General features: G+C 30.1%; 52 protein-coding genes and 1 other annotated feature. Of the genes, 35 read left to right on the top strand and 17 right to left on the bottom strand.

Annotated elements, in window-relative coordinates:
* Nucleotides 1–54 precede the first annotated feature (54 nt).
* Nucleotides 55–537 carry an Hsp20/alpha crystallin family protein gene (locus tag L1S49_RS10980; protein ID WP_238904377.1) on the top strand — a complete coding sequence of 161 codons (483 nt, stop codon included), beginning with the start codon at nt 55–57 and terminating at the stop codon, nt 535–537.
* An 81-nt stretch (nt 538–618) separates the two neighbouring features.
* Here L1S49_RS10980 and L1S49_RS10975 read toward each other — a convergent pair whose 3' ends face one another.
* Nucleotides 619–1,002: a helix-turn-helix transcriptional regulator gene (locus tag L1S49_RS10975; protein ID WP_021804072.1), complete on the bottom strand. Its 384-nt coding sequence runs from the start codon at nt 1,000–1,002 to the stop codon at nt 619–621.
* A gap of 155 nt (nt 1,003–1,157) precedes the next feature.
* Between L1S49_RS10975 and L1S49_RS10970 the strand changes: the two genes are divergently transcribed.
* Nucleotides 1,158–1,319, top strand: a complete 162-nt coding sequence (locus L1S49_RS10970) for an aspartyl-phosphate phosphatase Spo0E family protein (RefSeq protein ID WP_083553554.1) — start codon at nt 1,158–1,160, stop codon at nt 1,317–1,319.
* A gap of 64 nt (nt 1,320–1,383) precedes the next feature.
* Here the strand turns inward: L1S49_RS10970 and L1S49_RS10965 are convergent, their stop codons facing one another.
* The 6 genes from L1S49_RS10965 to L1S49_RS10940 form a co-directional block, all read right to left on the bottom strand.
* A complete protein-coding gene (locus L1S49_RS10965; RefSeq protein ID WP_238904375.1) occupies nt 1,384–2,127 on the bottom strand; it encodes an ABC transporter permease in 744 nt (247 codons plus the stop codon).
* Nucleotides 2,124–2,879 carry an ABC transporter ATP-binding protein gene (locus tag L1S49_RS10960; protein ID WP_238904374.1) on the bottom strand — a complete coding sequence of 252 codons (756 nt, stop codon included), beginning with the start codon at nt 2,877–2,879 and terminating at the stop codon, nt 2,124–2,126. The genes L1S49_RS10965 and L1S49_RS10960 overlap by 4 nt, the downstream gene beginning before the upstream one ends.
* Nucleotides 2,880–2,897: 18 nt before the next feature.
* Nucleotides 2,898–3,848 carry a MetQ/NlpA family ABC transporter substrate-binding protein gene (locus L1S49_RS10955; RefSeq protein WP_238904371.1) on the bottom strand — a complete coding sequence of 317 codons (951 nt, stop codon included), beginning with the start codon at nt 3,846–3,848 and terminating at the stop codon, nt 2,898–2,900.
* Nucleotides 3,849–3,867: 19 nt separating this feature from the next.
* Nucleotides 3,868–4,737, bottom strand: a complete 870-nt coding sequence (locus tag L1S49_RS10950) for a UbiA-like polyprenyltransferase (protein WP_238904369.1) — start codon at nt 4,735–4,737, stop codon at nt 3,868–3,870.
* A gap of 81 nt (nt 4,738–4,818) precedes the next feature.
* Nucleotides 4,819–6,087: an aspartate aminotransferase family protein gene (locus L1S49_RS10945; protein WP_238904366.1), complete on the bottom strand. Its 1,269-nt coding sequence runs from the start codon at nt 6,085–6,087 to the stop codon at nt 4,819–4,821.
* A gap of 15 nt (nt 6,088–6,102) precedes the next feature.
* Nucleotides 6,103–8,028 carry a U32 family peptidase gene (locus L1S49_RS10940; RefSeq protein ID WP_238904364.1) on the bottom strand — a complete coding sequence of 642 codons (1,926 nt, stop codon included), beginning with the start codon at nt 8,026–8,028 and terminating at the stop codon, nt 6,103–6,105.
* A 187-nt stretch (nt 8,029–8,215) separates the two neighbouring features.
* Between L1S49_RS10940 and L1S49_RS10935 the strand changes: the two genes are divergently transcribed.
* The 3 genes from L1S49_RS10935 to L1S49_RS10925 all read left to right on the top strand — a co-directional run bounded on the left by L1S49_RS10935 (nt 8,216) and on the right by L1S49_RS10925 (nt 11,458).
* On the top strand, nt 8,216–8,770 hold the full coding sequence (locus L1S49_RS10935) for a sigma-70 family RNA polymerase sigma factor (protein WP_238904361.1): 555 nt from the start codon (nt 8,216–8,218) through the stop codon (nt 8,768–8,770).
* Nucleotides 8,763–10,124, top strand: coding sequence for a DUF5643 domain-containing protein (locus L1S49_RS10930; RefSeq protein WP_238904359.1), 1,362 nt, complete (start codon nt 8,763–8,765; stop codon nt 10,122–10,124). Before L1S49_RS10935 ends, L1S49_RS10930 begins: the two co-directional genes overlap by 8 nt.
* A gap of 269 nt (nt 10,125–10,393) precedes the next feature.
* Nucleotides 10,394–11,458 carry a galactose ABC transporter substrate-binding protein gene (locus tag L1S49_RS10925; RefSeq protein WP_238904357.1) on the top strand — a complete coding sequence of 355 codons (1,065 nt, stop codon included), beginning with the start codon at nt 10,394–10,396 and terminating at the stop codon, nt 11,456–11,458.
* Nucleotides 11,459–11,628: 170 nt separating this feature from the next.
* Here the strand turns inward: L1S49_RS10925 and L1S49_RS10920 are convergent, their stop codons facing one another.
* Both L1S49_RS10920 and L1S49_RS10915 read right to left on the bottom strand, forming a co-directional pair.
* Complete coding sequence (locus L1S49_RS10920; RefSeq protein WP_238904444.1) at nt 11,629–12,081, bottom strand: DMT family transporter; 453 nt, start codon at nt 12,079–12,081, stop codon at nt 11,629–11,631.
* Between the two features lie 15 nt (nt 12,082–12,096).
* Nucleotides 12,097–12,519 carry a DMT family transporter gene (locus L1S49_RS10915; RefSeq protein ID WP_021804088.1) on the bottom strand — a complete coding sequence of 141 codons (423 nt, stop codon included), beginning with the start codon at nt 12,517–12,519 and terminating at the stop codon, nt 12,097–12,099.
* 134 nt (nt 12,520–12,653) lie between these two features.
* Between L1S49_RS10915 and L1S49_RS10910 the strand changes: the two genes are divergently transcribed.
* The gene (locus L1S49_RS10910) at nt 12,654–13,328 is read left to right on the top strand and encodes a cyclic nucleotide-binding domain-containing protein (protein ID WP_238904355.1); all 675 of its coding nucleotides are present in this window, start codon (nt 12,654–12,656) and stop codon (nt 13,326–13,328) included.
* An 11-nt stretch (nt 13,329–13,339) separates the two neighbouring features.
* On the opposite strand, the gene L1S49_RS10905 is transcribed toward L1S49_RS10910, so the two are convergent.
* Nucleotides 13,340–14,116 (bottom strand): MurR/RpiR family transcriptional regulator, encoded by a 777-nt coding sequence (locus L1S49_RS10905; RefSeq protein WP_238904353.1) that lies wholly within the window; start codon nt 14,114–14,116, stop codon nt 13,340–13,342.
* Nucleotides 14,117–14,355: 239 nt separating this feature from the next.
* Between L1S49_RS10905 and L1S49_RS10900 the strand changes: the two genes are divergently transcribed.
* The 13 genes from L1S49_RS10900 (at nt 14,356) to L1S49_RS10840 (ending at nt 27,305) form a co-directional block, all read left to right on the top strand.
* Nucleotides 14,356–15,915 (top strand): PTS transporter subunit EIIC, encoded by a 1,560-nt coding sequence (locus L1S49_RS10900; protein ID WP_238904351.1) that lies wholly within the window; start codon nt 14,356–14,358, stop codon nt 15,913–15,915.
* Nucleotides 15,916–15,980: 65 nt separating this feature from the next.
* A complete protein-coding gene (locus L1S49_RS10895; protein WP_238904349.1) occupies nt 15,981–17,303 on the top strand; it encodes a 6-phospho-alpha-glucosidase in 1,323 nt (440 codons plus the stop codon).
* A gap of 80 nt (nt 17,304–17,383) precedes the next feature.
* On the top strand, nt 17,384–17,896 hold the full coding sequence (locus tag L1S49_RS10890) for a PTS glucose transporter subunit IIA (protein WP_238904347.1): 513 nt from the start codon (nt 17,384–17,386) through the stop codon (nt 17,894–17,896).
* Between the two features lie 22 nt (nt 17,897–17,918).
* On the top strand, nt 17,919–19,061 hold the full coding sequence (locus tag L1S49_RS10885) for a glycerate kinase (protein WP_238904345.1): 1,143 nt from the start codon (nt 17,919–17,921) through the stop codon (nt 19,059–19,061).
* 163 nt (nt 19,062–19,224) lie between these two features.
* The gene (locus L1S49_RS10880) at nt 19,225–19,584 is read left to right on the top strand and encodes a BlaI/MecI/CopY family transcriptional regulator (RefSeq protein WP_238904343.1); all 360 of its coding nucleotides are present in this window, start codon (nt 19,225–19,227) and stop codon (nt 19,582–19,584) included.
* On the top strand, nt 19,581–20,924 hold the full coding sequence (locus tag L1S49_RS10875; protein ID WP_238904341.1) for a M56 family metallopeptidase: 1,344 nt from the start codon (nt 19,581–19,583) through the stop codon (nt 20,922–20,924). Before L1S49_RS10880 ends, L1S49_RS10875 begins: the two co-directional genes overlap by 4 nt.
* A gap of 97 nt (nt 20,925–21,021) precedes the next feature.
* The gene (locus L1S49_RS10870) at nt 21,022–21,348 is read left to right on the top strand and encodes a DUF1904 family protein (RefSeq protein WP_238904339.1); all 327 of its coding nucleotides are present in this window, start codon (nt 21,022–21,024) and stop codon (nt 21,346–21,348) included.
* A gap of 14 nt (nt 21,349–21,362) precedes the next feature.
* The gene (locus L1S49_RS10865; protein WP_238904337.1) at nt 21,363–21,884 is read left to right on the top strand and encodes a cysteine hydrolase family protein; all 522 of its coding nucleotides are present in this window, start codon (nt 21,363–21,365) and stop codon (nt 21,882–21,884) included.
* Nucleotides 21,885–22,155: 271 nt separating this feature from the next.
* Nucleotides 22,156–23,052: a D-alanine--D-alanine ligase gene (locus L1S49_RS10860; RefSeq protein ID WP_238904335.1), complete on the top strand. Its 897-nt coding sequence runs from the start codon at nt 22,156–22,158 to the stop codon at nt 23,050–23,052.
* Nucleotides 23,053–23,066: 14 nt separating this feature from the next.
* Nucleotides 23,067–24,515 carry a PLP-dependent aminotransferase family protein gene (locus L1S49_RS10855; RefSeq protein ID WP_238904333.1) on the top strand — a complete coding sequence of 483 codons (1,449 nt, stop codon included), beginning with the start codon at nt 23,067–23,069 and terminating at the stop codon, nt 24,513–24,515.
* A gap of 124 nt (nt 24,516–24,639) precedes the next feature.
* Entirely contained in the window at nt 24,640–25,233 is a 594-nt protein-coding gene (locus L1S49_RS10850) for a sigma-70 family RNA polymerase sigma factor (protein WP_238904331.1), read from the top strand.
* Complete coding sequence (locus L1S49_RS10845) at nt 25,205–26,233, top strand: DUF4179 domain-containing protein (protein ID WP_238904329.1); 1,029 nt, start codon at nt 25,205–25,207, stop codon at nt 26,231–26,233. Before L1S49_RS10850 ends, L1S49_RS10845 begins: the two co-directional genes overlap by 29 nt.
* Nucleotides 26,234–26,330: 97 nt before the next feature.
* Nucleotides 26,331–27,305, top strand: coding sequence for a D-glycerate dehydrogenase (locus L1S49_RS10840; RefSeq protein ID WP_238904327.1), 975 nt, complete (start codon nt 26,331–26,333; stop codon nt 27,303–27,305).
* A 49-nt stretch (nt 27,306–27,354) separates the two neighbouring features.
* Here the strand turns inward: L1S49_RS10840 and L1S49_RS10835 are convergent, their stop codons facing one another.
* Together L1S49_RS10835 and L1S49_RS10830 are read right to left on the bottom strand one after the other, a co-directional pair.
* Nucleotides 27,355–27,918 carry a LemA family protein gene (locus L1S49_RS10835; RefSeq protein ID WP_073021077.1) on the bottom strand — a complete coding sequence of 188 codons (564 nt, stop codon included), beginning with the start codon at nt 27,916–27,918 and terminating at the stop codon, nt 27,355–27,357.
* A gap of 26 nt (nt 27,919–27,944) precedes the next feature.
* Nucleotides 27,945–28,772, bottom strand: coding sequence for a TPM domain-containing protein (locus tag L1S49_RS10830; protein ID WP_073021074.1), 828 nt, complete (start codon nt 28,770–28,772; stop codon nt 27,945–27,947).
* A 121-nt stretch (nt 28,773–28,893) separates the two neighbouring features.
* Between L1S49_RS10830 and L1S49_RS10825 the strand changes: the two genes are divergently transcribed.
* Both L1S49_RS10825 and L1S49_RS10820 read left to right on the top strand, forming a co-directional pair.
* Nucleotides 28,894–29,745, top strand: coding sequence for a GNAT family N-acetyltransferase (locus L1S49_RS10825; protein WP_238904326.1), 852 nt, complete (start codon nt 28,894–28,896; stop codon nt 29,743–29,745).
* Between the two features lie 154 nt (nt 29,746–29,899).
* Nucleotides 29,900–30,958, top strand: a complete 1,059-nt coding sequence (locus L1S49_RS10820) for an acyl-CoA desaturase (protein ID WP_238904325.1) — start codon at nt 29,900–29,902, stop codon at nt 30,956–30,958.
* On the opposite strand, the gene L1S49_RS10815 is transcribed toward L1S49_RS10820, so the two are convergent.
* Together L1S49_RS10815 and L1S49_RS10810 are read right to left on the bottom strand one after the other, a co-directional pair.
* Nucleotides 30,955–31,656: a hypothetical protein gene (locus L1S49_RS10815; RefSeq protein WP_238904324.1), complete on the bottom strand. Its 702-nt coding sequence runs from the start codon at nt 31,654–31,656 to the stop codon at nt 30,955–30,957. The two genes, L1S49_RS10820 and L1S49_RS10815, sit on opposite strands and share 4 nt — an antisense overlap.
* 95 nt (nt 31,657–31,751) lie before the next feature.
* Entirely contained in the window at nt 31,752–32,507 is a 756-nt protein-coding gene (locus tag L1S49_RS10810; RefSeq protein WP_238904322.1) for a TSUP family transporter, read from the bottom strand.
* Between the two features lie 129 nt (nt 32,508–32,636).
* Here L1S49_RS10810 and L1S49_RS23240 point away from each other — a divergent pair, with 129 nt between their 5' ends.
* The 3 genes from L1S49_RS23240 (at nt 32,637) to tyrS (ending at nt 36,504) form a co-directional block, all read left to right on the top strand.
* Entirely contained in the window at nt 32,637–32,768 is a 132-nt protein-coding gene (locus L1S49_RS23240) for a hypothetical protein (RefSeq protein WP_275299576.1), read from the top strand.
* A 183-nt stretch (nt 32,769–32,951) separates the two neighbouring features.
* Entirely contained in the window at nt 32,952–34,838 is a 1,887-nt protein-coding gene (abc-f, locus tag L1S49_RS10805) for a ribosomal protection-like ABC-F family protein (RefSeq protein WP_238904320.1), read from the top strand.
* A 29-nt stretch (nt 34,839–34,867) separates the two neighbouring features.
* Nucleotides 34,868–35,127: a binding site (T-box leader), on the top strand.
* Between the two features lie 183 nt (nt 35,128–35,310).
* The gene (gene tyrS, locus L1S49_RS10800) at nt 35,311–36,504 is read left to right on the top strand and encodes a tyrosine--tRNA ligase (protein WP_238904318.1); all 1,194 of its coding nucleotides are present in this window, start codon (nt 35,311–35,313) and stop codon (nt 36,502–36,504) included.
* Between the two features lie 260 nt (nt 36,505–36,764).
* Here tyrS and L1S49_RS10795 read toward each other — a convergent pair whose 3' ends face one another.
* Nucleotides 36,765–37,241, bottom strand: a complete 477-nt coding sequence (locus L1S49_RS10795; protein WP_073021055.1) for a DNA starvation/stationary phase protection protein — start codon at nt 37,239–37,241, stop codon at nt 36,765–36,767.
* Nucleotides 37,242–37,463: 222 nt separating this feature from the next.
* Nucleotides 37,464–37,889, bottom strand: coding sequence for a Fur family transcriptional regulator (locus L1S49_RS10790; protein WP_238904316.1), 426 nt, complete (start codon nt 37,887–37,889; stop codon nt 37,464–37,466).
* A gap of 178 nt (nt 37,890–38,067) precedes the next feature.
* Between L1S49_RS10790 and L1S49_RS10785 the strand changes: the two genes are divergently transcribed.
* Both L1S49_RS10785 and L1S49_RS10780 read left to right on the top strand, forming a co-directional pair.
* Nucleotides 38,068–38,622: a rubrerythrin family protein gene (locus L1S49_RS10785; RefSeq protein ID WP_238904314.1), complete on the top strand. Its 555-nt coding sequence runs from the start codon at nt 38,068–38,070 to the stop codon at nt 38,620–38,622.
* A 144-nt stretch (nt 38,623–38,766) separates the two neighbouring features.
* Nucleotides 38,767–39,723 (top strand): metallophosphoesterase, encoded by a 957-nt coding sequence (locus L1S49_RS10780; protein ID WP_073021051.1) that lies wholly within the window; start codon nt 38,767–38,769, stop codon nt 39,721–39,723.
* A gap of 63 nt (nt 39,724–39,786) precedes the next feature.
* Here L1S49_RS10780 and rsgA read toward each other — a convergent pair whose 3' ends face one another.
* Nucleotides 39,787–40,854 (bottom strand): ribosome small subunit-dependent GTPase A, encoded by a 1,068-nt coding sequence (gene rsgA, locus L1S49_RS10775; RefSeq protein WP_238904312.1) that lies wholly within the window; start codon nt 40,852–40,854, stop codon nt 39,787–39,789.
* Nucleotides 40,855–41,217: 363 nt separating this feature from the next.
* Between rsgA and L1S49_RS10770 the strand changes: the two genes are divergently transcribed.
* The 9 genes from L1S49_RS10770 to L1S49_RS10730 form a co-directional block, all read left to right on the top strand.
* Nucleotides 41,218–47,376 (top strand): SpaA isopeptide-forming pilin-related protein, encoded by a 6,159-nt coding sequence (locus L1S49_RS10770; protein WP_238904310.1) that lies wholly within the window; start codon nt 41,218–41,220, stop codon nt 47,374–47,376.
* A gap of 203 nt (nt 47,377–47,579) precedes the next feature.
* Nucleotides 47,580–48,281: an RNA polymerase sigma-I factor gene (sigI, locus tag L1S49_RS10765; protein ID WP_238904307.1), complete on the top strand. Its 702-nt coding sequence runs from the start codon at nt 47,580–47,582 to the stop codon at nt 48,279–48,281.
* 2 nt (nt 48,282–48,283) lie between these two features.
* Entirely contained in the window at nt 48,284–49,348 is a 1,065-nt protein-coding gene (locus tag L1S49_RS10760) for a hypothetical protein (RefSeq protein ID WP_238904305.1), read from the top strand.
* 220 nt (nt 49,349–49,568) lie between these two features.
* Nucleotides 49,569–50,531 (top strand): AEC family transporter, encoded by a 963-nt coding sequence (locus L1S49_RS10755; protein ID WP_238904303.1) that lies wholly within the window; start codon nt 49,569–49,571, stop codon nt 50,529–50,531.
* Nucleotides 50,532–50,567: 36 nt separating this feature from the next.
* Nucleotides 50,568–51,605 (top strand): low-specificity L-threonine aldolase, encoded by a 1,038-nt coding sequence (gene ltaE, locus L1S49_RS10750; RefSeq protein WP_238904301.1) that lies wholly within the window; start codon nt 50,568–50,570, stop codon nt 51,603–51,605.
* 365 nt (nt 51,606–51,970) lie between these two features.
* Nucleotides 51,971–53,914: an endonuclease MutS2 gene (locus L1S49_RS10745; protein ID WP_238904299.1), complete on the top strand. Its 1,944-nt coding sequence runs from the start codon at nt 51,971–51,973 to the stop codon at nt 53,912–53,914.
* Between the two features lie 34 nt (nt 53,915–53,948).
* Nucleotides 53,949–55,880 (top strand): sigma-54-dependent Fis family transcriptional regulator, encoded by a 1,932-nt coding sequence (locus L1S49_RS10740; protein ID WP_238904296.1) that lies wholly within the window; start codon nt 53,949–53,951, stop codon nt 55,878–55,880.
* A 158-nt stretch (nt 55,881–56,038) separates the two neighbouring features.
* Complete coding sequence (locus tag L1S49_RS10735; RefSeq protein ID WP_238904294.1) at nt 56,039–57,112, top strand: 2,3-butanediol dehydrogenase; 1,074 nt, start codon at nt 56,039–56,041, stop codon at nt 57,110–57,112.
* 33 nt (nt 57,113–57,145) lie between these two features.
* Nucleotides 57,146–57,671: sulfide/dihydroorotate dehydrogenase-like FAD/NAD-binding protein (locus L1S49_RS10730; protein ID WP_238904292.1), on the top strand; the 526-nt coding region annotated here is incomplete at its 3' end.

Below are 57,671 nucleotides of genomic sequence, written 5' to 3'. Positions count from 1 at the left end.
AGGAAAATATTAATACTTATATAGTAAAAGTATATTTTAGAAAGGATGGCATATATGTTTAGAATGTTTCCTTTTATGCTTAACGGAATTAATATTTTCAGTGGTATGTTTACTGATACATTTTTTAATAATATGATTAATCAAGTCTTAGCGAGTAGTTTAGTTAATGAAAGACCAAGAGAGCAGGATTATAGTGTTGAGATGAAAGATCATGGAGATTATTATCTATTAAAAGGGTATTTACCAGGAGTTTCACCTAAAGATATAAGTATAGATTTTGAAAGGAATAGAGCTATTTTAACTATCAGAAGAAGACAAGTATATAGTAATGGGTTGAATGTAATGATGAGTATAGTTGAGACTGGCGGTAATTTAATTAAAACTTTCAATATAGAAGAGATAGATAAAAGCAAGATAGGTGCAGCATTTGATAGAAGTATACTTCTATTAACTTTACCTAAGAAAAAGATTATAAAAAAATATGAGGAAGAGGAAACTCCAATAATAGTAGATGTAGATAGTTATGAAGTTGAGTGAAATAAAAAAACCTCCTTTGCAAAAAAAATAGGGTGCATAGGAGGTTTTTTGTTAAAGATAATAAAAGGCTAGATTAAGCTATTATTTTATGTAAGGTAGTATTAATTTTATAATGTCCTCAATTAAATGTAGTTCTTTAGTGGAACATTTATTAATTAAGTCATATATTAAGTTTTTACTCTGTACAGAGTAATTCGCTAAATCTTCTCTTAAAATCACATTAGCAGTATCAGTGTATTTATTTCCATATATCAAATAGTCAGTAGATATATGGAGACAATTAGATATTTTAACTAAAGCGATAAGGCTCATCTGTCTTTCCCCACGTTCAAGTTGTCCAATATATAAGGGTGAAAAGTCAACAATCTCAGCAAATTTCTCTCTAGTCAGGCTTAATGATTCTCTCTCAGTTCTTATTCTATGCCCGATGGCTTTATTATCTATATTTAGTAATTCATTCTTCAATTTAGTTCACTCCTCAAGATAACTCTATACATAAAAATTAATTAGATAAATAAGCAGAGAGCTATTATATTTTGTTTGCAAATAGCATAGTAGTTCAGTAAAATTATATATGTTAAATATTTACTGATAGTTAAAGCTAAGGTGGAGGAGAGTTGATGATTAAAAGAGAAATAAGCGAATTAAGAGATGAATTACATTCGCTGATAAATGAAAATGCTGATTATAATGAAATATTAAAGACAAGCGTTGAACTAGACAAGTTAATAGCGGAGTTTATTAATAATAAAGAGAAGAATAATGATAAAGATGAGTTGTAGTACATATTTCCTGATCTATAATAAGAATAAGCATATTAAGCTTATTAATATGCTCATCTAATTATTAAGATTTCCATTTAAATAAACTTTCTTCAAGTATATCTATTAACATAAACAAAACAAATCCCAATAGACCAAGGATTATTATTCCTGTGTACATTTCCAAATAACTAATTCTGCTCCATGCATCTAATATATAATAACCTATTCCATATTTGGTTCCATAACCTTCTGCAAAAAACAATATTGAGAGTGCTGTTCCTATAGATAATCTTAAGGTTGTAAGTAGCTCTGGCAATATAGCTGGTAATGTTATGTGAGAAAATATTTGAAGTTTTGAGGCCCCAAGGCTTCGTATAGGATTATAGGTTTCATAGGGTATATTAAGAGCTGCATCTCTTACTGCCACAATAATTTGGAATACCAAAATAAGAACTATAATAATAATTTTTGATTTATCTCCTAATCCATATAACAGCATCACTATAGGAAGTAGAGCAGTTTTTGGAATAGGATAGGTGAAATAAACCAATGGGTTTAAAATTTTATTCCACATTTTAGAGTAAGCCATAAGTAATCCAATCAATGATCCTATAATTAAGGAAATCATAATTCCGCTTGAAACCCTATAGAGACTAACGAAAACATGTTTATAAAGCTCTTGATTAGATAACTCGAACATATTTAAGTATACTTCAGTAGGGCTGGGAAGAATTTTCATATTAACTTTTAGTGAAAAAATATACCATAACAAATTAAAGGTAATGAATCCTTGTATGAATACTAATAGTTTTTTTCTAATTTTCATATTTTCCAACCTCTTTTTATAATGCTTCTTAAGTATGAAGATAGTTTTAAATATCTTTCATCCTCTCGTAGGTTTTCAGTATTAAATAATGGATTATCAATAATTTCAACTATAGTTCCAGGACAATGAGACATTATAACTATCTTTTTTCCCATATATATGGCTTCTTCTATGTTATGAGTTATAAATAAGGTTGTAAGCTTATATTGATTCCATATGTTTATGAAAAGTTCTTGAGCTTCTTCACGAGTTAAAGCATCAAGTGCAGAAAATGGCTCGTCCATAAGCAGTATATCTGGATTCATTATAAAAGCTCTTGCTATAGCAACTCTTTGTTTTTGACCACCACTTAATTCATTAGGATACCTATCTTTTAGCTCATTTATGCCTAGTTTAGTTTGAATATGCTCTATTCTTTCAGTTAAAGAGGAGTCAATTTTTACTCCTTTTATTTTAAGAGATAATAGGCAATTTTTTTGTACACTTTTCCAAGGCAGAAGTCCAAAATTTTGAGGAATAAGTCCTATATTATGAGTCTTTGGGCTTAATGATTTATCATTCAAAAGAACATCCCCGGTAGAACTTTTAATGATACCACTAAGGACATTAAGTAAAGTGGATTTACCACAGCCAGAAGGGCCTATGATAGCATAGATATCCCCTTCTGCTATAGTCATATTTATAGGTCCTAATGCATTAATTATTTGATTATTTGATTTATAATTAACTGTAAGATTATTTATATTTAGCATAAGAGACCTCCATGAAGTTTATTTAACGCCTATATTATTTGTAACATCTTTAGGAGTTAAGTTTTTAGTAATTAAGTTATTATTTTTACACCAATCTATAGCTTCTTGAACTTCTTCATCTTTAGGAAGTGTATTTTTTCTAAAAGTAGGTAATTTAATCTTACCTTTCATATTTTCTGGATAACCAACTGTTTTTATAATTAAGTCTTCATATTCAGTAACAGATGTGCTATTTATATATTCAACAGCCTCATTATATGCCTTGTAGAAAGCTTGTATTTCACTAGATTTATCATCTATAGCTTTTTGAGTGAAAGCAGATACTGAAGGGTATGAAGCTAAGTTGCTAGCGCTTCCTAGTAGAATTCCACCACTATTTATTGCCATTGAAGAGAATGGTTCTGGAAGTAAAGCAGCATCTACATTACCATTATTAAGCATCTCAAGTCTAGTTGGTATAGCGGGAACCACTGATTTTTTTACATCTTTAGGATTCATAGAATTTTTCTCTAATATTTTATCTAGAGTGTATTCTATTGAAGTTTTTTCTGATATAGCTACACTTTTTTCTTTAAGATCGCTTAAAGACTTTATCCCAGATTTAGCTCCAGCTATAAGCATAAAATCACCATCTGTAATTCCAGTTATTTTAACATCAAAGTCAGCATTTTGATAAAGAGATATAGCTACTTCATCACATATTACTCCATCTAAGCTTCCAGCTTGAAAAGCTGCATCTCTGTCTTTTGAGTTTTTGAAGGTTTCAATTGTTACATCAACACCTGCTTTTTCAAAAAGCCCTTTTTCTTTAGCAATTACAAAAGGTACTGAGTCAATAGAACCCATCATTCCAAAAGTTAAACTTTGTTTTTCAGGTGTTTTAGTTTCTTCAGTTTTTGAGCAAGCTGTAAGTGATAATAATACAGCTGCTGAGGTTAATATAGTTAATAATTTTTTTAATTTAGTCATTTTATAATTCTCCTATTTTTTAAATTAATGCGTCAATAACGCCAAAGATTAAAAATACAATACTTATTAATTGATTTATGCTATAAGAAGCTAATTTAACATTTGATAAATTAGTTGGAGAAATCATTCTGTGTTCCAAAATAAATAAAACTGAAATGATTCCTATACCAATAAAGTATATTAAACCAAGTTGTGGACTTAATAAGCCTACTATGATTAATATTACTAATGTTATAGCATGAAAAAAAGCTGCAATATGTAGGGCATTTTTAACTCCGAATCTTGCAGGAATTGAATTAATTCCGTTAGCTGTATCGAAGTCATAATCTTGAGATCCATATATTATGTCAAAACCAGCAACCCATAATGTGTTAGCTGCTCCAATAAAAAGAGGAAGCCAAGATATTTTTCCTGTAACTGCAAGCCAAGCTCCAACAGGGGCAGCTGCTGAGGTTATGCCTAAAACCAAGTGGCAAGCCCAAGTAAAGCGTTTAGTATATGAATATATAATTAATAAAAATAGTGCTATAGGTGAAAGTATTAAGCATAGAGGATTTAGCATATAAGCCCCTATAATCATTACTAAAAAACATAGAGAAGAAAATAATATTACCTCTTTCTTTTTCATAAGTCCTTGAGGTAATTGTCTAGTAGCTGTACGTGGATTTTTCTTGTCTATTTCAGCATCTATAACTCTATTAATAGCATTTGCACCAGTTCTAGCTCCCATGAAGGCTACTAATATCCAAAATATAACGTAGGGAGAAGGAAGTCCCTTACTTGCAAGCAACATGGATATTAATGCGAATGATAAAGAGAATATTGTATGTGAAAACATAACTAATACTCCATAATCATGGGCTTTTTTTATAGCTTTATTAAGTACCATTTTAATGCTCCTTTCGGCAATTATGCTACGTAAATTTTCACAAATGAAAGTATAGCACAACTAAAGTATGAATGTAACTAGTTAATCAAATTTTTTGAGAATGTTTTTCAAAGCAAATAACATATTGTGTATATCTTCCTTTGTTATAACTAAAGGAGGCTGGAAGGCTATAACATCTCTATTTAAACCATTTTTCCCAATAAAGAATCCAGAGTCCTTCATTTCTTCTAATATAATGTCTGTGACCTCTGCAGAAGTAAGGTTATTGCTTGATTGAGTTTGTATTCCTAGCATAAGACCAATACCTCTAATTTCTTTAATAACTGGAGAGGATAGTTCTTCTAATTTTGACTTCAAATAAGCACCCAGTTCCTCGGATTTTTTAACTAAGGAATTTTTCTCAATATAATTAAGCACACTTAATGCTGTATAAGCAGCCACTGGATTTCCTCCTAAGGTTGAAGCTGAAGGTCTATCAAAAGACTTAGCTATCTCATCTGTAGTAGAAAATGTTGATATAGGAATGCCGTTACCTAGAGCTTTCGCAGTTACAATTATGTCTGGAACTACGTTATAGTGTTCTATACAGAACATCTTTCCTGTTCTTCCATATCCAGTTTGAACTTCGTCAACAATTAGTAAAATATTATATTTTTCTAAAAGGCTTTTGACTTTACTTACATAATCAAAGGGATATAGAATTATGCCGCCATTTCCTTGAAGTGGTTCAAGCATCATGGCAGCTATTTTATCTCCGTTTTCCTTTAGCACTTCTTCCAATTGAGTTAAAGACTTTTCCATGGCTTCCTCATAACTTGTATCAGGAGAATAAGGTCTTTCTATAAAGAAGATATTCTCTTTAACTAGGTTATCATCTAATCTCCACATTGGTATTCCTGTGACACTCAATGTTAAGTGAGTTCTGCCATGTAATCCTCCATTTAAAGCTATAAATCCATTTTTTTTAGTATGTAGTCTTGCTAATGCCATAGCACCTTCATTAGCTTCTGAACCAGTAGCACAAAAGAAAGTTCTTTTAATATTTCCCGGGAATATCTCAGAAAGTTTTTCAGCTAGGTCTACCATAGGTTGAGTTAAATACAGCGTTGTTGTATGCTGAAGAGTATTTAACTGCTCTATTGTTGACTTAAGTATTTCTGGATTCGAATGACCACAATTCATAACCGATACACCAGAGAAAAAGTCAGTATATTTTTTATTGTTTTCATCAAATAAATATTGCATATTTCCAGCTGTTATTTGTGGTGGATTTTTATAAAAGTGTGCAGTAGCTGGAAAAAAGTACTCTCTTCTTTTTTCTAATATCTTTTGAGGTCCTATAAAAGTCATAATATAATCTCCCTTCTAAATAGCTTTAAAGTTTAAGGCACCAAGAGTGAAACCTGCTCTAAGTGTTTCTAATTCATTAAATAAATCTTTAGATTTACTAGTGTCTTCTATAGCTTTTTTATAAACATCAATTACACTCTCAAGTTCTTGGGTTGAGTATGTTTCTCCTTCAATACGTAAGCTTACAGAGTTATTTATTCCTTCTAAAATAGGTAATAAACATAGTTCCTTGGCAGTAAATAAATGATTTTTCCCATTTTGATCTATATATACTGGATTTTCTCCTTTATCTGTCATAAGTACTAATACATTATTATTTACATAAGAATTATCTGCTTTTTCTATAGGTTTTAGACTATCTATATTGTCGTATAAATTATGATCTAAATACATTACCTTTATTGGACCATGAACAATCATTTCCAATGGTTCTTTTGTAGAAGCTATAAACTTACCTAATTCATTATTTCTTGTCTCAATGGATAAGGTAAATTCATTAACTCCAAGATTTTTATAGAATTCTAGAGCCTTATGGTTATAAATGTTTAAGTTATAATTTGAAATAGTTTTATACTTATGTGCATACTTCTTTATAGCACCTAAGTTAGAAACTAGTAATCCATCAAATAGGTGACCATGTTTGCTTAAATATTGATCTATAATATCAAATTGAAGTTCATTCATCATTTGAGGTAGTTCCAAATAAATCTTAGTAGAGTTTTTTATAGTCATCAAAGTGTTAAGTTCATCTAAATTAATGAATTCATCAGGAAGAAGAACTTCACTAGGCAAATAAATCCTATCTACATTTTTTTCTATAGCAAGCTTAGCTTGTTCAAAGCTATTTACCTTTACAGATAAATTATGTTTCAGGTTAGACTTAGAATCAGGAATATTTAATTCAGATAAAACTTTCTCAATAGAAGTGTCAGTAATTTCAGGCTCTTCTGTTGGGGAAGAAAATACTTTTCCGGTAGAGTAGAATTTTCCAGTACCTTCATAGCGAGTATTTATGAAATCTAAACCAGGTTTTGAAAAGGCGTAGGCAGTAGTAAAATCACGTTTTCTGCCTTCAAATAATTCTTGAGCATGTTTTTTACGATTAAAACTTAGTGGGTCTTCTATGTAACGATCAATGGCTTCACCATAAGTATTTATTAAATTAACAATAAAATCTGTATCTCTCATACGCCCTTCAACTTTAAATGAAGTTATGTTTGCCTCAATAAGTTCAGGAATATGTTCATACATATACATATCCTTTGCAGCTAAAGGGTATTCTGAGGGATAAGAGTATCCATCTTTTTTTATAGTATAAGCCCATCTGCAAGGTTTAAAACATCTTCCTCTATTAGAGCTATTACCTAAAACTACAGAGCTATAATAACAATTAGCACCATTTACAGTGCACATATCTCCATGCATGAAATATTCAGTTTCTACTCCAGTTGCAATTTGAAGAGCTTTAGCAGTTTTTAGATCCATTTCCCTTGATAGTACGACTCTTGTAACTCCAAGCTCTTTAAGAGCATTTACAAATTCTATATTATGAACGTTCATCATAACAGAAGAATGTATCTCAAAATTGTTGAAATTATGTTCTTTACAAATTTGAAGAATACCTAGATCCTGAACTATTAATCCATCTACTTTAATATCATTTAAGTACCTTAAGTATTCGATAGCTTCATCAACTTCAGAATCATTCATCATATTATTCACTGTTATATAGATTTTTTTATCTTGTTCATGAGCTAAATCTAAGGCTTCTTTAATTTCTTCGTTAGAGAAATTATATCCTTTTCTCATCATTCTCATGTTAAGGGATTTTCCACCTAGATAGATGGCATCACAATTTGCATTTACCACACTTTTAAAAATCTCCATATTTCCTGCTGGAGCTAGTAATTCTACTTTTTTACCATTAAAATATCTTGCCATTTTTCCTCCTATATAAATGCTTCATTAGTTATTTGTTATAAAATAATCACTATAGATAATATTATCATAAATTAAAAAATCTTTTCACGTTATTATTTAATAAAATTATTTATCTTATAATGAACTTATGAGAAAATGGAACCTTTATACATATGAGTTTATCTTAGTAGTGTAGGAGGTGAATAATTTGAAAGTAGGGGAGAACGTAATAAGTATTTATAATATGGGACTTAAAAGAGAAAAAACGAAAGAAATAGACAAGGAAGAGTTTGCAGCACTTATTGAAACTTATAAAGTGTCTCTATACAGGGTTGCTAAGGGGATATTAAGAAATGAATATGATGTTGAAGATTCAGTAAGTGAATCAGTTCTCAAGGCATTTAAAAACTTAAACAAACTGAAGGATAAAAGCAATTTTAAGGCATGGATTATGAGAATACTTGTAAATGAGTGTTATAGCCTGTTAAACAAGAAAAAAAGGGTTGATCTTCAAGAGGATATGGGTGTTTATGATATAACTTATGAAGATAACCATAAAGGTGATATGATTGATTATATAAACAAGTTGGACAAAGACTCAAGAGTAATATTGACCTTATTTTATTATGAAGATATGAGTATAAAAAGTATAAGCGAAGTTTTAGAAATATCTAATGGGACAGTTAAATCAAGGCTCAGTAGATCAAAGGAGAAACTTAAAAAACTTTTAGAAAATAGTGAATGGGGTGGATATAATGAGTAGTTTTGATGAACTTATTAAAAATAAAATCAATAAAGAAATATGGTCAACGCCTAAAAATTTAGATGACAAATTAAATAAAATCATTGAAGAATTACCTAGTGAACCTAAGAGGATAAACAATAGAAGTTATAGAAAAATAGCTGCAGCTTCAGTGGTGACTTTAACAATTTTACTAGCGTTTAACTCTTCTTCGGTTAAGGCAGCAGTTAGCAATGTTATAGAATACTTTAATATAAATAAAAACTCCGAGTATGTAGGAGAAGCAAGTACCTTTCAAGAGTTTAATAATTCTATAGGAATAAGTACCGAAGATAAGGGGATTAAATTTACTATAGACAACATAGTAGCAGATGATAACTTTTTAAATATTTTTTATACTGCTGAAAGTAAAGAAGATATACCTAGGTCAGAGTACCAAGATTATTGGTCGGCTTTTGAGGCAAAACCTTTCTTAGATTTAAAGGTAAATGGTAAAAAGATAAGTGGTGAGAATAATTATAAAGATGAAGCATATCTTGAAACTAATAAGATTTTAAAAGGGGTATATAGAGCTAATGTAGCTGAAACAAAATTAACCGATAAATTTAATATAAAAATATCTACAGATAGAGTTCTAAAAACAGAAGGTAACTGGAAGATAGAGGCATCAGTAGATAAGAGTAAGGTAGTAGCAGTAAGTAAAATAGTTACTCCTAAGAAAAAAGTTAAAATTGATAATGGAGTAAGAATTAATAATATAAAAATAGATAAAGTGGCCATGTCACCTTTAGGAAATCAAATAGTTATAACCCAGTATACAGATAAAGTTGCCAATAGCTTTCAGAAGTTTGCAATAGAGGATTCAAAGGGGAATATTACTACACCTCTCAATTACGCATCTAGGGGTACGGATGGGAATAAGATGACGAATACTTTTGAGTTTATAGGACTTGATAAAGATACAGATTATATAAATATAATACCTATAAAATATTATGATGGTAGGTTAGAAGATACAGAAAAAATAGATGTTAAAAAGCTACCTTCTACTATTAACTTAAATGATAATGGAAATATTACTATAGATGATGTTATATTCTCTAAGAATCAAATAAAAGTTAAGTTCAGAAAGACTGGAGTAGTATTAAGCACAAATGAGTTTGAGTTTTATGATAAAGATGGAAATGGACTTGAGTTTAGTAATAAAGGTGCACTTGAAAGAACAGTTGATAGATCAACAGGGGTTTACACAACTACCTATACATCATATAATGAGTCAGAAGACTTCTCAAAATATGCTAAAATAGCAACTAGCAAACCAAAAAATGGAATAAAACTAGCAGAAGATCAGAAAATAAGAATAGATTTAAAATAATAATAGTAAAAATAATGGAGTTGTTGCAAATCTAGATTTCTAGAGGAGCAATAACTCTTTTTTTTGTAAGTATTGGTAGAAAAGGGATTAAGTTAATTCCACCGATTTCTAAATGTTTTGATTGGATTTATTTTTGTAATAAAATTTCATTTTGCTTACTAAGCACTTCTTTAAGTTTTCTAAGAGTGATGGATATCTGGGCAACCAGTATAAGATTTTTATTCAAAATGCATAATAGAACTATAAAACAAATGGTTAGGAGGAGTTAAATGAAGATATTTAATAGAATTTTAAAAATAGCTTTGATTATAATCATTTTAACTATAACACTAGGAAATAACTTATATAAAACTGTAGGGGCCAGTGCAAATTATCAGCAAAAACTTCCTATTAGGATAGGCTTCTTTACAAGAGATATTAATGATGATTACATTATGTTTCTTCGCAAAGGTTTTGAAGATATTCAAAAGAATAATCCAGGAAAAGTTGTATTTAGTTTTTATAATGCTAATTTTGATGAATCAACACAAAATACGGATATGGAAAATGCACTTAAAAAAGGCATTGATCTTATATTATTAGATGCGGTTAATCTGCTTGAACTACGAGGATTAATTAGCAAAATTGAGGAATATAACGTCCCAGTTGTAGTCTTCAACAGGATACCTTTTACACTAGATGCTATTAAATTTTATAAAAAAGCTTTTTATGTAGGATCAGATTCAGTGCAAGCTGGAATGTTGCAAGGGAAAATGATTGTAAATGCTTGGAAAAATCATAAAGAGTTAATTGATAAAAACAACGACGGCGTATTGCAATATATAATGTTAGTTGGTGAAGAGCTTAATGAAACAGCTATTAATAGATCAGCATACTCTATTTTAACTATTCAAGAAACTCGTATAAAAACAGAAAATCTTGCATCACCTATTTTGGGATGGAATAAGGAGTCAGCTTTTAATACCATGAGTGCATTGCTTATAAGATATGATAAAAAAATAGAAGCAATAATTTCAAATGATGATACTATGGCAATTGGTGCAGTTCAAGCTCTTCAGAATTCTGGATATAACAAAGGAAATAAATTGAGATCTATTCCAGTTGTTGGGGTAGATGGAGTATCTGAAGCTAAAGAATTAATTTCAAAAGGTTTTATGTTAGGTACTGCTTCACAAAATCCTGTTGATATTGTTAATTCGATGTATACAGTAGGGATGAATTTAGTTTATGGTAGAAATCCTATTGAAGGGATATCTAAACCGTATATCTTAGATGAATCAGGAGTGGCGGTTTACTTTCCGTATGAAGAATATACCGGACCAATGTTTAAATAAAATTAATTCTGTATTTTTAGTGCTAAGTCGTAATAAGAGATTATAATCTCTTTTACAACTCACTTAGGGTTAAGCGAGTTATTGAGAATAATTAAAGATAAATAAACTGTGCTACTAAGAATTTGACAGTAAAGTTATTAAAATATAGATAAAAAATAAGAATTAGTCAGTTAAACTAATTCTTCTTCTGATGCTTTTTTATCAACAAACAAGTTATAGGTAAGACCTATTAATATAAGAATACCACCAATCAACTTACCTTTAGATAACAATCCGTCTTTGAAGTAATCAACAGCCATTCCTGAAAAAAGTTGTCCTATAAACATTAATAGGGTTAGATAAAAAGCTGGAACCTTGGGAGTAACAATATTAGATGAAGATACAACCAGTACACCGACTAGTCCACCTAAATATGCCCAAAATGGTACAGATTTTAAGGTATCAGTGGAAAAATTCATAAATTCTCTGCTTATAAGGAAAACAAGAATTCCTCCAGCAAGTCCAGTGACATAGTTATAAAAGGTTCCTTGAACTAGTCCTATTTTTTCTGCTAAAGAAGAGTTTATATTTCTAGCAATTACCGTAGAGGCACCAGCTAGTATAGATAATATTATAATTAAAATCATAGATAATCCCCCTTAATATACGCTCATTATAAAAATACCTAAAGAAATAGCGATTAATCCAATAAGCTTTTGTTTATTAAATTTAACAACTTCAGCTCCAAGAAAACCATAATGATCTATAAGTATTGAAGCTACTGACTGACCCAAGAGGCCTAAAGAAAGAGTTAAAGAAGCACCTAAATAATTAAAACTTATATTTGTAAATAAAACAGTAAAAATTCCTATTAAACCGGCACTATAGATATAAAGTGGAATGTTTTTATCAAAAGATATTTTTTGTTTTTTTACTATAACCCATATAATCATTGCAATAAGTCCAGTGAGATGAATTATTATAATAGCAGTATAATTACCCAAAGAGGAAGAGAGTTTTCCGTTAAAAACAATCATTATAGTAATTAAAATACCTATTAGAGCAGAATATATTTTATACATAACATTTCTCCTTTTTCTACGATTAATATAAATTTATCATAGATTAGATAAATGATATTATGACATATGTCATATGAATTTATGCTATAATTTTAATGTTATTATTGGAGTAAAATTGAGGATGGAGTTAATATATGGGAGAAAAGATTATTGATAAGAAGATTTTAGAAAACTATATAAATAAATATCAAATAGACGAGGTTTTCAGTAATGATATGAAACCCTATATGCATTTATTTAAGTTTAATAAAGGTGAGCATATATGTAGAGTACAAGAGGATTTAGAGTATTTATATTTTTTTGTTAGTGGAAAAGCTAAAGTTTACACTGTAATGAGCAATGGAAAGTCTCTGTTATTGTGTTTTTATATACCATTTAAGGTAATAGGTGATGTTGAATTTATGTACTTTAATAAAGCTGACTGTAGTGTTCAAGCTATTGAAGAAACCTACTGTGTTGGAATAGCTTTTGAACATATAAGAAAATACTCCATTGAAGATAGTAAGTTTTTAAGATTTATATGTGATGGTTTGGCTGAAAAACTTACAAGGTTAAGTAAGTATAGTTCAATTAATTTATTGTATCCTTTAGAAAATAGAGTGGCTAGTTATATATTATCTAATAAAGAAAAAAACACCTTTAAAGAAAATCTTACAGAAACTGCAGAGCTTTTAGGAGCTAGCTACAGACATTTATTAAGGACTCTAAATTCTTTATGTAGTAAATCAATAATAAGAAAGAAGAAAAATTATTATGAAATCATAGATGAAGAGGTATTAAGAGGACTTGCGGAAGATTTATATGAGTAAATCTCCGCTTTTTACTGAGGATTAGAATTGGAATATTTATGAAGGTATTTATTAAATATATATTCTAATACAGTAGTTGCAGGAATTCTTGAAACAAAATTCATCTCTCCAACTGAATATCTAGTAGAGCATACAAATAAAGGTTTGTGAGCAATGTTAGATAAAGTATTATTGCTCATAGTGGTTACTGATATTACAGTAGCTTTTTTTGTTTTAGCAATATTTGCAGCTTTGACGATTTGAGATGTTTCTCCAGACATAGATATGCAAAATGCTAAATCTTTTGAGTTTAAATTAGATGCGGATAAATACATAAGACTTGTATCATCATAATAATATGCTTGTTTTTCCACCAATCTAAATCGTCTAGTCATATCTTCACAAACTATTCTTGAGGAACCTTCCCCATAAAACTCTAATCTATTACTTTCATAGATTAAATCTACTATTTCATCAATAACCGAATCATTAATAAGGTTTTTAGTTTTCAATATATCATCAAATATATCAAAGTGTGATCCAATATTTTTAGGACTTTGAAGTTTATTATTATCTTCTTGGTTTTCCACAGTATGATATAAAGTGTTTTTAAATTCTGAATATCCGCTAAAGCCTAACTTTTTACAAAATCTTATTATTGCAGCTGTAGAAACAAAGGTATTTTTTGATACGTCTTGAATTTTCATGCTTTTAACAGAGCTTGCGTTTTCTATAAAATACTGCAACAGTTCATTTTCATTTTTATTTAAATTTACTCTTGTTTTTTCAATATAATTAAAAAAATTCAAAATAACACCTCGTTTCAATAATTAACGATAAAAGAAAAAGTGGTGAAAAAAATTTCAGAAAGTGAAAAAAATTCAACCTTTGAACATAATTACTGAATGGTCTGAAACGGTTTCTTAAATACGTTATCATATATATAATATAATTAATCAATAAATTTGTCGACAAATTAAAGGGATTTATAACAAATTATATTTAATAACTAGATTCAAAACAATATGAATTAAGAGGAGGATCTCAAATGTTAAAAAAGATGAATAATTATTTTCAGCGCCTAGGTAAAGCCTTTATGCTTCCTATAGCATTGATATCTTTTGCAGGTATATTCTTAGGAATCAGTTCAGCATTTTCAAATCCTAATGTTATAGCAAAAATGCCTTTCTTAGGCAATGAAATATTACAATTAATATTTGTATTTACAAAAGCAATAACAGGAGTACTTTTTAGTAATTTACCAGTACTTTTTGCTATTTCTTTAGCTATAGGCCTTGCAAAGGATGAAACAGCTGTAGCTGGATTTTCAGGATTTATTGGATATATAGTAATGCACATAACAATAAACGCATTTCTTATAAGTAGCAAAACCTTAGCAACAGCAGAAAATTTAAGATCAGCTGGTCAAGGAATGACTTTAGGTATTCAATCAATAGAGCTAGGTGTTTTTGGAGGAATAATCGTAGGGATAATTGTAGCAGAGCTCCATAATAAGTTCTATACAATAAAACTTCCTGACTATATAGGATTCTTTGGAGGAACACGTTTTGTACCAATTATAACAACTTTAGCATTTACAGTAGTTGGATTGCTTATTCCCGTAATATGGCCTCCAATAGGAGCAGGGATTCAAGGGTTAGGATATACAATAGCTAGGTTAGGATACTTTGGAACCTTCTTATTTGGATTACTTGAAAGACTTCTTATACCATTTGGGTTACATCATATATTAAATGCGATGTTTAGATTTACACCTGTTGGTGGAGAAATGGTTATAGGAGGAAACTCTATAGCAGGAGCACTAAATATTTTTTATGCTCAGCTTGCTGATCCTAATACTACATCATTTTCAACTGAAGCAACACGTTTTTTAGCACAAGGAAAAATACCAATAATGATGTTTGGTTTACCAGCTGCAGCCCTTGCAATGTATAGAACTGCAAATCCTGTAAATAGAAATAGAATAAAAGGAATACTTACAGCTGGGGCTTTAGCATCGCTGGTTACAGGAATAACTGAACCATTAGAATTCTCTTTCTTATTTGTTGCACCAGTATTATATGGAATTCATTCAGTACTATCAGGAATATCCTTTATGTTAAATCATATTTTAGGAGTTGCAATAGGTAATACTCAAGGAGGCGCTATTGATTTAGTAGTTTTCGGTATGCTTCAACCTAACACCAAATGGTTTATAACATTATTAATAGGGATAGCTTATGCATTTATATATTACTTTACTTTCAAGTTCGTAATATTAAAGATGAACTTAAAAACTCCAGGTAGAGAAGATGATATAGAACTTGACGAAGAAAATTTAGTTTTAGACAATAGTGATTTTGATGGAAAAGCTATAGAAATAATTAAGTATTTAGGTGGAAAAGACAATATAGAGACAGTTAACAATTGTTTTACTAGACTTCGTGTAGTAGTTAAAGATATGAGTTTAGTTGAAGAGAGTGGATTTAAGAGAACTGGAGCTGCTGGGGTTATAAAACCAAGTGAAACAGATATTCAAGTAATATATGGACCTTCAGTTTCAAGTATAAAAGCTTCAGTAGCAAAAGAGCTTAAGAGAAAGTCATAATTAAATTTTAACATAAATACAGCAACACAAATAATATAGTTTTAGAAGCATAGGAGGATTTCATAATGAAGAAATTTAATATAACAATAGTAGGTGGAGGTAGTACTTGGACACCAGGACTTCTACAAAGTTTATGCAAAATGAAGGATAGTTTTCCTCTAAAGAAACTAGTTATGTTTGATGTAAATGAAGAACGTCAAGCAACTATAGGTGAATTTGCAAGGATATTATTCAAAGAAAATTACCCAGAACTAGATTTTAGCTATACTACAAAGGTTGAAGAAGCTTATGTAGATGTAGATTTTGTGTTTATGCAAATGAGAACTGGCGGATATAAGATGCGTGAGCTAGATGAAAAAATTCCACTAAGCCTTGGGGTATTAGGACAAGAAACATGTGGTCCAGGAGGATTTGCATATGGCCTTAGGTCTATAAGAGATATGATAAAGACTATAAAGGATATACGTAAATATTCTCCAAATGCATGGATATTAAACTACACAAATCCAGCGGCTATAGTTGCAGAAGCTACTAATAGAGTGTTCCATGATGATAAGAGAATTCTAAACATATGCGATCAGCCTGTAAACTTATTAAGATCTTATGGAAGAATATTAGGAATGAATGATAGTCAGTTTGAACCAGTATACTTTGGGCTTAATCATTTTGGCTGGTTTACTAATCTTTATGATGGACAAGGAAATGATTTATTGCCTAAATTAAGAGACACTATAAGAGAAAATGGCTTTAAACCAGTAGATGCAGAGCAAAGAGATAAGTCTTGGTTAGATACTTATGGAATGGTTAAAGATATGTTAGATGATTTCCCAGAATATCTACCAAACACTTATTTACAATACTATTATTATCCAGACTATAAAGTATCACACTTAGATCCTAATTATACTCGTGCAAACGAGGTTATGAACGGAAGAGAAAAGAGAATATTTGAAGAGTGCAAAAGAGTAGCAGAAGTTGGGACTTCTGAAGGTTCAGTACTTGTGCACAATGATGCTCATAGTGAGTTTATAATAGAACTAGCAGAATCTATAGCATACAACAAACAACGCATATATATTGTAATTATTGAGAATAACGGAATAATATCTAATATTCAAGATGATGCAATGGTAGAAGTAGCAGCAGTTATGACTTCAAATGGACCACGTCCTCTATCTGTAGGAAAAATAGGAACTTTCTACAAAGGTTTAATGGAATCTCAATTAGCTTATGAAAAACTTGCAGTAGATGCTTATTTTGAAGAATCTTATGACAAGGCTTTACAAGCATTAACTTTAAATAGAACTATAGTATCTGCTAAAAAAGCGAGACAAGTATTAGATGCTTTAATAGAAGCTAATAATGGATATTGGCCAGAACTTAAGTAATAGATAGTTTAGAATGTACAATGAAGGAGAAAATTCAGCTATGCTGGATTTTTTCCTTATTTAAAAAGGAGGATTTTAAAATGTTTAATACTATTAAAAACATATTTTCTAATAAAGAACCACAAGCTAAGTCTAAATTAATTTTAGCAGCACCACTAGAGGGTGAGCTGGTTTCTATAACAGAAGTTCCAGACCCAGTGTTTTCAGAGAAAATGATGGGGGATGGCTTTGCAATTAAACCTACTCTTGGCATAATAGTCTCTCCTATAGAAGGAACAGTAGGAAGTATATTTCCAACAAAACATGCTATTGGGCTTACATCAAAAGAAGGATATGAAATAATAATACATTTTGGATTAGAAACAGTTAGCTTAAATGGAGAAGGTTTTGAGGTTTTAGCTGAAGTGGGGCAGAAAGTTTCTATAGGTGATGAGTTACTAAAAATAGATATAGAAAAAATTAAAGATAAGGTTCCATCAATTATCACTCCAGTAGTCATAGCTAATCTAAAAGAGGATGAAAAAATTGTAGTAGAAAAATACAAACAAGTTTCTCTTGCAGAGCGGGCTGTAGCTGTTATAATTAAAAAATAGTTTGTGATAAGGTGGGATTAAAATGAAAATAGCTATTGCACCAGATTCTTTTAAGGGAAGTTTATCAGCTACGGAAGTTGCAAATGCCATTGAAAAAGGAATAAAAAAAGTTGATATAAACATAGAAACAGTTAAGATTCCAATGGCAGATGGGGGAGAAGGAACTGTAGAGTCCTTGGTAGAAGCTACAGGTGGAAAATATATTAAGGTTAAGGTTAATGACCCTTTAATGAGAGAAATAGAGGCTGTTTATGGGATATTAGGTGATAATAAAACAGCAGTAATAGAAATGGCTCAGGCCTCAGGGTTACCACTACTAAAAAAAGAAGAAAGAAATCCTATGAAAACTACTACTTATGGAACAGGACAGTTAATAAAACATGCAGTAAATAGTGGTTGTAAAAATATAATAATTGGAATAGGTGGAAGTGCTACAAATGATGGTGGAGCTGGTATGGCTATGGCATTAGGAGCAAAACTTCTAGATAAAGAGGGGAAGGATATACCTTTGGGGGCAGAAGGATTAATAAAACTTAAAACCATAGATATATCTACTTTTGATGAGAAAATAAGAGAATGTAAATTTATAGCTGCCTGTGATGTTGATAATCCTCTTGTTGGGGAAAAGGGAGCTTCCCATATTTTTGGACCTCAAAAGGGGGCAGATGAAGATATGGTAAAAGTTCTAGATGAGTATTTAGAGCATTATGGAAATTTACTTGAGGAAAATCTTAATGTATCAGTACTTAACTACCCAGGGGCAGGAGCAGCAGGTGGACTTGGAGCTGCACTTTTAGCTTTTTTAAATGCAGAACTTAAAAGAGGAATAGATATAGTTATAGAGGCCTCAAAGTTAGAAGAAAAGATTAAAGATAGTGATCTAGTTATAACTGGAGAAGGAATGATAGATTATCAAACCCAATTTGGTAAAACGCCTTTTGGGGTAGCGGAGGCGAGTAAAAAATACAATAGACCAGTAATAGCTATAGCTGGAGGAATAGGTAAAGATGCATCAGACCTTTATAACAAAGGAATAGATAGTATTTTTTCAATAGTAGATAAACCTATGACCTTAGATGAAGCTATGGAAAATGCAGAAAATTTATTAGAAGATACAGCTGAGAGAATAATGAGAATAGTTAAGCTACACACATTATTGCTGTAGAAGCTTTTTCAGCTTCATAAAATTCATTTAATGGATATGAACTATACCTAAAGAATAAAAAAAGAGACATGTGATGCATGTCTTTTTTTGTTTGACAAAATAGGTTTGTCGCGATAAACTAGATATAAGAGGTTTATTAAGACAAACCAAAAGGGGGACTAAAATGAAAGATTACAAACTTTTTGATGCAGAATTTAAATTTATAAGTATAATATGGGAAATAGAGCCAGTTAATTCTACTGAGTTATCAAAAGTGTGTTTAGAAAAGCTTGGGTGGAAAAAATCCACAACCTTCAATATGATTCGTAAGCTTTCTGAACGTGAAATACTTAAAAATGATAATGCAATTGTTACAAGTTTAATTAATAGGGAGCAGGTTCAAAAATATGAAAGTGATGCACTTTTAGATAAAGCTTTTAATGGTTCCATCCCAGAATTTATAACAACGTTTTTAAAAGGAAAGAAGCTATCAAACAAAGAAGCTGAGGAAATTAAAAAAATGATAGAGGAGGCTATTGAGTGAAAAATATATTTGAGTATTTATTAAATATGAGTATTACCGGCACTTATGTAGCTTTAGTTGTAATATTAGTTAGGGTTTTATTAAAGAAGTCACCTAAGATATTTAGCTATATCCTTTGGATTCCTGTATTCTTTAGACTTATAGTTCCTTTTTCAATTAATAGCATATTGAGCTTTATGCCAAAAATTAATACTCCAATATCATATCAAGTTGGCAATTCAAATAACTTATCATCAAATAGTAATATAGCTGAGTTAGTAGAGTCTAATATATTACCTAATCAGTCAAATAATGATTTAACCAACATGGATAATATAATGAAAACTTTAGCTGTGATTTGGATAGTTGGGTTTGTTATTTTTCTTTCAAAAAGTCTATTAGATTATATAAGACTTAAAAACAAGTTGAAATTTGCTACACTTATCGAAGAAAATATTTATGAAACAGATTCAATTGAGTCGCCTTTTGTGTTCGGGGTGCTAAAACCAAGGATTTATATGCCTGTAAATATAAAACAAAGTGAATTTGAGTATATGCTTAACCATGAAAAAGTTCATGTTAAAAGAAAAGATTATATTATAAAACTGTTTGCATTTTTTATTGTTATGCTCCATTGGTTTAATCCAGTTGTATGGATGTGTTATTATCTTATGGAAAAAGACATGGAAATGTCCTGCGATGAGAGTGTTATAAAAAACTATAGTGTTGAGGATAAAAAAACTTATTCTAATATATTACTTTCTTATTCAGTAAGAAAAAGTAGTTTAACTACACCGTTTGCTTTTGGAGAAAGTAGTGTAAAGGCTCGCATAAAGAATATATTAGTAAATAGAAAAAGAACTTTCCTAGGAATCCTGATAACTTCCATTATAGTCATAGCGGTAATAATAGGATTAGTTACAAACTCCTATACTAGGAGTTTTATTAAAGAAGATGTAACTGAAACCTTGTATAAAAATAAAACACCATATGTAGGAGATAATTCGAAAGTAGTTAATATAGTATCTGGACTAGATTTTCCAGAAGGAGCTAAGGTGGGGACTGTACAACTTCAAACAGATGATCATCCTTATGGTATAAATGTAAGTTTAGTTGAATTCGGAGAAAATAAAACATATTTTCTAAATGAGGAACGTAGAGATAAACTTGAGAAAAATGCAATTCTTATGTTTGCCCTTATTGATAATTTAGATATTATAAAATATTATCTAGGAGATAGAATTCCTGAATATACAAGAGAGTGGGCTTCTGAAAAGGTTGGTGAAGATATCACTAATTACGGAACTTCCATAGAGAAATTTAAGGATTTAAATGATAAATTAAAAAATATCTATGAATAAAAATATAAAGGTAGTAGCTAAGGTGATTTTGTAGCTACTACCTTTATATTTATGGTATTCTTTAATTATATTTAAATTAAAGTAGGGGTGAAAATTTATGCCATTATTAAAGTTTAAAGCTATAGAAGGTAGAAAACTAATTACAGTTAGTAAAAATCTTATAGATGAATTAGAGGCTTTAATAGAAAGTCCAAGAAGTTATTTTTCCTTAGAGGTTGTAGAATCAAAATTTATAAAAGATGGAGCCTATGTTGAAGGAAGTCCAGTAGTTGAAGTAGCTTGGTTTGACAGAGGTCAAGATGTTCAAGATGAAGCTGCAAAAATAATTACTAAAAACATAAATTCCATTGGATATAAAGACGTTGACGTTATATTTACTGCTCTTGAAGAGAAAAAGTACTATGAAAATGGCGAACATTTTTAAGGGAGGAGAAGAAGATGAATAAGGAAGCTTTATTAATTATAGATGTACAACTAGCTATGTTTATGTGTGACGGGGGAGTATATAAGGGAGAAGAAACTTTAGCTAACATAAAAACGCTCTTACAAAGAGCAAGAAAAAAAGAGGTTCCAGTGATTTTTGTTCAGCATACTGTATACTATGATAGTCCATACAAAAGAGGGACAGAAACTTGGAATATACATCCTGAGATAACTCCTAGAGAAAATGAAGTTGTTGTTGCTAAAACTAAATGTGACTCATTTTTTAAAACTAATTTAGAAGAGGTTCTCAAAGAAAAAGCCATAGAGAAATTGACTATAGTTGGTATGCAGACTGAGTTCTGTGTAGATACAACAATAAGAGCAGCTTTTAGTAAAGAATATAAAAATACATTTGTGAGAGGTTGCCATATAACTTTTGATACAGAAGTATTAAAGGCAGAGGATATAATAAAACATCATGAAAGAACATGGGGATCTTTTGGGGAGTTAAAGAATTTAGAGGATATAACATTTTAAATATAAAAATAGCTGAGACTTAAGGTTTTAGCTATTTTTATTTTGGAAAAAATATTTTGTACAGATGTACAGATGTACAGTTGTACAAGTGTACAGGAGAAAAATTGTACAGCTGTACAATTGTACAAAAGTTTTAAAAAAGCTGTGGAAAAAAGTTTAAGAATAGAAATTCTCCACCTCATAAGAAAATTCCTATAAAAGTGGATTTTAAGTAAAGCTCTCAATACGAATATAATTGTAATGAAAATATAATTAATAGGAGTGAAGAGAAATGAAGGTTGGAGTTTTAATGGGAGGCATATCATCAGAAAGAGAAGTGTCTTTAAAATCAGGAGAAGGAATAATAAAAAATTTAGATAAAAATAAATATGAGGTTTTTCCTATAATAATAAATTCAAAAAAAGAAGTAATAGAAAAAGTTCAAGGTTTGGATTTTGTGTTTTTAGCTTTGCATGGTGAGTTTGGAGAGGATGGAAGTATTCAAGCTTTATTAGAAAGCATAGGAATGAATTATTCTGGATGTGGAGTTTTAACTAGTGCACTTTGTATGGATAAAAAGCAAACTAAGAGAATATTAAAAAGCGAAGGAATAAGGGTAGCTAAAGATATAAAAATAAATTTAAAAAATAAAAACTCTAGTATAGAGGATTTAGAAGTTTTAGGTTATCCCATGGTGGTTAAACCTAATGCTGGAGGATCTAGTATAGGGGTATCAATAGTTAGAAATAAAGAAGAACTACAAAAAAGTATACTGGAAGCATTAAAATATTCTACAGAAATATTAGTAGAGGAATATTTAGAAGGCGAAGAGTATACTATACCAGTATTAAATGGAGAGGTTTTCCCTATACTTTTAATAAAATCTGATACAGAGTTTTTTGATTATGTATCAAAGTATGCAGATGATGGAGCAACAGAGGAATTAGTAACCTTGCCTAAAGAATTACAAGCAGAGTTTGAAGAGATAGGAAAAAGATGCTGGGATATATTTAATTGTAAAGCATATGTAAGAATTGATATTATAGTAAGTAAGGGGCTTCCTTATGTACTTGAAATAAACACTTTACCAGGAATGACTAAAAACTCACTTTTTCCTAAAAGTGCAAAGGGAGCAAATATGGAGTATAGTGAATTATTAGATAAGATTATAGAATATTCACTAGTTTGAGAGGGGTAGTGTAGATGATATTTTCATCTCTAAAACTTAATAAAGATGAGCCTATATATATTCAAGTTGAAAATCATATAAAAGAAAGTATAGAAAAAGGAATGCTCCAGAAAGGCAGCAAACTTCCATCTACTAGAGAGGTAAGTAGTTTTTTGAATATAAGTAGAAATTCTGTAGTAGTTGCTTATGAAAATCTAGAGATAGATGGAATAATAAAAAGTTCAAGGGGCAAAGGAACTTTTGTAACTATAGAGGCTTCTAAACCTAAAAATGAATTTAATATTGATTGGGGAACTAGAATTAATAGTTACGGCACTATATGTGAAAGTATGGATATATTAAAAACTGAACTTCCTTGGGAAAAAAATATGATTTCCTTTAAAAGCATTGCACCGGAGGAAAATTTATTTGATATAGAAGAATTTAAAAGAGCCTTTTTAGATGTAATATCTTTAGAGGGGAATAAGATATTAAACTATGGATATGCAAAAGGGTATAAACCTTTATTAGAATATTTGATGGAGTATATGAAAAGTAAGGGAATCAATACTGAAGGAAAAGATATACTTGTAACTAATGGCTTTACAGAGGGTTTTGATATAATAATAAATACATTAACAGAGCCTGGAGATGTGATTATATGTGAAAATCCTACTCATAATACAGCAATAAAAATAATGAAAGCCCATGGGTTAGATATTATAGGAGTTCCTATGAATGAGGATGGAATTGATACTAAATCCTTAGAGAGGGCGCTAGAAAATACTTCACCTAAATTTGCGTATATTATTCCTTCTTATCACAATCCTACAGGTATAGTTATGAATGGTGAAAAGAGGCAGGAAGTACTCAATATATTTCAAAAACACTCAATTCCAGTTATAGAAGATGGGTTTAATGAAGAGCTTTTATATACCAGTTCTCCTGTACCTTCTTTGGCCTCTTTTTGTACGGATGGAAACGGGGTTGTGTATGTTGGGAGCTTATCTAAAATACTTTTTCCAGGCTTAAGACTTGGATGGATATTTGGAGATAAAGACTTAATTGACACATTAGAAAGCGTTAAAAGAGCTAGAACCATTCATAGTTCTTTTATTGACCAGGGAATATTCTATCACTATATGAAAAGTGGAGCTTTTGACAAATATGTAAAAAAGGTAAGAAAACATTATAAGGACAAATATGAATTTACTTTAAAACAGGTAAATAAATATATTCCTTATGAAAGCATAACTGGAGAAGGTGGACTTCATATCTTCATAAAACTTAAAGGGATAAATGCAAGAGAAGTTCTTCAAAAATGTTATGAAAAAGGCGTAGTTTTTACTCCAGGAGATATCTTCTATACTGATGGAGGAGGAGAAGATACCTTTAGAATAGGATTTTCTAGAGTTAGTGAAGAGGATATAGAAAAAGGGATTCGAATAATTGGGGAAGTTATTAATTCAATTAAAAACATATAGGTATTAGAATTAAGTCTCAAAATTAAGATTTTGGGACTTTTTTCATAATTTTTGCAAGAAATTAATAGATCTTTTCGTTTATATATATGAGCAGCTCAAAATAAACCAAGGAGGTTTTTCTGTTATGAAAATAAGCAAGGATAATTTGCTTCCTCAATTAAAATCTAAAAATCCCAAAGCTTTGGATTTATTAGTAGATGTATATGGAAGTCTTTTATATAAGGTAATTTATAATGTTATTGGAAGTTATGGAGACACAGAAATTGTTGAAGAATGTTTAAATGATGTGCTTCTAAATATTTGGAATAATATAAACAAGTTTTCAGGAGAGGAGTCTAAGTTCCCTAAGTGGATTTGTGTTATTGCTAAATACAAGGCTATAGACTATCAACGTAAACTCTCAAAGGCTAAGAAAACTACAGATATAGATGATTGTGTGCTTATCTCAGATTTATCAGTTGAAGAAGAACTAATTAGTGAAGAAAATAGTACAGAACTTCTTAAATATATTGATTTAATGGAACCTTTAGATAAAAAGATATTTATAACGAGATATTTTCTTGATGAATCTATAAATAATATAGCCAAATCCTTAAATCTAGCTAGAGGGAGTGTGGATTCAAGACTATCAAGAGGAAGGCGTTTCTTGAAACTAAAATTACAAGCTAATAGTAAGGAGGAATATAATAATGGAAAACAACCTGTACGAGTACTTTAATGATATAGATATGGACATGGAAAGTGTAAATTTATTAGATATAGAGCTGGACGAGTTGACAAAAAAGAGAATAAAAAATAACCTCCATAAAAGTTTAAGAAATAGAAAAAGTAATTCTAAAAAGATTATAGTAGGAGCTGCTATGGTAGTGTTTTTAGCTGGAGTAGTTACTGTATATTCCCCTCAGATTTCCGCTTTTGCCGATAACATTCCTGTTCTAAACACTTTATTTCATGAGTTCGGATATGGTTACGGTGGGGATTTTGACAATTATACAGAGGTAATAAACAAGAGTATAGTAGATAAGGGGTATGAGGTTACAATTAATGAAGCTGTTATGGATGACTTTAGCTTTAAGCTTATATATACGATAAAGACACCTGAAAAGATTGAAGATTTAATTAATAATAAAGCTACAGATAATCCCTTCCCATATACACCAGGTTCTAGTATTACATTAAATAATAAAGAATTTTTAGGGGGAGCTGGTGGTAGCAATAGAATTATAGATGAGCATACAGTCCAAGTCATAAATGATTTTGGCATTAAAGACACCAAGATTCCAGAGAACTTTACCATAGATATAAAATTTAATGAAATCAATAATATAGCAGGAAACTGGGATTTTTCTTTTAATATGAGTAAAGAAAAAATAAATAAAGATATCAAGAGCTATGATATAGATAAAAAACTTAAAATTAAAGATGTAGACAATAAAAATATGACTTTAACTTTTAACAAAGTAAGTTTTTCGCCTATCTCTACTGCTATATTTATTAAAGGTGATGGAGATTTCGATCACACTAGGGTTAAATTTAAAGATGAAGATGGAACTGAATTAAAGCCTAGAGCGTACAGTTTAAATACTAATGCAAACTTTATATATAGCGCTAAGGCACTATATAAATTTGAGCCTATTACTACTATTCCTAATAAAATTATTCTAGAGTACACAGATAATGATGAAAATATAAGCTCTATGGAAGTAGAGCTAAATTAAAAGAGGGTCTGTACATTTAATGTACAGACTTTTTGTGCTAAAAATTAACATTATGATATAATTAAATTATTAATTAGTTGTAACAGGAGGGATAGTTATGAAGCCAAAGGTTTTTATTGCAAGGAAGGTTCCATATGAAATATTAGAGTATATAGGTAAGTACTGTGACTATGAAAAATGGGACTCAGATGAAAAAAGAACAAGAGAAGAACTATATAAAAAGCTTTCAGATAAAGATGGGTTAATAACTACTGGAACTCGTATAGATGAAGAGTTATTAAGTCATGCACCAAATCTAAAGATAGTTAGCAATATATCTGTTGGATATAATAATTTTGATTTAGAGGCCATGAAGACTAGAAAAGTAATAGGGACTCACACTCCTAATGTGTTAGATGATACTGTGGCAGATTTAATATTTGGACTTATGTTATCTGCTGCAAGAAGAATACCTGAATTAGATAGGTATGTTAAAGATGGAAAGTGGAAAAGAGGAGATGATTTAAATCTGTTTGGTTTAAATGTACATCATAAAACCCTAGGAATAATAGGTATGGGAAGAATAGGAGAAGCCGTGGCTAAAAGAGCTAAATTAGGCTTTGATATGGATGTTATTTATCATAATAGAAGTAGAAAACCAGAGGTTGAAGAAAAGCTAGGTGCTAAATATAGTGATATGGAAGATCTTTTAAAGACTTCAGATTTCATAGTTTTGATGACTCCATTAACAAAGGAAACCGAAGGATTAATAGGATATAAAGAATTTGATTTAATGAAAAAAACAGCTATATTTATTAATGCATCTAGAGGTCAAACTGTAAATGAAAAGGCATTGATTGATGCTTTAGAGAATAAAAAGATATATGCAGCAGGTCTTGATGTTTTTGAAAAGGAACCTGTAGAAAAGGATAATCCTCTACTTAAACTAGACAATGTAGTAACACTTCCTCATATAGGTTCATCTAATGATCAAACACGTTTTGAAATGGCTAAGGTGGGAGCAGAGAATCTTATAAAAGGTGTGTGTGGAGAAGTTCCTCCAAACATTGTTCCAGAACTTAAAAATATATAAATTAAAAAAAGCTGTGCATAGAGTTTTCTAGTGCACAGCTTTTAATATTCTAGAAATTTACATTAGGAACTTCAGTAGCTCCCTCTGCAGCTTTAAAGTATTCTTTATCTGGATATCTTCCACCAAAGAACATATTCACAAAAAATCTCTTTTTATAACTATTGAAAACTTGAACTGAATCATTATAATCTTTTCTAGCAACCGCAATTCTGTTTTCAGTTCCAGCTAATTCATCTTGAAGTTTCAAGTAATTTTCATTAGCTTTAAGTACTGGATAGTTTTCAACTATAACATTAAGGCTTCTAAGAGCTGAAGTTAATTCAGCATCTCCTTCTGCTTTTTCTTGAACGCTAGATGCTCCTGAGATTTTAGCTCTTGCAGCAGCTAAATCTCCAAATACCTTTTCTTCGTGTTTAGTATATCCCTTTACTGTTTCAACAAGGTTAGGTATCAAATCATTTCTTCTTTGAAGTTGATTGTCTATTTGACTTAATTTAGAAGAAACATTTTGATCTTTAGAAACTAGGCTATTGTAAGTTCCAATATAACCTCCAACTGCTATTATAATAACTATAACAAATCCTATTATAGTAAAAAGTAATCCTTTTTTCATTGATGCAAACCTCCTTAAATATTTAATTACCAGCCTCCAGAAGAGCCACCGCCGCCTGAAGAACCACCACCAAAGCCGCCGCCACCAGATGAACCGCCGCCAAAGCCACCATCAGAGCCACCTCCGAAGCCGCCGCCATAAAAACCACCACCAAAGAATCCACCATGGTTGTAAGGTCTTCTACGTCTTCTTCCTCCTCTGCCTCCAGGACCTCCTCTTCCAATGAAGGAAATACCTATCAATAAAAGAAATATTATTAATCCTACATTAAAGAAGGATGAATCATCTCCTGAATTTGAAGAAGAAAGTTTAGGTGTATCTTGGGTATAACTGCTAACATCGACATTATATTCTTGTCCAATATCTCCAATAATTCTATTATATAGAGTTGTTATACCTTCATCATATTTTTCAGATTTAAAATTAGTAGTAAGTTCCCTCAGATATGTACCTGCTTTTCCATCAGGAATAGCTCCTTCTAATCCATATCCAACCTCTATTCTAAATTGTCTATCATCTTTAGATATAAGAACTAAAACTCCATTATTTTTTTCTTTATCTCCTATACCCCATGATCTGAAAAGGTTATTAGCATAATTTTCAATAGAATCACCATCTAGTGAATTTATTGTAACTACTGCAACTTCAGCAGTGGTTTTGCTTTTAACATCTTCCGATGCATTTAAAATGTAGTTTTTAGTGCCACTAGAAAACATTCCTGCATAATCTTGAAAATATATTTCAGAAGTAGGTTTCTTAGGAAGTTCAGCGGCTTTACTAGGGTATCCTATTGATAATAAACTCAATATTATTAAAAACGATGATAATAGAAATCTCTTAATATATATTCGCATAATACCCTCCCTTTTACTTAATTATACCATATTTGGACAATTAGATATTGAAAATAATCTTAATATGATAATATTAGTGTATGTAGAAAGATTAAAATTATAATATTTAAGGAAGGATAAAATGATTAATTATATTAAATGTACAGATATAGATAAACAAACAATTTATAAGACATTTATAAAGGGATTTAGTGATTATATAATCAAGTTTGAAATAAAAGAAGATGATTTTTTTCATAAATTTTTTGAAGTTGAGGGAAACTCTTTAGATAATTCTTATATTGCCATTAAAGATGGAATAGGGGTTGGAATAATTTTAGGTGGAATAAAATCTTATGAAGGAATTAAGACATTAAGATGTGGAGCATTAGCAATAGATAATAACTATAGAGGTCAAGGTATAAGCAAAGAGTTATTCAAGCTACATTTAGAAGAGGGTAGAAAAAATGGATGTAGACAACTGTTTTTAGAAGTTATAAAAGGAAATGATAGGGCTGTTAACTTTTATAAAAAGCAAGGATATGAAAAAATATATAACATTTCATATTTTTCTTTAGAAAATTCCCAGGAAACAAAAAACTATCCATTAAAGGGTATAGAAATTAAAATAATAGCTATAGAAGAATATGAAAAATATTTTTCTAGCAAAGAGAACCTTCACATTCCTTGGCAAAATGATATTGACTATATAAAAGCTTCTAAAGATTATTTTTATTATGGAGCTTATGATGAAAAGCAGATAATAGGATGTATTTCAATAAATGACAAAGGTAGAATAGGGAATCTGCATGTAGATAAAGCATATAGATTAAAAGGTATCGCAAGCAATCTTCTTATTGAAGCAATAAAAAACTTGAATTTAGATAAAATCAATATAGGTTTTACTAATAACGCCTCTATTGAAGGATTTTTAAGAAAGCTAAACTTTAATAAACAAAAGATAGAACAGCATGAAATGTATAAATTATTGTAAAGACAGTCATAAAATTATGGCTGTTTTTTCTCCGTGAAATATAATTATTAAATGATAACTATTGACAAGTGATAAATATTATTGATAAGATGTAGTAAATTTATTTATTATATTACTTTGATAATCAAAGTAATTATTGAAAGGTGTGAAAAATATGAAGGATCTTCATAATATGAGTTGGTATGCTAAGCAAATACATCCTAAATTGGATAAAGATATTTTTAAACCTGCCCCAACAAGACTTATCGGGGGACTTATATATCTTATAGTTGTGGCCATAGGAATGTCAGTGGTAGTTCTATTTGATATAAATACAATTGGGAAGTTAGCTATAGCTTTAATATTAGGCTTTAGTTTTGGTTCTATGGGCTTTTTAGGTCATGAAATATTACATGGAACTGTTGTTAGAAATAAGTGGCTTAGAAATTTTTTAGGAGGAATAGCATTTTTACCTTTAAGTGTTGGACCAAGACTTTGGGTTAAGTGGCATAATCTTAATCATCACGCGCATACTCAAGATGATGAAAAAGATCCTGATGCATGGATGAGTTTAGAGAGTTTTAATAAAAGAGGTTTTATAAAATTAGTATATAAACTTCCACTATGGTTTAGATCTTTATTTAGCTTTACTGCATTAAGCATCTCTTTTACTCTGCATTCCGTTAGAATGTTTTTTGTGTATTTTAAAGAGCTAGTTGAAGAAAAGTCAATAAGCACTTGGTTTCAGTTTATTTTCCCTTGGACTTTTTGGTTTGGATTATTAGCTATTGTAGGTTTTGAAAAATGGGTATATATATATCTAATACCTGTACTTATTGGTAATCTTATAGTTATGGGATATATATCAACAAACCATAGATTAAATCCATTAGTACCTGTAAATGATCCATTAGCAAATAGCCTTACAGTTACAGTACCTAAATGGTTAGATATATTGCATTTTAATTTCTCTTATCACACAGAACATCATTTGTTCCCAGGAATAAATCCCAAACATTATCCTATTATTAAAGCGCACATATTAGAGCTTTGGCCGGATAAGTATCATGAGATGCCTTTATTTGCAGCGTTAAAGGCTTTGTGGAAAACTCCAAGGATTTATTATAAGGATGAAGAACTAGTTGATCCACATAAAAAAACATTATACAAATCCCTAGCCAATGGGTTAAAGAGTAATAATATTAAACCCTATAAGCTAGCAAAGGATAATTAAAATAAGCTTTTTAAATATTTAAATGAAAAACCACTTAATGAGAGAAGAAGCTGAGAAGGAAAATAGAATAACCATATTAAAAAAGCTATATAAAAATTATATCCACTCAGAATATTCATTAGGCCTACATTCAAATCACACATAAAAAATAGAAACATACCTAGAGCTATAATTATTGAGTTCTCTTTAGGATAGGTTTTCTTCTTTAGTGTGCTTAAGGTAATCAATAAGCTAGTTATTAAGATAAGCCCATAGGTTATACCTAAGAAATATAAACTCCAATCTATATAGGTGGGTTTAAGTGGAAACAAAGAAATAAGAAGTACTAGATATACAGATAAAACTAGAAAAATTATTTTTTTAGAGGGTTTATAAACACTTAGATGCCTTTTTATATAGGTAAGCTGAACTAGTATAAAAAAGATTAGACCTGGACTTAGTATATTTAAGATAACTAAGAACAAGTCAGCTAAAGTAGTGAAAAATAAAGCTATATGCAAAAATTTAGTATCTTTTTCGTTAAAACCATCTTTATCTATTAGTAAAGATATAACAAAGCATAGTAGTATTGTTGAATATTTTAAGAATTGGGAGTATATAGTTCCTGTATCTTTATTGGTTATATCTATAATTAGAAAAGCAAAATAAAGAGTTATATTTAATAAAATTAATGACTTAATTATTGAACTTTTGCTCATATCAAAACTCCTATGTGAAATAAAAAATAGCTAAGAACAGATTTAATCTATTCTCAGCTATTTTTTTCTTTAATCTATGTTTCTATTCATACTAATTATAGAACAATTTCATAAAGCATCTTTAAGGCCACTCCTAAAGACATGGTTACAAATAATGGTTTTATTAGTTTAACACCCTTATCCAAAGCCATTCTTGTTCCTACTTGGGCTCCTAATATCATAAATATAGCTACAGGAATTCCAAGTTTGTAGTCTATCTGTCCTCTTATTGCAAACATAACTAATGATGTTATATTGCTAGTAAAATTTAAGATTTTAGAGTTGGCACTTGCTCTTACAAAATTAAAAGAAAATACTTTAACAAGTCCAAATATTAAAAATGATCCAACTCCTGCACCAAAAAAGCCATCATAAAAACCTAATGAAAATGCTAATATTATTCCGCAAAAGATAGATTTGTGAGTAAGACCTTGGAACTTGTCCTCCATTCCTGCAGTTTTAGAAAATAGGCTATAAATACCTACAGATAATAATAATATAAGAACAATGACATTAAGATATTTTGTATCAATAATTAAAACTGTATTAACTCCTAATATAGCGCCTATAAAAGTGAAAGGTACTAAAATTCTTAGAATTTTAAAGTCTAAGATTTTAGATTTTGCAAATTTAAGAGAGCTAGTAAAGGAACCACAAGATGCTGAAAATTTATTAGTTCCTAAGGCTAAATATGTAGGCATTCCTGTAAGCATATATGCAGGAAGACTTATAAGTCCACCACCTCCAGCTATAGAATCTACTAAAGTGGCGAAAAAGCCTGCTATACATAAAAATATTAAAGTGCTGCTCATTATACTCCTCCTATACTGCGATTTATGTGTCAATATTACTATGATAGCACAGAAATTTATTTAAATATTGATTTTTACTTATATTTACACTATAATTAAACCAAATATATTATTTAAGGAGGGTAGAAAATGAATAATTGCTTTATTGATAGAATGTCAAAAGTTAGAGCAACTTCCACTAGAATTTCAGCAAATTCTATAGTTTACGGGATAGGTGCGTCTAAAATTAGATATTCAATGCAAGAAGCGAGTAATTCATAGTTTACCAGATATATTTTTTATTTAGAGATAGTATCCAGGTAGGGTGTGGCCTTGCCTGGTTTTTTTATATGTTTTTTTATCTTATCCGGGCAATGTTTTACTTGTGCGGATTTTTCTCTATTTAAAAATATACTTTAAAATTCCACAAGTACATTCCTGCCTAAAATTAAGGAGGATTTTAACATGATCGAATTATCATTAAACAATGTAGAAAAGTATTTTGGAGCTAATAGAGTTCTAAAAAATATAACCTTTGAAGTTAATAAAGGTGAAAGGATAGGCATAGTAGGAAGGAATGGATGTGGAAAAAGTACTGTTTTAAAACTTATTTATGGAAGTGAAGATCTTGATAATGGAAGTATAAGTATTAGGAGAGGTGCTTCCATTGGCTATTTAGAACAGATTCATGGGTTTGAAGAAGGTTCAACAGTAAGAGAAATTTTAAATATAGCATTTAAAGAATTATTAGAGCTTGAGACGAAAATGAAGTCGCTAGAAAATAAAATGTCAGATGAAAGAGAAGATATTTCTAGGTTATTAAGTCAATATAGCGAACTTCAGCAAAATTATGAAGTTCTAGGAGGATACGATAAGGAAGAGAAGCTTAGTAAGGTTTGTGAAGGCCTTAAGTTTAAGGATAGTTTTTTAGATAGGAGCTTTGATTTATTAAGTGGTGGAGAGAAAACTACAGTAGTACTTGGAAAGATACTACTAGAAAATCCAGATATTCTTCTTTTAGATGAGCCTACTAATCATCTTGATATGGAATCCTTAGAATGGCTTGAAGAGTATCTTAGAAATTATAAAGGAACAGTTATTATAGTATCCCATGATAGATATTTTTTAGACAACGTAATAACAAAAACTATAGAAATAGAGGATTTGATAAGCACTAGTTATAAAGGAAACTATTCAGCTTATGTTAAAGAAAAAGAAGATAATCTATTGCAGCAATATGAGTTGTATAAGGTACAACAAAAAAAGATAAACTCAATGGAGAAGTCCATAAAGACCTTAAGAGATTGGGCTAATCGTTCTGGAAATGAAAAATTCTATAGAAGAGCTGCAAGTATGCAAAAAAGATTAGAAAAAATAGATAAGGTAGATAAACCTAAAACAGAAAAAGTAAATATGCATATAAGCCTAACTGAAGGTGATAGGTCAGCTCAGGAAGTGATTAAAGTTAGAGGTGCTTCTAAAAGATTTGAGGATAAAACTCTATTTGATGAAGGTGATTTATTAGTTAGATTTAAGGAAAGAGTAGCACTAATAGGTGCAAATGGTTCTGGAAAGTCAACTTTATTAAAGACCTTATTAAAGGAAGAATCTTTAGATAGTGGAGTTTCTGAGATTGGTGCTAATGTAAAATTAGCCTATCTACCTCAAAATATTATATTTAATAATGAGGAATTAACTGTATTAGAATGTTTTAGAGAAGATATAGAAATATTAGAAGGAAAAGCTAGAGAGTATTTATCAAAGTATATGTTTTTTGGAGAAACAGTATTTAAGAAGGTTAAGGGATTGTCTGGTGGAGAGAGAACTAGATTAAAACTGAGTAAGCTTTTATATCATGAGGCGAATTTATTAATATTAGATGAGCCTACAAATCATTTAGATATTGATTCTATAGAAACCTTGGAAGATACCTTAGATGAGTTTAAAGGAACAATATTTTTTATATCTCATGACAGATATTTTATTAATAAAATGAGCAGTAGAATAGTAGCTTTAGAGGGTGGAAAATTTAACAGCTATTTGGGAGATTACGATTATTATAAGGTTAAGAAAAATGAAAGAGAAGAAATCAAGATAGATACAAAACCTTTAAAGATAGAAAAACAACAAAAGACTAAAGCTAATAACACTCAAAATAACAGCTATAAATTAAATAAGTTAGAGGAAAAAATAGTAGAAATAGAAAAAGAAATAAAAGCCTTGGACGAATTGATGGAGACTATTCAAGGAAACTACGAAGAAATAAATAAATGTTTCAAAAATAAAGAAGATTTACAAGTAGAACTAGAACTTTGTATGGAAGAGTGGTTATACTTGACAGAGCAGATTTAATAAATTAGAATGATATAAAATATATATGGTTAAAAGCTTTGAAGAGAATAAGTAGGATTAGGATAACCTTTAAAGAGAGTTCCCGGTAGGTGAGAGGGGCAAAGGATTTTAATTTGAATACATCTCTGAGCAGCATTCCGAAAGATAACAACTAGTAGGAATAAGACGCATCCTGCACACGTTATAGTGCTAGAGTATAACCAAGATTTTGGCGTACTTGATAAGGTTTATGTGGTGACGCATAGATGAACTAAGGTGGTAACACGGGATTATTACTCTCGTCCTTTTTATAAGGACGGGAGTTTTTTTGTGCAAAAAAACTGCATACTTAATTATCTAATTATCTAATTACCTAATTATCTAATTAAATAATTAGGTAATTAGGTAATTAGGAACGTAGATACGTAGATACATAGGTAATTAAGTAATTATATATGTATGAATATAGATTAGTTTAAAGGAGGAAATTTAAATGAAAAGCATTGAAGAACAACTAAAAATAATTATGAAAGGAGTAGATGAGGTTGTAGGTAAAGATGAACTTAAGGAAAAACTTGAAACAGGAAAAGCCTTAACTGTAAAACTAGGATTAGATCCTAGTGCACCAGATATTCATCTAGGTCATACCGTAGTATTGAGAAAAATAAAACAACTTCAAGATTTAGGTCATAAGGCAGTGATAATTATTGGAGATTTTACTGGAATGATAGGAGATCCTACTGGAAAATCTAAAACAAGGAAACAGCTTACAAAAGAGCAGGTAATAGAAAATGCTAAAACCTATGAAAAACAAATTTTTAAAGTACTTGATAAAAGTAAAACAGAGCTTAGGTTCAACAGTGAGTGGTTATCTAAGTTGAATTTTGAAGATGTAATTAAACTAGCTGCCACCACAACTGTAGCAAGAATGCTTGAAAGGGAGGATTTTAAGAAAAGATATACACAATACGAACCAATTGGGATTCATGAGTTTTTTTACCCTTTAATGCAGGCTTATGATTCGGTGGAAATTAAGGCAGACATTGAACTTGGAGGCACAGATCAGAGGTTTAACCTTCTTATGGGGAGAACTTTGCAAAAAGAATATAAACAGGACTCTCAAACAACTATATTTATGCCTTTATTAGAGGGTTTAGATGGAATTGAGAAGATGAGTAAGAGTCTTGGTAACTATATAGGAATAGATGAGCATAGTAAAGTAATGTATGAAAAAGCAATGTCTATACCAGACGAACTAATAATTAAGTACTATGAGTTAGTAACGGATGTACATCCAGATGATATACAGTTAATAAAAAAGTCTTTAGATGATGGTGAAAATCCAAGAAATATAAAAATGAAATTATCAAAAGAAATTGTGAAACTTTATCATGGAGAAGAAGAGGCTAAGGAAGCAGAAGAAAGATTTATTGAAATTTTTCAAAAAGGCAATATTCCTAATGATATTTTAACTGTAAAAGCAACTTCAAGTGGGTTTGATTTAATGAAAATATTAACTGAACATTCTTTAGTTCAAAGCAAAAAGGAAGTTAGAAGACTTATAGAACAGGGTGGAATAAAAATAAATGATACTAGAACCTTAGAACTAGAAAATATTAAATTAGTTGAAGAAATGATTATACAAATAGGAAAAAAGAAATTTATAAAAATTATAATTGAGGATTAGAATATGTACCAGTATTAAAACTCCATGAGCTTAGAAATTAGGCTTATGGAGTTTTTGGTTAGAAGAAAAAAGCTCCCACTAAGGAGCCAGTTGAATACACATAAAACCAAACCATGATATAAAAGCCAAGGTCATATAGAAATTTTCATTAAGATAAATATTTTTTAAACTCACCACAATCACCTCATTAGAAATTGTGGACAAGTATTTAGAATTATATACCTAAAAATAAATAAAGGAAGTAAAAAACTTCCTTTAAATTATTTAGCTTTATATGCGCTTATCATCCATAAAGCTTTTTCGTAATTTGATATAAATCCAGCTACAAGATCTATAGTTCCTTGATCTTTAGCATCTTCAGCTAAAGTAAGTATTTTTCTTGAATGTTCGACCATTGAAGTAAAATCTTCTTGAAGTATATTAATTGATTCATCTCCAGAGATTCCCTTGCTATCTAATTCTTTAACAGTTGTTAAACCTAAATATTCTTTTAAAGAAGCAGCTGGTCTAAAACCTAATATTAATATTCTTTCTGCAACAGCATCTAAATCCTCTGATATCCCATTATAGAATTCTTCAAATTTTGCATGTAATTGGAAGAAGGCAGGTCCTTCAACATTCCAATGAAGATTGTGTATTTTTGTGTATAGTGTATTTAAATTTGCTAAATAAACATTAAGTTCCTTTACTACATTTTCTAACGATTTTTTTTCTAAACCTATAAAATTTTTACTCATAAATAATCCCTCCAAATAATAAATAAATTTTATAATCATTTAAGCTTTGTAATGATTACAATATTATAATAACATCATTGACGAGTCTTGTCAATAATGACTATTAAGAAATTATAACTAAAAGTTTAATTAAGCTTTTAGAAGCTTCTCAGCAATGTGATAAATAAAAAGCACCGTAAAACTTTACTTTACAGTGCTTAACATACCCTAAAAAAGATAATACTATTCTTTATTTAAGTCTCTACATTTTTTACAAATACCTTTAAAGTTAAAGTATTGTTCCTTTATTTCAAAGCCTTCTAAATCCTTAATGGCAAGATTGTTAAAATCAATATCTATATCATATACTTCATTACAGTTCTCGCACTTGAAATGACCATGAATATTAGGATTAAATAAATCATAGCGAACTTCATTATCTTCTACAGTAATTACTTCGGCTATTTTTTTCTCCACAAATAAATTAAGAGTGTTGTAAACTGTAGTTTTTGATAAAGTAGGAATCTCTTTCACTAAGTTTTCATATATCTGTATCACATTTGGATGGTTTTTATTTTCATAAAGGTATTCAAATATTCTCTTTCTTTGATAAGAGGGGCTTATTCCATTATCTCTTAAATATTTTTCAACGTTATCTATGTTTAACATATATAAAACCTCCTTCATAGTTATAAACGTTACAATTTTATATTTATTATAATATTATCAGATTTTATTGAGTATGTGAATGGAAATAAACTTATATTAGTAGAATATTTAGGTATAATATCCTTCATAAGGTACATAATATAGGGGAGTAATGATTATTTGAGAGGATGTGTTTACAATGGCATTAAAAAATGCGATGACAGCAGATTTTTTACGTTCAGCTTATGGTGGAGAAAGTATGGCTCATATGAGATATCTAATTTGGGGCGATGCAGCTGAAAAGGATGGATATCCTAACATAGCAAGACTGTTTAAAGCTGTAGCTTATGCTGAATGGGCTCATGCAAAAAACCATTTTAATGTACTTAAGAATCAAGTTGGAGATAATACTGTAGCAGCAGGAGCTGTATTTGGAGAAACTAATATAGTAGATAATCTTCAAGGGGCTATAGATGGAGAGCTTCATGAAGTTGAACAAATGTATCCAGTATATCTTGAAACAGCTAAATTTCAAGATGAAAAAGATGCTCAAAGAGCATTTCATTATGCTTTAGAAGCAGAAAAAATCCATGCTGACTTATTTCAAAAAGCTCAGGATAAAGCTAAACAAGGAAAAGATATTGAAGCAGATACTATATATATTTGTCCTGTTTGTGGATTTACTGAAATAGGTGATAACGTTGAAAAATGCCCAGTTTGCGGAGTAAGTAAAGATAGATTTAAAGCATTCTAAAATTTTATATATAAAAACAAAAAAAATTGCTAATACTTAAGAGTATTAGCAATTTTTTTTAAAATGAATAAAACATGACCATTTTACTAGGAATTATATGGTATAATTTATATAAGTTTAAATTGTTTTAGAGGTGATTTATATATGAAGAGATTTAGAGTGTTAATTATTATAGCTGTGATATTTGTTGTAGGGATTATTGCTAGCTTAGTTATTAAAAACCAAAATGGTCCTGTTAATAAAGATGTAAAAACTGCTGAGATTCCAGATGTAGATCTTTCTTTTGGGGTTTTTGGAGATGTACATGAAAATGTAGATAGTTTCCAGAAGGCCATTAATGACATGTATACAATAAACCCTGGTATTAATGCACTTGTACTAAATGGAGATAGTGTGGACCAAGGATTAGATGTGCAATATAAGTCTATGAAGGATACAATTAATAAAAATAAAGATTTACTTCCTGACAAGATAATAAAAAATATAGGAAACCATGAATTTTTTGATTATGAGCATGGGGAGAATTCAGCAGAAGATGTTCAAGATTTCATAAGTAAATATTTGGACTTTTCAGGAGAAGATAAGGTATATCATGATACTTGGGTAAATAACTATCATTTTATATCTTTAGGATCAGAAGATGGGAATTCCGAAACTTTAAATTCTGTAAAAGCTTATATTTCTCCAGAGCAGCAAAATTGGTTAAAAGAAAAATTAGCGGAGAAATATGAGAAGGGTAAGCCTATATTTGTATTTTTACATCAACATTTAAGTAATGGTAAAAATGGTGGATGGGTAGGTTCAGATCAAGCTGATGAGGTTAGACAGATATTAGATAAGTATCCTGAAGTTATTCTGTTTACTTCACATACTCATAGAGATTTAACTGAAAGTAGTGTGGTTTTAGATCAACCTTTCACAACTATTCATACTGGAGCAATTCATTACACAATAATTCCAGATGAAAATAGTGAAGGTGGAAGAAGAAATGAACCTTATATTAAAGGATTATATGTAGAGGTTAACGGAAATAAGGTTACTGTTAAAGGTAGAGATTTTAAAGAAAAACAATGGATATTTAGTAAGGAAATTTCAAAATAATAACTTAATAGGTTAAGTGGCTATTACAAAGGAATTTGTAATAGCCACTTTTTATCTTAATTTTTAAAATATATCTTTATTTTTTCTTTGAGATTTGTTAATCTTAATAAATTCTTTTTTCTTTTCCGATTTAAGAGATTTATTTATCTTAGATTCCATAAATAAAGCTTCTTTTTTTAGCTTTTTGTAACTATTAAAACGATCCAAGGATAAGGTGCCATTTTCTATAGCTTCTTTTACTGCGCAGCCGGGTTCAGTGTTATGATTACAATTTGAGAACTTACACTTATTAGAAAGTTCCTGAATATCAGAAAAGGAATCATCTATGCCATCCGAATTATCTAAAAGCTGAAGTTCCCTCATACCAGGTGTATCTATTACAGCCCCATTAAAAGGTAGAGGAATTAGTTCTCTATGAGTTGTTGTATGCCTTCCTTTATCATTAAATTCACTAATATTACTTACTAATTGCTTATCTTCCTCTAATAATTTATTTATTAAAGTTGATTTACCAACTCCAGAAGAACCTAAAAATGCTATTGTAGAACCATTTGTTATTATAGACTTCACCTTATCAATTCCTTCATCTTTAAGGGAACTTACTACTAGAACTTCTATACCAATTGCAGTATTATAAACCTCAGATAATTTATCGTCTAAGTCTTCACATAAATCTGCTTTAGTCAGAATAACTACTGGGGTAGCCCCACTATCCCAAGAAATGCTTATATATCTTTCTAATCTTCTTAAGTTAAAATCTCTATTTAAAGACATACAAATAAATATAGTATCTATATTTACTGCTATAATTTGCTCCTCAATAGTGTTTCCAGCAATTTTTCTAGAAAGTTTACTTTTCCTAGGAAGTATTTTATTTATAATTGCATCACCAGAAGAGCCATCATTTCTATCTAATACAACCCAATCGCCAACTGCTGGGTAACTTTCTCTTCCTTGAGAGCTATAAAGAAGTTTTCCAGGAACCTTTGCAATTAATGTATCTATATCAGTAGTAACCTTATAAGATCCCTTATGCTCTGCTATGACTCTTCCTAAATAACCATCTTTATAAATCTCAAAATTATTTAAAATTTCTTGATTTAAACCTATTTTTTCTAAATTATTATTCAACGCTGAATCCTCCAATTTAATTAAATTTGGGTATAAAAATACCCGAGAGTAGTTCAAATAAATTACTCTCGGGTAAATAGCGTTAAATAAAATGAATTCTAAGCGAATTTAACTCCGGAGTAATTGTTATTAAAAACCAATATTTCTGATATATATTTGCTCATAAAACATCACTCCTTTCGTTTAATACCTAATAAGTATAGCATTTTATTTTAATATGCACAAGAAGGTAAATAGATTTTCCGTAGTTTTGATTAAATGAGAATTAATGTAATAAACCTTATTGAGTAAACATAATATAGATTACCAAACTATGTAAATTGGGATTGCATAGTTAAGTTTATTTCAATAAGGAGTGGAAAAATGAGAAAAAGAAAATTTTCAGTGTTTACAGCTATACTTACATTGTTTATGCAGCTTGTTTTTATAATACAACCTGCTAGTGTTTTAGCCGAAACAGGAGAAGATATTACAGGTACATCTAAGTTTCAGATTACTAATGTAGAGATCAAAAAGGATAATAATGATACTGAATTGGGGGAAAATGTAAAAAAAGATTCATCTATTTTTATTAAGTATAGTTGGATGATTCCTAATAGTGAGGATGTTAATCCAGGAGATTATTACACACTTCAATTGCCAAAGGAAATTAAAATTGTGGCCCCAATTAATCATGCTATAAATTCAGCAGATGGAAAAGTTGCAGATATGAATATAAATACAAATGGATTAGTAAAGCTTACTTTTACTAATTTTGCAAATAATTATTCGAATGTAACAGGTAACTTCTATGTAAACTGCCATTTTAAAGCCGATGAGATAGGAACTAATAATCCAGTCGAGATTATATTTAATATCCCAGGCAAATCTGAGCCAGTAAGAGTTAATATTGATTTTGAACAACCAAATCCATCTATTCAAAAATCAGTTGAATATAATAAGGCTACTGATGAAATAACATGGAAGATAGTAGTTAACAAAGAGAATGTTAATGTTGCTGATGCTAGTATAGAAGATACTATAGAAGCAGGACAAAAATTTATTGCAAATTCAGTAACAATAAATGGGCAGCCAGCAAGTAATACAAATTATAATTATGATGAAACCACTAGAAAATTCACCTATAATCTGGGAGATATAACTAAGCAACAAACCATAACATTTAAGACTAGTATACATGATGATTTAGCTACTAAGGATCAAGGAGATTACACGTATAGGAATAAAGCTACTTTAAATTATAAAGATGATGGTAACCCTAAGAGCGTAACGTCAAATAATGCATCGGTTACTGTTCCTATAAATTTAATTAGTAAGGGTGGAAAAAAGCAACAAGATATTAATAAGAAGATAGACTGGACAATCACAGTAAATGAAAGTGGTAGAACAATTAATAATGCAACTATAAAAGATACTCTTCCTAAGGGATTAAAGTTAGTAGAAGGAAGTTTAAAAGTTAATGGCAATATTCTTCAGCCTAATCAATATCAATATCAGTTTGTAAATTACCAAACTGATAGTATTCTTGATATTAACTTAGGAAATATAACTGATAAAAAGGTTATAACTTTTACAACTGATGTTGATATAAATGTTTATAACTCTAATAATCCAGTGAACTATAATAATAAGGCTGTTTTATCTGGAGAAGGTGTGAAAGAAGGTACCTCTTCAAATGATTGGGTTGGGATTACACCTAATATTATTCAGAAAAATGGAGCAGGCTATGATGCAGCTACAGGAATAATTACTTGGCAGGTTATTGTAAATAGTAATGAAACAAATGTAGGAGCAGGAGCAGTAGTTACAGATAATATTGAAGCAAATCAGAGTTATATAGAAGGTTCTGCCACTATAGATGATGGAAGTAATGGATCTTTTATTAACCTATCCAGTAGTCAAGTTGTTTATAAGTTTAATAACGCTTTTAATAAAAAGTATGTAATAACATTTAAAACTCAAGTAATAAACCCTACTCATTATAGAGCAAACCATAGCGAAAACTATAAAAATATAGTTAATTTAACTGCACCTAATATAAATCAAAATACTACAGGTTATCAGAAGGTAGACAGCGAGATAATTAGAAAAGAAGGAGTAAGCTATAATTACGCTACAAGAGAAGTAACGTGGAAAATAGTTGTTAATAGAAATAAAATGCCAATAACTAATGCTATTGTTACAGATGCAATTCCGAATGGACATGATTATGTGGCTGGTTCAGCGACTATAGATGATAGTACAGCAGGATCTTTTAATAGTGATAGTAATATAGCATCTACAAGAATATTGAAATATACTTTTAATGGCACTATAAATAAGACATATACAATAACATTTAAAACTAAGATTATAGATTTAAGCATATTTAATACTAGTGGAAACAGACCAGTAGAAAATACAGCAAGTATTACTGGAAATGAGATACCAACAAATGGAGATAATGACGGTACAGGAAGTCAAACTATTAGTAATGACATAGTTAGTAAGACTTCTAGTTACGCTAGTGGGAATGCATATATTGATTGGACAATAAAAACTAATCCAAATTGGAATGTTCCTATGTCTGGAGCGACTATAACTGATATTCTACAAGATGGACTTTCGCTAGATACAGATACAGTTGAACTATACAAAGCTTCTGTAAACTTTGATGGAACTCTTGTTCAAGGTGAGAAAGTAATCCTTACAGGAGAAAATGTAAAGTATGATATAAATACTAGGAAATTTGATTTTACATTTCCTCAAAATTCAGGTTCTGGAGCATTTATTCTTAAGTTTAGAACAAATGTATCTAAGACAGGTAATTACACAAATACAGTTAATTTTAAGGCTACTGGAGTAAGCGATGAAGATGGTACTACTCAAAATGGAGTTTGGTTTTCAGATGGAGGAGGTAGTGCCACAGGAGACACAACTGGAATTAGGATTATAAAAACTGATGGAGATTCTAAACCATTAAAAGGCGCTATATTCCAGCTTATAGATCAATACGGAAATGTTAAGGCTGTTTCATCAGCTACAGGAGATGATGGAGTTGCTTTATTTGATAAGCTTAAATATGAAAGAAATTATTCAATTAAAGAAATAACAGCACCAACAGGATACACGCTTAACAGCGATGTATATAAATTCCAAATAAGGCCAAGTTTAAATCAAGGAACATCTTATGATAGTGTTGATGGAGTGCTTAAGTTCTCAAGTAGTGACAATAGTAAGAAAATAGTAACTTATAACTATAAAGATGAAATATTAAGAGGAAGTATTCAACTTCACAAAGCAGGGGTTGAAGAAGATATTGAGGGAGCAGTATTTCAACTTTATAAAGAGGATGGAACAACTCCATTTAAGGATTCTAATGGTAATAATATAACATCAACTAGTAAAAAAGATGGGATAGTATTATTCACTAATATACCTTATGGAAAATATAAAATTAAGGAAATATTTGTACCCTCACCATATAGCCTTTATAAAGGTGACATATCAGTAGATTTAACAAGTTTAACTGCAAACGGACAAGTTGTTTATGCTAATCCATACAATGTATATAATTCTAAAATTAAAGGCTCACTAAAAATAATTAAAACTGATGAAGAGAATGAAGATAGAATAAAAGGGGTAACAATAGAAATCTATGATAACAATAAAAAGAAAATAAATATGGGAATAACAGGCGGCAATGGGGAAGTTCAGTTTGATAATTTGGTGTATGGGGATTATTACTATAGAGAAGTTGCAAAACCAGATAATTATATATTAGATAACTCATACCATGCATTTAAAATTGAATCAGATAGTACAGTTTTAGCTCCACAAATAATAAGATTTACTAACAGAAAAATAAAGGGGAATATAGAATTTACAAAGGTTGGTGAAGATTCTGATAGCAGTAAACTTAAAGGAGCAGTATTTGGACTTTATCAAAATGATGGAATAACTCCAGTTAAAAATTCTAATGGAGAAGCCATAACTTCAACTAGTGGAGATGATGGAAAAGTTCAATTTAAGAACATTGAATATGGAAGCTATAAAATAATAGAAATAAATGCTCCAACAGGATATAAAATATCTACGGAAGTTTTAACAGCAGTTATAGGGAAAGATGATAACGGAAAAACTGTTAAACCTGAAAGTGGAGATAAGCTTAAAAACATTAAAATAAGAGGGAATATAGAATTTACAAAAAAGGGTGACTTGTTAGATAAAGAAGCTCTTAAAGGGGCAGAATTCACACTTTACAAGGAAGATGGCATTACACCAGTTACAAACTTATTAGGTAATATAACCTCAACTAGTGATGAAAATGGAAAAGTTAGATTTAATAGCATCAAATACGGAAAGTACAAGATAAAAGAGACAAAAGCACCAGAAGGATATAATTTATCTAAAGAAGTTCTTAGTGTAAATATAACAGAAGAGGGTGTTACTGTGATACCAACATTTATAAGTGGGGTTGCTGCAAATGTAGTTATAAATAAACTTATAACTGGAGGAATAGAAATCTCTAAGAGCGATATCTCAACTTCAGCACCAGTACCAGGAGCAACTATTACTATCTACACAAAAGATGGTACAAAGGTAGTTGAAGCTATAACTGGAGAAGATGGAAAGGTTAAATTCGAAAAACTAAACTATGGAGATTATTATTTCGTAGAAACAAATGCACCAGAAGGATATTTATTAAACCCAGATAAGCATGAGTTTAGCATAAAAGAAGATGGAGCTATATTAAAAGCGACATTAACCAATACAATGATAACTGGAGGAATAGAAATATCTAAAACAGATATATCAACTTCAGCTCCAGTACCAGGAGCAACAATAACTATCTATACAAAAGATGGTACAAAGGTAGTTGAAGCTATAACTGGAGAAGATGGAAAGGTTAAATTCGAAAAACTAAACTATGGAGATTATTATTTCGTAGAAACAAATGCACCAGAAGGATATTTACTAAATCCAGATAAGCATGAATTTAGTATTAAGGAAGATGGTGTAGTACTAAAAGCAAGTTTAACTAATACAATGATAACTGGAGGAATAGAGATATCAAAGACAGATATTTCAACTTCAGCACCAGTACCAGGAGCAACAATAACTATCTACACTAAAGATGGTAAAAAGGTAGTTGAAGCTATAACTGGAGAAGATGGAAAGGTTAAATTCGAAAAACTAAACTATGGAGATTATTATTTCGTAGAAACAAATGCCCCAGAGGGATATTTACTAAATACAGATAAACATGAGTTTAGTATAAGAGAAGATGGAACCATACTAAAAGCAAGTTTAACTAATACAATGATAACTGGAGGAATAGAGATATCAAAGACAGATATTTCAACTTCAGCACCAGTACCAGGAGCTACAATAACTATCTATACTAAAACTGGGGACAAGGTAGTTGAAGCTATAACTGGAGAAGATGGAAAGGTTAAATTTGAAAAACTAAACTACGGAGATTATTATTTCGTAGAAACAAATGCACCAGAAGGATATTTATTAAACCCAGATAAGCATGAGTTTAGCATAAAAGAAGATGGAGCTATACTAAAAGCAAGTTTAACTAATACCATGATAACTGGAGGAATTGAAATCTCAAAGACAGATATTTCAACCTCAGCACCAGTATCAGGAGCAACAATAACTATCTATACAAAGGAAGGCACAAAGGTAGTTGAAGCCGTAACTGGAGAAGATGGAGAGGTTAAGTTTGAAAAACTAAACTATGGAGATTACTACTTTGTAGAAACAAACGCCCCAGAGGGATATTTACTAAATACAGATAAACATGAGTTTAGTATAAGAGAAGATGGAACCATACTAAAAGCAAGTTTAACTAATACAATGATAACTGGAGGAATAGAGATATCAAAGACAGATATTTCAACTTCAGCACCAGTACCAGGAGCAACTATTACTATCTACACTAAAGATGGTAAAAAGGTAGTTGAAGCTATAACTGGAGAAGATGGAAAAGTTAAGTTTGAAAAGCTAAACTACGGAGATTATTATTTCGTAGAAACAAATGCACCAGAAGGATATTTATTAAACCCAGATAAGCATGAGTTTAGCATAAAAGAAGATGGAGCTATATTAAAAGCGACATTAACCAATACAATGATAACTGGAGGAATAGAAATATCTAAAACAGATATCTCAACTTCAGCACCAGTACCAGGAGCAACGATTACTATCTACACAAAAGATGGTACGAAAGTAGTTGAAGGAATAACTGGTGAAGACGGAAAAGTTAAGTTTGAGAAACTAAACTATGGAGAGTACTATTTTGTAGAAACAAATGCGCCGGATGGATATGTATTGAATACGGATAAACATGAATTTAGCATAAAAGAAGATGGTGTAATATTAAAAGATAGTATAACAAATACAAAGAAAGTTGTAATAGATCTTCCACAGACAGGAGGCTCAATAAGTCTTACAACTTTAATATATATAGGCATTTTTTCTATATTAACAGGATTAGTGTTTATATTTATTAAGAGAAGAAAAACCAACTAAAATAAAGGATTAAGATCTAGGAGTATTGTGTAGTTTAATTTTTAAACTCATGATACTCCTTAATTGTTTATATTAACAGATTAATTAAAATGATAAAAATATACTTTAAGTTAAATAATAATAAAAAGTTTCCTTATACCTTAAAAAATATATTCATTTTCTCGAACTATATATTTAAGCATATCTTTTAGGAGGATATTCAAGTGATTAAAAGTATTAATAATAAAATAATAGATATAAAAAATAATAATGAAGATATAAACATATTTATTGATCAGTATAGACCATTTATTATATCTACAACCAGTAAAATACTTAGACGGTACATAGATTATCATAACGATGAAGAATATAGTATAGCACTGATGGCTTTTTCAGAGGCAATTCAGAGTTATAAAGTGGACAGGGGGGACTTCTTATCTTTCGCTCAAAGATTAATAAAGCTAAGATTAATTGATAATTATAGAAAACAGAATAGGCAAAAAGAAGCTAAGTTTAGCGGGTTAGAGGAATTAGAAGATGAGGTTAAAGTTCAATATATAGATAAAGTTTCTTTAGAAAACTATAAGCAAGAAGGAATAGATTATTTAAGAAAATTAGAGATAGAACAATTTTCAAAAGAGCTATTAGAGTATGATATAAGCTTTGATGATTTAATTAAAGTGTCTCCTAAGTGGAAGTCAACAAAGGTTTTATATAACACCTTGATTAAGGAATCTATTAAAAACACTTTAGTTATGAAAAGTTTTACTAGAAATAAAACATTAAATATTAAAGAGTTAGAAAAAGTTACGAATATACCCCGAAAAAAAATAGAAAGAGCGCGAAGATATATAGTAGCAGTATTAATAATACTTGTTGGAGATTATGAATACTTAAGAGATTATATAAGTTTGGAGGAATGAGAATGAAAGGGATAGTTTTAGAAAAAAAAGATGGGCATGCAGTTTTGGTGGATAAACAAGGTAAGTTTTACAAAGTAAAAGATAAAAATGACATAATAGTTGGAACTGAATATGAGGGGTCTATGTTTTTGAGATTAAACAAGGGATTAGTTTTTAAAGTATCTGCGTTGATGATAGCTGCGACATTAGGGATATTTGGTTATAATGCATATGCACTACCTAACGCATATGTATCACTTGACATAAACCCTAGTGTGGAGTTAGCAACTAATTCTTTTGGAACAGTTATTGATGTTAATCCATTAAATGAAGATGGTGAGAAATTAAGTGAGGGTTTAACACTTGAGGGGCAGAAAGTTGAAGATGCATTACAAAATTTAATTGAGGAAGCTAAGACTGAAGGATATCTTGATGAAAGCTTAGATAATGCAGTAGCTGTAACTGTTTCAACTGATGATGAAGCTAAAGGAGAAGATATTCTACAATCTGCCGAAGAAGCTGTAAAATCTGAACTTGAAAATCAAAATCTAGAAGATACTGAGATCATAGCTGAAAATATAAATACAGAGAGACATAAAGAAGCAGAACGATTAGGAATATCTCCAGGGAAGATGTTATTAATAGAAAAGCTAAAAGCAGCTGATTTAGAAGTTGATGCTGATGAATATGCAAGTAAACCAGTGAGAGAAATAATGAAGGTGTTAAATGCTAAAAGAGCTGAAGATAGAGCTGAAGCTAAAGAAATGAAAAAAGAGGCAAAAAAAGATAAAGATAGCAATATTGAAGATAATGTATTGCAGGAGGAGACAGAACAATCTTCTAATGAGGTATTAACTGAAGAGAAAGTTGAAGCCAAGTCTATAAATAAGAGCGAAGAGAAAATAGCACCTGAAAAGACTACTGAAGTAAAGGGCAAAACTAACAATTCTCCAAGTGATAATAGCCAAAAAGGTCAACAACAGTCTGAAAATGCTAAATTAAATTCACAAGAAAAAAGTAATAATTCTCAGAATAAAAATGAAAAAGCTAATGAAAAGGGAAATAATAATAAATCTAATAAAAAATAGTTTCTGGCTTAATGATGATTTTTACTAAGAAAAGAAGATATATTTCCAAACATTAATAAAAATCTATAAAATTTATAGCCTCAAGATAAACATAAAAAGTTATCTTGAGGCTATTTTCATATTAAGAAAATTATCAAAGATACAATTTGGTGTATAATTAATAAAAATGACTTGTAATAAGGGGATTTAATGAAAGCTATTTATATTAAGGGGGAGACTAATGAGTATATTTCTTTATATCTTATCTAATAACATAATACCAATATTTTTTCTAATAATCTTAGGTTATATATTAAGCAAGAAGTTTAACTTTGACATTAATACACTTAGTAAAATAAATATATATTTGTACATGCCTTTTTTTATTTTTACACAGATATATAGTACTAAAATGCCTGATAATATGGGGAGAGTTCTTCTATTTGTAATAATTTTAGCTGTATTTAATTCCATAGTATCATCATTAGTAGCTAAAATAAGAAAATATGATGAAGGTTTTAAAAATGCATTTATAAATTCTATAATATTCTATAATTCAGGAAATATAGGAATTCCTCTAATTACTTTAGTGTTTAGCAGTGCACCGTTTATAGTAGATGGACAGACACCTTATTTAACAGCGGCATTAACAACTCAAATAGTAGTGCTAATAGTACAAAATATATCTACCAATACATTAGGTTTTTATAATGCAGGGAAAGGAAGTATGCATTGGAAGGATTCTGTTAAAAGTATATTTAGGATGCCAGCAATATATGCTATACCCACAGCTTTTCTGTTAAAGCTTATGCCATATAATTTAGAAAAATTTCCTTTGTGGCCAGCTTTTAATTATTTAAAAGAAGGGCTTATATCTATAGCGCTTATAACTTTAGGTGCGCAGCTTGCAAAGACTAAATTCGCATTTAATAATAAAGAAGTTTATATTTCAAGCTGTGTAAGACTTATAGGAGGTCCTATAATTGCTTTAATAATATTAAAGTTTATTAATATTACAGGAGTTGCAGCTCAAACCTTAATGATCTCATCAGCATTACCTACAGCGGTTAATACTGCACTTATAGCTGTGGAGAGAAAAAATCACCCTGATTTTGCATCTCAGGCAGTTATGGTGGCAACTTTAAGTAGTGCTGTTACTTTGGTTTTAGTTGTATATATTTCTAGAATTATTTTTCCAGTATAAATAAGTTAATATGATATAATTTTATGGGGTGATATTATGAAAGATAAGATTATAGATTTAAGAAGTGATACGGTAACACAACCTACACAAGAAATGAGAGAAGCTATGTTTAAAGCTATGGTAGGTGATGATGTATACGGAGATGATCCAACTATAAATGAACTTGAAGAATATGCAGCTAAGTTAGTAGGAAAAGAAGCTGCTTTATTTGTACCTAGTGGAACTTTTGGAAATCAGTTAGCTTTATTTACTCACTGTAAAAGAGGAGATGAGGTTATACTTGGGGATGATTGTCATATAGTAGCTCATGAAGTTGGGGGATCTGCGGTTATTGCTGGAGTTCAACTTAGAGCCTTAGAAACAGTTAGAGGACAACTTAATTTAGATAAGGTAAGGTCAATTATAAGAACTGAGGATGAGGATATACATTTCCCAGGAACTTCTTTGATATGTATTGAAAATGCTTATTCTAACGGAGCTGTTTTACCTTTAGACTACGTAAAAGAAGTTTATGAAATAGCTAAGGATAGAAATATAAATCTTCATATAGATGGAGCTAGATTATTTAATGCAGCTATTTCTTTAGAAGTTGATGTTAAAGAAATTACAAAATATTGTGATTCAGTGATGTTCTGTTTATCAAAAGGTCTTTGTGCACCTATAGGATCAATGCTTGCAGGAAGTAAAGAATTTATAGATAAAGCAAGAAAGAAAAGAAAGCTTTTAGGTGGAGGAATGAGACAAGCTGGTTTCTTAGGAGCAGCTGGACTTATAGCCTTAAAAGACATGACTAAAAGATTAAAGGAAGATCATGATAATGTAAAATATTTAGCTCAAAGACTAGAAGAAATTCCAAACATAAAGGTTGATAGAGAGAATCTTGATATTAATCTAGTATTCTTTAAAATAGAAAACTGTCCGCTATCTTCAGAAGAAATGGTTAATATCTTTAGTGAAAAAGGAATAAAAATAAATGGACCAGAGGTCGGCAAAATGAGATTTGCAACTCACTATTGGGTTAACAAGGAAGATATAGACTATGTAGTTGAGGTAATGAAGTCAATATTAAAATAAAGAGTATTGAAAAAGTTAAAAACTAATGATAGTATGTAATTATCTTAAATAAGAAAGGGAGTATATTTGTGAGTGAGGTAGTTTTAAACTAAGTAATTAAATAATAAGTCTTAAAAATCAAACCTTTTATAGGTTTATTTGTTGATGGATTTTTTAGGCTTACACTTAGTAAAAACTGTTCACAACTCCTTAAGGTAAATAGGATTTTTTCTTGTAAAAAAATTTTATTACTTAAATTGTATTTGTACTGTAGGTGAACTCTGTTTGCCTACAGTTTTTTTATTACACAAAATTAATATTGAGTAGCTTTAATTAAGTGAAGAGTCTTTAAAATCCTCTAAATAAAAATAATGGAGGAATTAAAGTTGAATAATAAAACCACAGAATTATTAGAATACAACAAAATAAAAGATATATTAAAAGGATATGCCTTATCAGAAATTGCAAAAAACAATATAGAAAAACTAGAACCTTCAATAGACAAAAACAAAATAGAGATGGATATGAAGGAAACTACTGAAGCGAGAAATGTAGTAAATATAAGCTCCAGCATACCACTTCATAGTTTGGCAGGCATAAATGGAATAAAGGAAAAATTAGATAAGGGAATAATACTATCTCCAGAAGATTTAGAAACACTTTGTGGACTTCTAAAAGAGATAAAAAAGATGAAGAGGTTTATGGAAGACAAACAGTATTATGCACCTACTATAAGCAGTTATATCCATTCAGCATATGAAATGGAGGATGTAAGAGAAGAAATTGAAAAATGTATAGTTAGAGGAGCTGTAGATGATAGAGCAACCTCTGCTTTATGGAAAATAAGAAGAAAGATATATGCTCTTGAAGATAAAATAAAGGTTAAGCTAGAAGCTGTGCTTAGAAATGAAAAATATAAAACCTATATTCAGGATTCAGTAATAAGCCAAAGAAATGGAAGGTATGTAATTCCTGTAAAAAGCAGTTATAGAAAAGATATAGAAGGAAGTATCCATGATAAATCAAATACTGGTTCAACCACATTTATAGAGCCAGTGGAAGTTAAAAAGGCTCAAGATGAATTAGAAAGCTATAGATTTGAAGAGGAGAAGGAAGTATATAGAATATTATCGACCTTAACTAATCTAGTTTGTGATTATAAAAGAGAGCTAAATATAAATATAGAGATAATGAGTAACTATGATTTTATATTTGCCAAAGGAAAATATAGCAAAGCTGTTGATGGGAGAGCGGTTAGTTTTAATACTAAAAATTATACAAATATTATTAAAGGAAAACATCCATTAATAGGTCAATCAGCAGTACCATTAGATTTTGAAATAGGAAAAGATTATAAAGGAGTAATTATAACTGGACCTAATACTGGAGGAAAAACAGTTGCACTAAAGACTTTAGGGTTAATAACAATGATGGCTCAATCAGCTCTTCATGTTCCGGTAGATGAAGGAAGTGAAATAGGTATATTTGGCGATATATTAGTAGATATAGGAGATGGTCAGAGTATAGAACAAAACCTAAGTACCTTCTCTTCTCATATAAAAAATATAATTAATATTTTAGATAATGCAGATAAATATACCTTGGTTATTTTAGATGAAATAGGATCAGGAACAGACCCAGGAGAAGGTATGGGGATTGCTATTTCAGTACTTGAAGAGCTATACGATAAAGGGGCAACTATATGCGCCACAACTCACTATAATGAAATTAAAAATTTTGCAGAAAAACACGAAGGTTTTATTAATGGCTCTATGGAATTTGATATAGAAACACTTAAACCATTATATAAACTTAATATAGGAAAACCTGGTGAAAGTAACGCTTTTTTAATTGCACTAAGACTTGGGATGGAAAAGAAATTAATTGAAAAAGCCCATGAGATAGCTTATAAGGAAAAAGTGGATTACTCTCAATATAAAATAGTAAATACTAATAAGCTTGAAGAAACTAAGATTAATGAAGAAAAAATAGAAAAGATAAAGATTTTAGAAAAGAAAAATAATCAGCTAAAAGATAAGTCAAAGGAACCCCTATTTAATATTGGAGATTCTGTATTTATAACCTTTATGAATAGAACAGGGGTTATATGCGAAGCTGAAAACTCTAAAGGTGAGTACGGAGTTATGGTTATGAGGAAAAAAATAAGAGTTAATAAGAAAAGATTATCTCTTTATATAGATAAAGAAGAATTGTATCCTGAGGATTATGACTTTGATATTATTTTTGAAAGCAAAGAAAATAGAAAAAAGAATAAAGTTATGAACAAGAGACATGTTGATGGTATGATAATTAATATAGAGGATAAATAAAACTTGATATTTTTGGTTTTAGGAGCTGATTTGTATGGGAGATTATATAAATTTTATAGAGAATGCATGGAAAAACTTTGTAGAGAATGATTATGTTGAGCCGCAAGTGAGAAAAGAAATTTCTGAATCTTGGGTTAGATGCAAAACCTATGGGGTTGATTATAATAGCGGAAGAGGAAGTAACAGATATAAAATAGATGTTGAAGTAAAAGCAAAAGAAAATGAAACATTAATATCTGTAGCAATTCCAATAATGAAAAGTCTCTATAATATTGTTAAAGGAACAGGTTTTGCCATAATGCTTACAGATAGAGATGGATATATAATTCATATAATCGGAGATAAGGATATAATGAAAAGAGCAGATGAGCTAAATTTTGTAAAGGGTGCATTATGGACTGAAAAGGTGGTTGGAACTAATGCTATAGGAACAGCTATGTATTTAAATAAGCCATTACAAACTATTGGAGCAGAGCACTATGGAAAGAGTCAACATTCATGGACTTGCTCTGCAGCTCCTATAAATGATGAAAATGGCAACTTAGTTGGCTGTATTAATATGTCTGGAAATAGGTCAGATGCTCATTTGCATACATTAGCTATGGTTATTTCAGCTGCTCAGGCTATAGAGAAACAAGTAGCCTTAACTAACTCCTATAATCTTTTAAATACAACTTTTGATTCTGTGTTTGAAGGACTTATTTCATTGGATAGAGATTTAAAAATACAAAGAATAAATAATAGAGCAAGTGAAGTTTTAAGATTATCTAGAGAAGAAGCTCTAGACTTAAATATAAAGAGTGTAATAAGAAACATAGATCTTGAAGAAATAATTAATACTAAAGGACATAATAATATAGATTGTGACTTTTATATAAAATCTAAAATTATAAAATGCATAATAAATGTTGTACCAATAAAAACAAATGAAGAAGTTAATGGTATAGTTATTAGTCTTAGAGAAGCTAAACATGTTCATAAACTTGTAGGGAAAATTGTAGGTTATAAAGCGACCTATACCTTTGAAGATTTTATAACTAATAACTCTAAGATGAAAAGTGTTATAAATATGGCAAGAAAAGCTTCAAGTAGTGATTGCAATATTTTAATTGAAGGAGAGAGTGGCACTGGTAAGGAAGTTATAGCACAGGCTATTCATAACTTCAGTAAAAGATCTAATAAACCTTTTGTAGCAATAAATTGTGCCTCTATTCCGAGAGAACTCGTGGAAAGTGAATTCTTTGGATATGAGAGAGGGGCTTTTACTGGAGCCAATAAAGAAGGTAACCCAGGAAAGTTTGAACTAGCTGATGGAGGAACAATTTTTTTAGATGAGATAGGAGAACTACCTTTAGACATACAAAGCAAGCTTTTAAGGGTATTGGATAATAATAAAATTACTAGAATAGGAGCAACTTATGAAAAACAATTAAATGTTAGAGTTATAGGTGCTACTAATAGAGTTCTTAAGGATGAGATAAGAAAAAAGAGTTTTAGAGAAGATTTATATTATAGATTAAGTGTAATAAATATAAAAACACTTCCACTGAGAGAAAGAAAAGAAGATATAGAGCCATTAGTAAATAGTTTTATCCAGCTATTGAATAGCAGTAATTCTATTGATAAGATAGTTACTCCAGATTATATAGAGAAACTTAAACAGTTGGAATGGAGCGGAAATGTAAGAGAGCTTAGAAATGTTGTGGAAAGAGACTATTACTTAAGCGAAGATGAACTAAATGCTAAAGAAGATTGTGAAGTAAGTTTAGATAAGGAATTACTTACAAATGATGAAGAAGTAATATCAATGCAGGAATTAGAAAGAGAAAACATAGAAAAAGCTATATATAGTTGTGAAGGAAATATAGTAAAAGCTGCCTTACTTCTCAATATTAGCAGAGCAACTATTTATAGAAAAATAAAAAAATATAACATATCACTGTATCATAATGAGAAAATTTTATAGTAATCTCAAAATGAGACAGATATAAATGTTTCATTTTGAGAATGTGAAGATAAAAAGGGCTTAATTTAAGTCCTTTTTCTTTTGGCATAATAGTTGCTTTAATATTTGTGAATAAATTAACATTGATGTTAAGAAAGTAACGATTAGGAGGAATAGTTATGAAAGCAGCGTTATGGTATGGAGTTAAAGATGTTAGAGTTGAAGAGATTGAAGAACCAAAGGTTTTAGAGGGAACAGTAAAAGTTAAAGTAAAATGGTGTGGCATATGTGGGTCAGATCTTCATGAATATTTAGGAGGACCAATTTTTATACCAGTTGGACAACCTCATCCTTTAAGCAAAAATGTGGCACCAGTTGTATTAGGACATGAGTTTTCTGGAGAAGTTGTAGAGGTTGGAGAAGGTGTTAGTAAGTTCAAAAAAGGCGATAGAGTTATAGTAGAGCCTATGGTTGTTTGTGGGGAATGCCCAGCCTGCAAAGAAGGTAAATACAATCTTTGTGAAAAATTAGGCTTTCATGGATTATGTGGATCTGGTGGGGGATTTGCAGAGTATACAGTTTTTCCACAAGAATACATACACAAGATTCCAGAGGGAATGTCATACGAGCAAGCAGCGCTAGTAGAGCCAATGGCAGTAGCATTACATTCGATAAGAATAGCTAAGTTTGTAACTGGAAACACAGCCTTAGTGTTGGGTTCAGGACCAATAGGTCTTGCAACAATTGAGTGTTTGAAAGCAGCGGGAGCTAGTTTAGTAATAGTTCTACAAAGAAAGTCTATAAGACAAGAATATGCAAAAAGAGCTGGAGCTGATTATGTATTAGATCCTAATGAATGTGACATAGCTACAGAAGTTAAAAAGTTAACAGGTGGATTGGGTGTTGATGTAGCATTTGAGACAACTGGAGCAAAGATAGGTTTAGATACAGGCCTTGACTCACTTAAATTTGAAGGAACTTTAGTTGTGACAAGTATTTGGGAAGGTGAAGTTAATATAAATCCTAACAAGCTAGTATTTACTGAAAAGAAAATAGTAGGAACATTAGCTTACAGACATGAATTCCCTGCAACAATGGCCCAAATGAAAGATGGAAGAATAAAAGCTGAAGGATATATAACATCTAAGGTATACATTGACGATATAGTTGAAAAAGGATTTGGAGCATTAACAGGACCTGAGAAAAAGAAACACGTAAAGATATTAGTAACCCCAGAGAAGGAACTTTTATAATAAAAACTAAGGATTAATATATGGAGGAGAAAAATGTACAAGATAGTTAAAAAAAGACAACTAAATGAAAATATCTATCTAATGGATATAGAAGCACCAAGAGTAGCAAAATCATCAAATCCAGGACAGTTCATCATAGTTAAGATGGATGAAAAAGGTGAAAGAATTCCATTAACCATATGCGATTATGACGCTGAAGCTGGAACAGTAACAATAGTGTTCCAAACTTTAGGTGGATCAACACAAAAAATGGCTACTTACAATGAAGGAGATTACTTCCATGACTTCGTAGGCCCACTTGGAGTACCTTCAGAAATGGTACATGAAGATTTAGATGAGTTAAAGAAAAAGAAAATAGTATTTATAGCAGGTGGAGTTGGAACTGCACCAGTATATCCACAAGTTAAGTGGCTAAATTCAAGAGGAATTAATGTAGATGTTATAGTAGGGGCAAAAAGCAAAGACATATTAATATTAGAAGAAGAGATGAGAGAAGTAGCAGGAAACCTATATATAGCAACAGACGACGGTTCCTATGGACATAAAGGATTAGTAACAG

The sequence above is a fragment of the Clostridium sp. YIM B02506 genome (assembly GCF_022324845.1).
Classification (GTDB): domain Bacteria; phylum Bacillota; class Clostridia; order Clostridiales; family Clostridiaceae; genus Clostridium_T; species Clostridium_T intestinale.
The sequence above is the reverse complement of the archived record's forward strand: the minus strand, read 5'-3'. Positions and strand labels throughout refer to the sequence as shown.

What these genes read in the sequence shown, in the direction of transcription:
- L1S49_RS10930 (WP_238904359.1), top strand. Translation starts at nt 8,763, where the DNA reads ATGAGTAGTTTTGATGAACTTATTAAAAATAAAATCAATAAAGAAATA.
- L1S49_RS10780 (WP_073021051.1), top strand. Translation starts at nt 38,767, where the DNA reads ATGAAGAGATTTAGAGTGTTAATTATTATAGCTGTGATATTTGTTGTA.
- L1S49_RS10970 (WP_083553554.1), top strand. Translation starts at nt 1,158, where the DNA reads ATGATTAAAAGAGAAATAAGCGAATTAAGAGATGAATTACATTCGCTG.
- L1S49_RS10865 (WP_238904337.1), top strand. Translation starts at nt 21,363, where the DNA reads ATGAATAAGGAAGCTTTATTAATTATAGATGTACAACTAGCTATGTTT.
- L1S49_RS10790 (WP_238904316.1), bottom strand. Translation starts at nt 37,889, where the DNA reads ATGTTAAACATAGATAACGTTGAAAAATATTTAAGAGATAATGGAATA.
- L1S49_RS10955 (WP_238904371.1), bottom strand. Translation starts at nt 3,848, where the DNA reads ATGACTAAATTAAAAAAATTATTAACTATATTAACCTCAGCAGCTGTA.
- L1S49_RS10900 (WP_238904351.1), top strand. Translation starts at nt 14,356, where the DNA reads ATGTTAAAAAAGATGAATAATTATTTTCAGCGCCTAGGTAAAGCCTTT.
- L1S49_RS10760 (WP_238904305.1), top strand. Translation starts at nt 48,284, where the DNA reads ATGAAAGGGATAGTTTTAGAAAAAAAAGATGGGCATGCAGTTTTGGTG.
- L1S49_RS10980 (WP_238904377.1), top strand. Translation starts at nt 55, where the DNA reads ATGTTTAGAATGTTTCCTTTTATGCTTAACGGAATTAATATTTTCAGT.
- L1S49_RS10885 (WP_238904345.1), top strand. Translation starts at nt 17,919, where the DNA reads ATGAAAATAGCTATTGCACCAGATTCTTTTAAGGGAAGTTTATCAGCT.
- L1S49_RS10895 (WP_238904349.1), top strand. Translation starts at nt 15,981, where the DNA reads ATGAAGAAATTTAATATAACAATAGTAGGTGGAGGTAGTACTTGGACA.
- tyrS (WP_238904318.1), top strand. Translation starts at nt 35,311, where the DNA reads ATGAAAAGCATTGAAGAACAACTAAAAATAATTATGAAAGGAGTAGAT.
- L1S49_RS10755 (WP_238904303.1), top strand. Translation starts at nt 49,569, where the DNA reads ATGAGTATATTTCTTTATATCTTATCTAATAACATAATACCAATATTT.
- L1S49_RS10785 (WP_238904314.1), top strand. Translation starts at nt 38,068, where the DNA reads ATGGCATTAAAAAATGCGATGACAGCAGATTTTTTACGTTCAGCTTAT.
- L1S49_RS10880 (WP_238904343.1), top strand. Translation starts at nt 19,225, where the DNA reads ATGAAAGATTACAAACTTTTTGATGCAGAATTTAAATTTATAAGTATA.
- L1S49_RS10740 (WP_238904296.1), top strand. Translation starts at nt 53,949, where the DNA reads ATGGGAGATTATATAAATTTTATAGAGAATGCATGGAAAAACTTTGTA.
- L1S49_RS10860 (WP_238904335.1), top strand. Translation starts at nt 22,156, where the DNA reads ATGAAGGTTGGAGTTTTAATGGGAGGCATATCATCAGAAAGAGAAGTG.
- L1S49_RS10815 (WP_238904324.1), bottom strand. Translation starts at nt 31,656, where the DNA reads ATGAGCAAAAGTTCAATAATTAAGTCATTAATTTTATTAAATATAACT.
- L1S49_RS10825 (WP_238904326.1), top strand. Translation starts at nt 28,894, where the DNA reads ATGATTAATTATATTAAATGTACAGATATAGATAAACAAACAATTTAT.
- L1S49_RS10870 (WP_238904339.1), top strand. Translation starts at nt 21,022, where the DNA reads ATGCCATTATTAAAGTTTAAAGCTATAGAAGGTAGAAAACTAATTACA.
- L1S49_RS10915 (WP_021804088.1), bottom strand. Translation starts at nt 12,519, where the DNA reads ATGTATAAAATATATTCTGCTCTAATAGGTATTTTAATTACTATAATG.
- L1S49_RS10950 (WP_238904369.1), bottom strand. Translation starts at nt 4,737, where the DNA reads ATGGTACTTAATAAAGCTATAAAAAAAGCCCATGATTATGGAGTATTA.
- L1S49_RS10960 (WP_238904374.1), bottom strand. Translation starts at nt 2,879, where the DNA reads ATGCTAAATATAAATAATCTTACAGTTAATTATAAATCAAATAATCAA.
- L1S49_RS10925 (WP_238904357.1), top strand. Translation starts at nt 10,394, where the DNA reads ATGAAGATATTTAATAGAATTTTAAAAATAGCTTTGATTATAATCATT.
- L1S49_RS10735 (WP_238904294.1), top strand. Translation starts at nt 56,039, where the DNA reads ATGAAAGCAGCGTTATGGTATGGAGTTAAAGATGTTAGAGTTGAAGAG.
- L1S49_RS10840 (WP_238904327.1), top strand. Translation starts at nt 26,331, where the DNA reads ATGAAGCCAAAGGTTTTTATTGCAAGGAAGGTTCCATATGAAATATTA.
- L1S49_RS10835 (WP_073021077.1), bottom strand. Translation starts at nt 27,918, where the DNA reads ATGAAAAAAGGATTACTTTTTACTATAATAGGATTTGTTATAGTTATT.
- ltaE (WP_238904301.1), top strand. Translation starts at nt 50,568, where the DNA reads ATGAAAGATAAGATTATAGATTTAAGAAGTGATACGGTAACACAACCT.
- L1S49_RS10845 (WP_238904329.1), top strand. Translation starts at nt 25,205, where the DNA reads ATGGAAAACAACCTGTACGAGTACTTTAATGATATAGATATGGACATG.
- L1S49_RS10965 (WP_238904375.1), bottom strand. Translation starts at nt 2,127, where the DNA reads ATGAAAATTAGAAAAAAACTATTAGTATTCATACAAGGATTCATTACC.
- L1S49_RS10910 (WP_238904355.1), top strand. Translation starts at nt 12,654, where the DNA reads ATGGGAGAAAAGATTATTGATAAGAAGATTTTAGAAAACTATATAAAT.
- L1S49_RS10890 (WP_238904347.1), top strand. Translation starts at nt 17,384, where the DNA reads ATGTTTAATACTATTAAAAACATATTTTCTAATAAAGAACCACAAGCT.
- L1S49_RS10855 (WP_238904333.1), top strand. Translation starts at nt 23,067, where the DNA reads ATGATATTTTCATCTCTAAAACTTAATAAAGATGAGCCTATATATATT.
- L1S49_RS10945 (WP_238904366.1), bottom strand. Translation starts at nt 6,087, where the DNA reads ATGACTTTTATAGGACCTCAAAAGATATTAGAAAAAAGAAGAGAGTAC.
- L1S49_RS10850 (WP_238904331.1), top strand. Translation starts at nt 24,640, where the DNA reads ATGAAAATAAGCAAGGATAATTTGCTTCCTCAATTAAAATCTAAAAAT.
- L1S49_RS10830 (WP_073021074.1), bottom strand. Translation starts at nt 28,772, where the DNA reads ATGCGAATATATATTAAGAGATTTCTATTATCATCGTTTTTAATAATA.
- L1S49_RS10940 (WP_238904364.1), bottom strand. Translation starts at nt 8,028, where the DNA reads ATGGCAAGATATTTTAATGGTAAAAAAGTAGAATTACTAGCTCCAGCA.
- L1S49_RS10810 (WP_238904322.1), bottom strand. Translation starts at nt 32,507, where the DNA reads ATGAGCAGCACTTTAATATTTTTATGTATAGCAGGCTTTTTCGCCACT.
- L1S49_RS10795 (WP_073021055.1), bottom strand. Translation starts at nt 37,241, where the DNA reads ATGAGTAAAAATTTTATAGGTTTAGAAAAAAAATCGTTAGAAAATGTA.
- L1S49_RS10770 (WP_238904310.1), top strand. Translation starts at nt 41,218, where the DNA reads ATGAGAAAAAGAAAATTTTCAGTGTTTACAGCTATACTTACATTGTTT.
- abc-f (WP_238904320.1), top strand. Translation starts at nt 32,952, where the DNA reads ATGATCGAATTATCATTAAACAATGTAGAAAAGTATTTTGGAGCTAAT.
- L1S49_RS23240 (WP_275299576.1), top strand. Translation starts at nt 32,637, where the DNA reads ATGAATAATTGCTTTATTGATAGAATGTCAAAAGTTAGAGCAACTTCC.
- L1S49_RS10820 (WP_238904325.1), top strand. Translation starts at nt 29,900, where the DNA reads ATGAAGGATCTTCATAATATGAGTTGGTATGCTAAGCAAATACATCCT.